The sequence below is a fragment of the Alteribacillus persepolensis genome (assembly GCF_900099605.1).
In the GTDB taxonomy this organism is placed as follows: domain Bacteria; phylum Bacillota; class Bacilli; order Bacillales; family Marinococcaceae; genus Alteribacillus; species Alteribacillus persepolensis.
In genome coordinates, this window is record NZ_FNDK01000015.1 from 1 (window position 1) to 57,671 (window position 57,671).

The 57,671-nt window shown below is 41.8% G+C and carries 57 protein-coding genes and 1 tRNA gene (1 of these 58 running past the window's edge); 44 read left to right on the top strand and 14 right to left on the bottom strand.

The window, feature by feature from the left end:
- The first annotated feature begins 537 nt into the window (after nt 1-537).
- The 11 genes from BLT18_RS11710 to BLT18_RS11760 all read left to right on the top strand — a co-directional run bounded on the left by BLT18_RS11710 (nt 538) and on the right by BLT18_RS11760 (nt 13,473).
- The gene (locus BLT18_RS11710) at nt 538-1,656 is read left to right on the top strand and encodes an NADH:flavin oxidoreductase (protein ID WP_091274189.1); all 1,119 of its coding nucleotides are present in this window, start codon (nt 538-540) and stop codon (nt 1,654-1,656) included.
- A 285-nt stretch (nt 1,657-1,941) separates the two neighbouring features.
- Nucleotides 1,942-2,712, top strand: a complete 771-nt coding sequence (locus tag BLT18_RS11715; protein ID WP_091274192.1) for an IclR family transcriptional regulator — start codon at nt 1,942-1,944, stop codon at nt 2,710-2,712.
- A gap of 263 nt (nt 2,713-2,975) precedes the next feature.
- Nucleotides 2,976-5,156, top strand: coding sequence for a malate synthase G (locus BLT18_RS11720; RefSeq protein WP_091274379.1), 2,181 nt, complete (start codon nt 2,976-2,978; stop codon nt 5,154-5,156).
- A gap of 101 nt (nt 5,157-5,257) precedes the next feature.
- Nucleotides 5,258-5,479, top strand: a complete 222-nt coding sequence (locus BLT18_RS11725; protein WP_091274195.1) for a hypothetical protein — start codon at nt 5,258-5,260, stop codon at nt 5,477-5,479.
- Nucleotides 5,480-5,751: 272 nt separating this feature from the next.
- The gene (locus tag BLT18_RS11730) at nt 5,752-7,239 is read left to right on the top strand and encodes a UbiD family decarboxylase (RefSeq protein ID WP_091274199.1); all 1,488 of its coding nucleotides are present in this window, start codon (nt 5,752-5,754) and stop codon (nt 7,237-7,239) included.
- 36 nt (nt 7,240-7,275) lie between these two features.
- Entirely contained in the window at nt 7,276-7,833 is a 558-nt protein-coding gene (locus BLT18_RS11735) for a non-oxidative hydroxyarylic acid decarboxylases subunit B (protein WP_091274202.1), read from the top strand.
- Between the two features lie 198 nt (nt 7,834-8,031).
- Nucleotides 8,032-9,819 carry an L-lactate permease gene (locus BLT18_RS11740; RefSeq protein WP_091274205.1) on the top strand — a complete coding sequence of 596 codons (1,788 nt, stop codon included), beginning with the start codon at nt 8,032-8,034 and terminating at the stop codon, nt 9,817-9,819.
- Nucleotides 9,820-9,833: 14 nt separating this feature from the next.
- Nucleotides 9,834-10,556 (top strand): (Fe-S)-binding protein, encoded by a 723-nt coding sequence (locus BLT18_RS11745; RefSeq protein ID WP_091274208.1) that lies wholly within the window; start codon nt 9,834-9,836, stop codon nt 10,554-10,556.
- 14 nt (nt 10,557-10,570) lie between these two features.
- Complete coding sequence (locus tag BLT18_RS11750) at nt 10,571-11,998, top strand: LutB/LldF family L-lactate oxidation iron-sulfur protein (RefSeq protein ID WP_091274211.1); 1,428 nt, start codon at nt 10,571-10,573, stop codon at nt 11,996-11,998.
- Nucleotides 11,995-12,696 carry a LutC/YkgG family protein gene (locus BLT18_RS11755; RefSeq protein ID WP_091274214.1) on the top strand — a complete coding sequence of 234 codons (702 nt, stop codon included), beginning with the start codon at nt 11,995-11,997 and terminating at the stop codon, nt 12,694-12,696. Before BLT18_RS11750 ends, BLT18_RS11755 begins: the two co-directional genes overlap by 4 nt.
- Before the next feature lie 63 nt (nt 12,697-12,759).
- Nucleotides 12,760-13,473: a FadR/GntR family transcriptional regulator gene (locus tag BLT18_RS11760; RefSeq protein ID WP_091274217.1), complete on the top strand. Its 714-nt coding sequence runs from the start codon at nt 12,760-12,762 to the stop codon at nt 13,471-13,473.
- A gap of 132 nt (nt 13,474-13,605) precedes the next feature.
- Here the strand turns inward: BLT18_RS11760 and BLT18_RS11765 are convergent, their stop codons facing one another.
- Nucleotides 13,606-13,866 (bottom strand): DUF6154 family protein, encoded by a 261-nt coding sequence (locus BLT18_RS11765; protein ID WP_091274219.1) that lies wholly within the window; start codon nt 13,864-13,866, stop codon nt 13,606-13,608.
- A 106-nt stretch (nt 13,867-13,972) separates the two neighbouring features.
- On the opposite strand from BLT18_RS11765, the gene BLT18_RS11770 reads away from it, so the two are divergent.
- The 8 genes from BLT18_RS11770 (at nt 13,973) to BLT18_RS11810 (ending at nt 21,862) form a co-directional block, all read left to right on the top strand.
- The gene (locus BLT18_RS11770) at nt 13,973-14,179 is read left to right on the top strand and encodes a hypothetical protein (protein WP_091274222.1); all 207 of its coding nucleotides are present in this window, start codon (nt 13,973-13,975) and stop codon (nt 14,177-14,179) included.
- A 266-nt stretch (nt 14,180-14,445) separates the two neighbouring features.
- Nucleotides 14,446-15,897: a PTS mannitol transporter subunit IICB gene (locus tag BLT18_RS11775; protein ID WP_281242358.1), complete on the top strand. Its 1,452-nt coding sequence runs from the start codon at nt 14,446-14,448 to the stop codon at nt 15,895-15,897.
- A gap of 40 nt (nt 15,898-15,937) precedes the next feature.
- Complete coding sequence (locus tag BLT18_RS11780) at nt 15,938-18,043, top strand: BglG family transcription antiterminator (RefSeq protein WP_139184733.1); 2,106 nt, start codon at nt 15,938-15,940, stop codon at nt 18,041-18,043.
- Nucleotides 18,044-18,058: 15 nt separating this feature from the next.
- Nucleotides 18,059-18,496: a PTS sugar transporter subunit IIA gene (locus BLT18_RS11785; RefSeq protein ID WP_091274226.1), complete on the top strand. Its 438-nt coding sequence runs from the start codon at nt 18,059-18,061 to the stop codon at nt 18,494-18,496.
- Nucleotides 18,497-19,627, top strand: a complete 1,131-nt coding sequence (locus BLT18_RS11790) for a mannitol-1-phosphate 5-dehydrogenase (protein WP_091274227.1) — start codon at nt 18,497-18,499, stop codon at nt 19,625-19,627.
- A 309-nt stretch (nt 19,628-19,936) separates the two neighbouring features.
- Entirely contained in the window at nt 19,937-21,148 is a 1,212-nt protein-coding gene (locus tag BLT18_RS11800) for an NAD(P)-dependent malic enzyme (protein WP_091274232.1), read from the top strand.
- A gap of 162 nt (nt 21,149-21,310) precedes the next feature.
- A tRNA-Arg gene (locus BLT18_RS11805) sits at nt 21,311-21,385 on the top strand.
- Between the two features lie 111 nt (nt 21,386-21,496).
- Nucleotides 21,497-21,862, top strand: coding sequence for an S-layer homology domain-containing protein (locus BLT18_RS11810; protein WP_091274234.1), 366 nt, complete (start codon nt 21,497-21,499; stop codon nt 21,860-21,862).
- Here BLT18_RS11810 and BLT18_RS11815 read toward each other — a convergent pair.
- The 3 genes from BLT18_RS11815 to BLT18_RS11830 all read right to left on the bottom strand — a co-directional run bounded on the left by BLT18_RS11815 (nt 21,853) and on the right by BLT18_RS11830 (nt 24,213).
- Nucleotides 21,853-22,290: a cell wall hydrolase gene (locus BLT18_RS11815; protein WP_091274238.1), complete on the bottom strand. Its 438-nt coding sequence runs from the start codon at nt 22,288-22,290 to the stop codon at nt 21,853-21,855. The two genes, BLT18_RS11810 and BLT18_RS11815, sit on opposite strands and share 10 nt — an antisense overlap.
- A 688-nt stretch (nt 22,291-22,978) precedes the next feature.
- On the bottom strand, nt 22,979-23,755 hold the full coding sequence (locus tag BLT18_RS11825; RefSeq protein WP_091274250.1) for an enoyl-CoA hydratase-related protein: 777 nt from the start codon (nt 23,753-23,755) through the stop codon (nt 22,979-22,981).
- The gene (locus BLT18_RS11830; RefSeq protein WP_245705257.1) at nt 23,755-24,213 is read right to left on the bottom strand and encodes a PaaI family thioesterase; all 459 of its coding nucleotides are present in this window, start codon (nt 24,211-24,213) and stop codon (nt 23,755-23,757) included. Before BLT18_RS11830 ends, BLT18_RS11825 begins: the two co-directional genes overlap by 1 nt.
- A 386-nt stretch (nt 24,214-24,599) precedes the next feature.
- Here BLT18_RS11830 and BLT18_RS11835 point away from each other — a divergent pair, with 386 nt between their 5' ends.
- Entirely contained in the window at nt 24,600-27,341 is a 2,742-nt protein-coding gene (locus BLT18_RS11835) for a penicillin acylase family protein (RefSeq protein ID WP_091274252.1), read from the top strand.
- A 35-nt stretch (nt 27,342-27,376) separates the two neighbouring features.
- On the top strand, nt 27,377-27,781 hold the full coding sequence (locus tag BLT18_RS11840; protein ID WP_091274255.1) for a thioesterase family protein: 405 nt from the start codon (nt 27,377-27,379) through the stop codon (nt 27,779-27,781).
- Between the two features lie 199 nt (nt 27,782-27,980).
- Here BLT18_RS11840 and BLT18_RS11845 read toward each other — a convergent pair whose 3' ends face one another.
- The 4 genes from BLT18_RS11845 to BLT18_RS11860 all read right to left on the bottom strand — a co-directional run bounded on the left by BLT18_RS11845 (nt 27,981) and on the right by BLT18_RS11860 (nt 32,071).
- The gene (locus BLT18_RS11845) at nt 27,981-29,357 is read right to left on the bottom strand and encodes a SulP family inorganic anion transporter (protein WP_091274256.1); all 1,377 of its coding nucleotides are present in this window, start codon (nt 29,355-29,357) and stop codon (nt 27,981-27,983) included.
- Nucleotides 29,358-29,447: 90 nt separating this feature from the next.
- Complete coding sequence (locus BLT18_RS11850) at nt 29,448-30,443, bottom strand: NAD(P)/FAD-dependent oxidoreductase (RefSeq protein WP_091274259.1); 996 nt, start codon at nt 30,441-30,443, stop codon at nt 29,448-29,450.
- A gap of 18 nt (nt 30,444-30,461) precedes the next feature.
- On the bottom strand, nt 30,462-30,710 hold the full coding sequence (locus BLT18_RS11855) for a ferredoxin (protein ID WP_091274263.1): 249 nt from the start codon (nt 30,708-30,710) through the stop codon (nt 30,462-30,464).
- Between the two features lie 416 nt (nt 30,711-31,126).
- On the bottom strand, nt 31,127-32,071 hold the full coding sequence (locus BLT18_RS11860; RefSeq protein ID WP_091274265.1) for an NAD(P)H-dependent flavin oxidoreductase: 945 nt from the start codon (nt 32,069-32,071) through the stop codon (nt 31,127-31,129).
- A 69-nt stretch (nt 32,072-32,140) separates the two neighbouring features.
- On the opposite strand from BLT18_RS11860, the gene BLT18_RS11865 reads away from it, so the two are divergent.
- Entirely contained in the window at nt 32,141-32,671 is a 531-nt protein-coding gene (locus BLT18_RS11865; RefSeq protein ID WP_091274267.1) for a gamma carbonic anhydrase family protein, read from the top strand.
- A gap of 91 nt (nt 32,672-32,762) precedes the next feature.
- Here the strand turns inward: BLT18_RS11865 and paaX are convergent, their stop codons facing one another.
- Together paaX and paaK are read right to left on the bottom strand one after the other, a co-directional pair.
- Nucleotides 32,763-33,671, bottom strand: a complete 909-nt coding sequence (gene paaX / locus BLT18_RS11870) for a phenylacetic acid degradation operon negative regulatory protein PaaX (RefSeq protein WP_091274268.1) — start codon at nt 33,669-33,671, stop codon at nt 32,763-32,765.
- Nucleotides 33,672-33,953: 282 nt separating this feature from the next.
- Entirely contained in the window at nt 33,954-35,294 is a 1,341-nt protein-coding gene (paaK, locus tag BLT18_RS11875; protein ID WP_091274270.1) for a phenylacetate--CoA ligase PaaK, read from the bottom strand.
- A gap of 251 nt (nt 35,295-35,545) precedes the next feature.
- Here paaK and paaA point away from each other — a divergent pair, with 251 nt between their 5' ends.
- From paaA to crcB, 15 genes are all read left to right on the top strand, one after another.
- Entirely contained in the window at nt 35,546-36,532 is a 987-nt protein-coding gene (paaA, locus tag BLT18_RS11880; RefSeq protein ID WP_091274273.1) for a 1,2-phenylacetyl-CoA epoxidase subunit PaaA, read from the top strand.
- A 26-nt stretch (nt 36,533-36,558) separates the two neighbouring features.
- Nucleotides 36,559-36,921 (top strand): 1,2-phenylacetyl-CoA epoxidase subunit PaaB, encoded by a 363-nt coding sequence (paaB, locus tag BLT18_RS11885; RefSeq protein WP_091274275.1) that lies wholly within the window; start codon nt 36,559-36,561, stop codon nt 36,919-36,921.
- Complete coding sequence (gene paaC / locus BLT18_RS11890; RefSeq protein ID WP_091274277.1) at nt 36,918-37,733, top strand: 1,2-phenylacetyl-CoA epoxidase subunit PaaC; 816 nt, start codon at nt 36,918-36,920, stop codon at nt 37,731-37,733. Before paaB ends, paaC begins: the two co-directional genes overlap by 4 nt.
- A 27-nt stretch (nt 37,734-37,760) precedes the next feature.
- Nucleotides 37,761-38,270, top strand: a complete 510-nt coding sequence (gene paaD, locus BLT18_RS11895; RefSeq protein WP_091274280.1) for a 1,2-phenylacetyl-CoA epoxidase subunit PaaD — start codon at nt 37,761-37,763, stop codon at nt 38,268-38,270.
- Entirely contained in the window at nt 38,270-38,575 is a 306-nt protein-coding gene (locus tag BLT18_RS11900) for an EthD family reductase (RefSeq protein ID WP_091274281.1), read from the top strand. The genes paaD and BLT18_RS11900 overlap by 1 nt, the downstream gene beginning before the upstream one ends.
- Complete coding sequence (locus BLT18_RS11905; RefSeq protein WP_091274284.1) at nt 38,568-39,341, top strand: enoyl-CoA hydratase-related protein; 774 nt, start codon at nt 38,568-38,570, stop codon at nt 39,339-39,341. Before BLT18_RS11900 ends, BLT18_RS11905 begins: the two co-directional genes overlap by 8 nt.
- A gap of 3 nt (nt 39,342-39,344) precedes the next feature.
- The gene (locus BLT18_RS11910) at nt 39,345-40,127 is read left to right on the top strand and encodes an enoyl-CoA hydratase/isomerase family protein (protein WP_091274287.1); all 783 of its coding nucleotides are present in this window, start codon (nt 39,345-39,347) and stop codon (nt 40,125-40,127) included.
- A 17-nt stretch (nt 40,128-40,144) separates the two neighbouring features.
- Nucleotides 40,145-41,668: an aldehyde dehydrogenase family protein gene (locus tag BLT18_RS11915; protein WP_091274290.1), complete on the top strand. Its 1,524-nt coding sequence runs from the start codon at nt 40,145-40,147 to the stop codon at nt 41,666-41,668.
- A gap of 17 nt (nt 41,669-41,685) precedes the next feature.
- Entirely contained in the window at nt 41,686-42,537 is an 852-nt protein-coding gene (locus BLT18_RS11920) for a 3-hydroxyacyl-CoA dehydrogenase (protein ID WP_091274292.1), read from the top strand.
- A gap of 18 nt (nt 42,538-42,555) precedes the next feature.
- Entirely contained in the window at nt 42,556-43,755 is a 1,200-nt protein-coding gene (locus tag BLT18_RS11925; RefSeq protein ID WP_091274295.1) for an acetyl-CoA C-acyltransferase, read from the top strand.
- 145 nt (nt 43,756-43,900) lie between these two features.
- A complete protein-coding gene (locus BLT18_RS11930) occupies nt 43,901-44,440 on the top strand; it encodes a macro domain-containing protein (protein WP_175487488.1) in 540 nt (179 codons plus the stop codon).
- Nucleotides 44,441-44,518: 78 nt separating this feature from the next.
- Nucleotides 44,519-45,340 carry an HAD family hydrolase gene (locus tag BLT18_RS11935; protein ID WP_091274297.1) on the top strand — a complete coding sequence of 274 codons (822 nt, stop codon included), beginning with the start codon at nt 44,519-44,521 and terminating at the stop codon, nt 45,338-45,340.
- A gap of 250 nt (nt 45,341-45,590) precedes the next feature.
- Nucleotides 45,591-46,910 (top strand): D-serine ammonia-lyase, encoded by a 1,320-nt coding sequence (locus BLT18_RS11940; RefSeq protein WP_091274299.1) that lies wholly within the window; start codon nt 45,591-45,593, stop codon nt 46,908-46,910.
- Between the two features lie 6 nt (nt 46,911-46,916).
- Entirely contained in the window at nt 46,917-47,321 is a 405-nt protein-coding gene (locus BLT18_RS11945; protein ID WP_091274301.1) for a fluoride efflux transporter FluC, read from the top strand.
- Nucleotides 47,318-47,698, top strand: coding sequence for a fluoride efflux transporter CrcB (gene crcB, locus BLT18_RS11950; RefSeq protein ID WP_091274303.1), 381 nt, complete (start codon nt 47,318-47,320; stop codon nt 47,696-47,698). The genes BLT18_RS11945 and crcB overlap by 4 nt, the downstream gene beginning before the upstream one ends.
- An 81-nt stretch (nt 47,699-47,779) precedes the next feature.
- Here the strand turns inward: crcB and BLT18_RS11955 are convergent, their stop codons facing one another.
- The gene (locus BLT18_RS11955) at nt 47,780-48,637 is read right to left on the bottom strand and encodes a manganese catalase family protein (RefSeq protein WP_091274306.1); all 858 of its coding nucleotides are present in this window, start codon (nt 48,635-48,637) and stop codon (nt 47,780-47,782) included.
- A gap of 15 nt (nt 48,638-48,652) precedes the next feature.
- A complete protein-coding gene (locus BLT18_RS11960; RefSeq protein WP_091274308.1) occupies nt 48,653-49,018 on the bottom strand; it encodes a DUF2512 family protein in 366 nt (121 codons plus the stop codon).
- 169 nt (nt 49,019-49,187) lie between these two features.
- Here BLT18_RS11960 and BLT18_RS11965 point away from each other — a divergent pair, with 169 nt between their 5' ends.
- The 7 genes from BLT18_RS11965 (at nt 49,188) to BLT18_RS11995 (ending at nt 54,944) form a co-directional block, all read left to right on the top strand.
- Nucleotides 49,188-50,678, top strand: coding sequence for a spore germination protein (locus tag BLT18_RS11965; protein ID WP_091274311.1), 1,491 nt, complete (start codon nt 49,188-49,190; stop codon nt 50,676-50,678).
- Nucleotides 50,675-51,763 (top strand): GerAB/ArcD/ProY family transporter, encoded by a 1,089-nt coding sequence (locus BLT18_RS11970; RefSeq protein WP_091274392.1) that lies wholly within the window; start codon nt 50,675-50,677, stop codon nt 51,761-51,763. The genes BLT18_RS11965 and BLT18_RS11970 overlap by 4 nt, the downstream gene beginning before the upstream one ends.
- The gene (locus BLT18_RS11975; protein ID WP_175487489.1) at nt 51,760-52,860 is read left to right on the top strand and encodes a Ger(x)C family spore germination protein; all 1,101 of its coding nucleotides are present in this window, start codon (nt 51,760-51,762) and stop codon (nt 52,858-52,860) included. The genes BLT18_RS11970 and BLT18_RS11975 overlap by 4 nt, the downstream gene beginning before the upstream one ends.
- A 115-nt stretch (nt 52,861-52,975) precedes the next feature.
- Nucleotides 52,976-53,179: a hypothetical protein gene (locus BLT18_RS11980; protein ID WP_091274315.1), complete on the top strand. Its 204-nt coding sequence runs from the start codon at nt 52,976-52,978 to the stop codon at nt 53,177-53,179.
- A gap of 82 nt (nt 53,180-53,261) precedes the next feature.
- Entirely contained in the window at nt 53,262-53,708 is a 447-nt protein-coding gene (locus BLT18_RS11985) for a spore coat protein (protein ID WP_091274318.1), read from the top strand.
- A 116-nt stretch (nt 53,709-53,824) separates the two neighbouring features.
- Nucleotides 53,825-54,556 (top strand): sulfite exporter TauE/SafE family protein, encoded by a 732-nt coding sequence (locus BLT18_RS11990; protein ID WP_091274319.1) that lies wholly within the window; start codon nt 53,825-53,827, stop codon nt 54,554-54,556.
- A gap of 19 nt (nt 54,557-54,575) precedes the next feature.
- A complete protein-coding gene (locus BLT18_RS11995) occupies nt 54,576-54,944 on the top strand; it encodes a YidH family protein (RefSeq protein WP_091274322.1) in 369 nt (122 codons plus the stop codon).
- A 45-nt stretch (nt 54,945-54,989) separates the two neighbouring features.
- Here the strand turns inward: BLT18_RS11995 and BLT18_RS12000 are convergent, their stop codons facing one another.
- Entirely contained in the window at nt 54,990-56,672 is a 1,683-nt protein-coding gene (locus BLT18_RS12000) for an N-acetylmuramoyl-L-alanine amidase (RefSeq protein ID WP_091274325.1), read from the bottom strand.
- 279 nt (nt 56,673-56,951) lie between these two features.
- On the bottom strand, nt 56,952-57,671 hold the 3' portion of the coding sequence (locus BLT18_RS12010) for an alanine/glycine:cation symporter family protein (RefSeq protein ID WP_091274330.1). 729 nt of this gene lie beyond the right edge of the window; the window shows 720 of its 1,449 coding nt (coding positions 730-1,449); the start codon falls outside the window, past its right edge — the gene reads right to left on this strand; it ends in the stop codon at nt 56,952-56,954.

Sequence of the window (57,671 nt, forward strand, 5' to 3'; positions counted from 1 at the left end):
AACAGCTGCCTTATATTTTAATATACATTGGGTAAAGCAGTGGAAAGATGGGGTAGAACATACAATGGGTGAATTGCTGCATTGGGATAAACAAGAACGTGCCAAACAGCGTGAACGGTTAGAAAAAGCTGTACACGATGCTCTTACCCCTGTAAGAAAAGAGGTGTAACCTGCAAGCCGAGACCAGGAAAGCCTATTGTTTGAAAGCTGAACGGGAAAAGTGTAAAAATATCTATGTAGTGAAATCAATTTCATAAGTGCTTTTATGATTATCAAAAGCGAACATTATTTCGATTGTAGCGTAAGGCGGCGACTCCTGCGGGATAAGCTTGAGCTGAAGACCCCGCAGGCAGCTTGCTGCCGAGGAGGCTGAAGCCAAGCCCGCGGAAAGCGTCCGCCTGAAGCGGAAATCGAATGATAACGAGGGGATTTCATATAATGTTCGTTTATAATGTGACAGGTCTGAATTATGAAATTGATTCAGGGACATAATAATACGCGCAGAGCAAACGAATAAAGAAATGTAGGGTGATAAAAATGGCTTTGAATCCAGATGTATTGTTTGAACCTGGTTTTATAGGAAAACACAAGCTGAAAAACCGATACATTGTAGGGCCGATGACAAGAGTCAGTTCTGAGGAGGACGGCACACCGAATGAACGTGTTCACCAGTATTATAAGAGGTTTGCATTGGGTGGATTTTCAGCCGTCATTACAGAAGGCATTTATACAGATGAAAAATACAGCCAAGCGTATGAGTATCAGGCTGGACTTGCCACAGACAAACATAGAGAAGCTTGGAAGCCGATTGTCTCCGATGTCCAAAAACACGGTGCCTTATTTATTGCACAGTTAATGCACGGAGGTGCGCAGTCGCAAGGAAATTATTATGAAGATAAAAACATAGCACCTTCTTCGTTTCAACCGCCGCGTGATATGGTGCCAGTATATGGGGGAAGCGGTGCTTTTCCAGTGGCTGAAGAGTTGTCAAAACAAGGAATAAAGAATGTGAAACAAGGTTTTGTTCAGGCAGCGGTTTATGCAAAAGAAGCAGGATTTGATGGAGTGGAACTTCACGGAGCAAATGGGTATCTGCTCGATGAGTTTTTATCCGAGTCTATTAATAAGAGAGAAGATGAATACGGGGGAACGCTGGAAAACAGGCTGCGTCTGTTGACGGAGCTCATACAGGAAGTGCGTGACGCGGTTGGAAAAGATATGATTGTCGGCATCCGCATCTCCCAGCTGAAAGCCACCAATCCGGACTATCAGTGGCCCGGCGGTGAAAAAGATGCAGAAACAATTTTCACCACGTTAGGCAAGACAGATGTCGATTATATTCATATTTCAGATATGGATGCTGTTTCTCCGGGATTTGGTGACGGAACGATGACGATGAGTCAGGCAGCTAAAAGCTTTTCCAAAAAGACTGTCATAGCGTGCGGCAGCTTAAGTGACCCTAATCAAGCTGCGTCTGTATTAGAGAATGGTGAAGCAGATTTTGCTGCGATTGCCCGCCAAGCGCTGGCAAACCCTGATACGCCTAATAGAGTAAGAAAAGGTATGTCGTTAGACGAGTTTGATAAAGAATTGATTATGCTTCCAAAAGCATATGTAAAAGATGCAGAATTAGCAAAAGAGCTTGTAACGGAATAAAAATCATGAGAGCAAGAAAACTTTGTCCATGACACGGGGCAAAGTTTTTTTGCAAAGGAGGAAAGGATAAACGTTGGCGTTTTCATTGCCTAGCGCAAGCATCTGCTCGCTCGAGCTTCCCTCGGTCCGGCCCCGTCCTTCAGGACTTGTCGCGGATTCGGAGGATGGAAGTCAGTCGTCTTAGCCGAACCTCCTTCTTTCAAGGCGTATGGTCCTTTCTTCATTTAATTAATGTTATAATAAAGAAATATTCGACGAAGATGAGATAGAAAGGAGGCAGGTTCTATGGTGAAATCGGTTGACCGGGCATTAACAATTATTAAATTAGTCAGCACGAAAAGAGATGGTTACGGCGTGACCGAGTTAGCTGGTGAACTTGGCTTAAATAAAAGTTCCATTTTTCGTCTGCTTTCCACGCTGATGGAACACGGGTTTATCGAACAAGATACAGAAACGAAAAGATACCGGCTCGGCTATCAGTACTTGGAATTGAGCTCTAAGCTGCTCGATTCCATTGATATACGCAAAGAGGCAGCACCTTATTTAAAAGAGCTGGAAGATATGACTAATGAAGTGATTCATCTTGTTATTTATTCACAAAAAGAAGCTGTGTACATCGAAAAGTTAGAAGGAAACGAGACACTGCGTATGCATTCTCAAGTAGGAAAACGGGCGCCGATGCATTGTACGAGTGCTGGAAAAACGATTTTAGCTTACCTGCCGCCGGCAGAAGTGATGGAAATCATCGAACAAAAAGGGCTTCCTCGTCATACCGAACATACGATAACAGATGCAGATGAGCTGTTGGAAAACTTACGCGTGATTAGAGAGCGCGGGTATGGCATAGAACGAGAAGAAAATGAAGTCGGTATTACGTGCATTGCTGTCCCGATCTTTAACTTCCGAGGGGAGATTGCCGGCTCCATCAGTATATCCGGACCTTCAATTCGGATGGGAGAAGAGAGAATCCGCGAGATGAAAGATACATTTATGAATATTGGAAAGCGTGTATCCCAACGCCTGGGATATAGCAGCAGGATGAGCAGAGAACCGTAGGATGCAGACGGTCTCTGTTCTTTTTTTGCACTGATAGAAAAGTATAGAATTTTAACATGGGTGAATTATCGACGCAGTCAAGATTTTGAGAAAATCAGCAGCAGTGCAGCTAGGCAACCGCCTGCACCTTGGCGTCAGCCAACTTTTCTTTAAGGATTAATTTGTCAGAACAATTGAAAAAGGGGAATCGGTGTGGTAATATATAAATAAATAGAAACAGTGTTTTGTAATAAGCAACAATATAATGGAAGGGGAGCATGGATGTGAGTAAATATGTTAAGGCAGGGCGTTTAACTGTAGCAGCAGAACTGTATGAGTTTGTAAATGAGGAAGCTATTCCAGGAAGCGGTGTATCAAAAGAAGCGTTTTGGCAAGGGTTAGATAACATCATTCATGAAATGTCTCCTGAAAACAGGGAACTGTTAAAAACAAGAGACGACCTGCAGGAACAAATACACCAGTGGCATAAGCAGCACAAAGGTTCATTTGACTTTCAAACGTATAAAGCATTTTTAAAGGAAATAGAGTATTTAGAACCAGAAGTGGAAGACTTTGAAGTGACGACTGCGAATGTTGATGATGAAATCGCCAGTCAAGGAGGCCCGCAGCTGGTTGTACCGATGAGTAATGCTCGTTATGCGTTAAACGCAGCAAATGCGAGATGGGGCAGTTTATATGATGCATTATACGGCACCGATGTGATTAGTGAAGAAGACGGTGCTGAAATAACAAGCAGTTATAATCCAGCAAGAGGGCAAAAAGTTATTGCTTATGCCAAAGCATTTCTTGATGATATAGTGCCGCTTCAAGCGGGTTCACACAAAGAAGCCGTTAAATATGCAATTGATGGCAGCACACTATATGTAACCTTGGAAAATGGAAAGACCACAGAGCTGAAAGATGCCGATAAGTTCGTTGGCTACCAAGGCGAAAAGGCGAACCCAGCATCTATTTTAATAAAAAATAACGATTTGCATTTTGACATTCAAATTGATGCGCAGGATGCAATTGGCAAAACAGATTCAGCTGGAATAAAAGACATTGTATGCGAATCAGCAGTCACCACCATTATGGATTGTGAAGACTCTGTTGCGGCAGTTGATGCTGAAGATAAGGTATTAGTGTATCGCAACTGGCTTGGGTTAATGAAAGGAGATTTAACAGAAACCTTTCAAAAAGGCACAAAAACGGTCACCCGTACATTAAATCCTGATCGAGTGTATCAATCGAAATCAGGAGGCGAATTAAAACTCTCGGGCAGGTCGCATATGTTAGTTCGAAACGTCGGACATTTGATGACAATTGATGCGGTATTCGATGAAAACGGAAAGGAAGTGCCGGAGGGAATACTAGATGGTGCGGTAACGAGTTTGATTGCTAAACATGATATAGCAGGAAACGGCAAATATCAGAACTCAGAAAAAGGCTCTGTTTATATCGTTAAGCCAAAAATGCACGGTTCTAAAGAAGTAGCCTTTGCTAATAAACTGTTTAATAAATTAGAAGATATGCTGGGATTAGCGCGCCACACACTGAAGATTGGCGTAATGGATGAAGAACGCAGAACGTCTTTGAATCTTAAAAACTGCATCAAAGAAGTGAAAGAAAGAATTATTTTTATTAACACTGGGTTTTTGGATCGTACGGGAGATGAAATGCATACTTCCATGGAAGCAGGTCCTATGATTCGCAAAGGAGATATGAAGAAATCAGTATGGCTGTCAGCATATGAAAAATCGAATGTACACAGAGGACTGGAAACAGGATTGAAAGGGCGTGCGCAAATTGGTAAGGGAATGTGGGCCATGCCGGATTTAATGGCTGATATGTTAGAGCAAAAAGATGGCCAGTTAAAAGCGGGGGCAAATACGGCTTGGGTTCCATCACCAACTGCTGCTACGCTGCATGCGCTTCACTATCATCAAGTGGACGTAAAGGATGTACAGCAGCAGCTTCTGCAAAACGTAGAAAATCATGAAGATGATATTTTACAAATCCCAGTTGCAAAACAGCCAAATTGGAGTGCAGACGAAGTACAGCAAGAGCTGGATAATAATGCACAAGGCATATTAGGATATGTAGTACGCTGGGTAGAAATGGGCATCGGCTGCTCGAAAGTTCCAGATATTAATAATGTCGGCTTAATGGAAGACCGTGCCACGCTTCGAATTTCCAGCCAGCACATGGCTAATTGGCTTCATCACGGTATTTGCACGAAAGAACAAGTAATGGAAACAATGAAACGAATGGCCAAAGTGGTAGATGAACAAAACAAAGGTGTAGACGGATATCGTCCTATGGCTGATAACTTTGAAGAATCGGTCGCTTTTCAAGCTGCGTGTGATCTTGTGTTTAAAGGATATGAACAACCGAGTGGCTACACTGAGCCAATTCTTCATAAGCGGCGTGCCGAAGCGAAAAAGAAAATACCTGCACAAAAGTAAAACGAAAAAGCTGTCTGAAAAGGGTTTTATCCCCTTTAGACAGCTTTTCTTTTTAGAAGGCAGGAAAGTATATATGTTAATTGTTATTTCAAAGATGTTTCATGCATGCGCTATCCGAAGTAGGAGCGGAAGACGGGCGGATCCAGCGGGAACAGCATGAAGCGAAGACTCCGCAGAACGGGCATGCCCGCGGAAAAGCATCTCGTCTGCAGCAGATGTGTTCTAAAGCAGCAGCTTCTACGGTGACAAAGGCGGTAGTTGCGCGGGTTTCTCAACTACCGTTTTTCTTAGTCAAGAAAAAGAAAAGTCAATGGTTCTTATGAAAGCAGATTCAAAGAAAAGCGCTTATGAAGCAGCTGCTCAAAGATGAGCAAACGTTTCTTTGATTCACACGGCTTGGCTGCGATAGAGTTTTATTTTTGCGTTGTATGAATCATCATTAAAACCTTTTCATTTAAATGTAAACGAAATTCCTTTAAAATGACAGTAACAGCAGAGAAGTAAGAAAATTTAGCAAGATATAACAAAATAAACATATAGCATGACGATAAAGATGTTTGTTGCGCTGGATATAACAAATCGGGGAGGAATATACATGTCAGTAACAAAAACAAAAGTAAGAGATTTTCGTTCTGCAGTCGAACGTTTGAAAGAAATTTCGGGACAATATATTGAAACGGATGAACCAGTGGACCCTCATGCTGAATTATCGGGAGTATACCGTCACATTGGAGCAGGCGGAACGGTTATGCGTCCTACGCAGACAGGGCCGGCCATGATGTTTAATCATGTAAAAGGCCATGAAGACGCTCGCGTGATGATAGGGTTGCTCGCCAGCCGAGAGAGAGTTGGATATCTTCTTGATACACCTCCTGAGCGGCTTGGATTTCTATTAAATGAAGCCGTTAACCATGCGATTGATCCGGTAACGATTCCAAATGAAAAAGCAAAAGCACAAGAAGTGGTTCACTATGCTGATGAACCTGGCTTTGATATTCGCAAACTGATACCGGCACCAACGAATACAGAAGAAGATGCTGGACCATATATTACTATGGGAATGTGTTATGCATCAGATGCTGAAACGGGAGAGTCGGATGTAACGATTCACCGCTTATGTTTACAAAGCAAAGATGAAATGTCGATGTACTTTGTGCCAGGTGCGCGTCATCTTGATGTATTTCGGAAAAAAGCCGAAGCAGAAGGAAAGCCATTGCCTATTTCCATTAGCATCGGCGTGGACCCGGCCATTGAAATTGGAGCATGTTTTGAACCTCCTACTACCCCACTTGGATTCAATGAACTAACAATTGCTGGCGGGATTCGCAAAGAACCAGTAGAATTAACACCGTGTGTTACCATTGATGAAAAAGCGATTGCCAATGCTGAGTACGTGATAGAAGGCGAACTTATTCCGAATAAACGTGTAAGGGAAGATCAAAATACTGACACGGGCATGGCAATGCCTGAGTTTCCTGGGTACCAAGGGATTGCGGTACAAGAGCTGCCTGTAATAAAAGTCAAGGCTGTTACACATCGTAAAAACCCGATTATGCAAACAGTCATTGGTCCGAGTGAGGAGCACGTAAATATGGCTGGCATTCCGACAGAAGCGAGTATTTTGCAGATGGTAGAAAAAGCCATGCCGGGGAAATTGTTAAATGTTTACGCGCATTCTGCTGGCGGCGGCAAATATATGGCTGTTTTACAATTTAAGAAAAGCCAGCCAAGTGACGAAGGCCGTCAAAAGCAAGCAGCGATGCTGGCGTTTTCCGCCTTTTCAGAGTTAAAGCATGTCTATATTGTTGATGAAGATGTTGACCCATTTGATTCAAACGATGTCTTATGGGCGATGACGACTCGTTTTCAAGGTGACGTGGATACAAGTTTTATCCCAGGGGTGCGCTGCCATCCGCTGGACCCTTCTCAAACACCGGAGTACAGTGCGACGATTCCTGCAAAAGGAATATCAACGAAAACAATCTTTGATTGTACCGTGCCGTTTCACTTAAAGGACAAGTTTAAACGAGCTGCTTTTAAAGAAGTAGATCCTGCTCGTTTTGCGCCATCCTTATTTGATTAAATGATACGGAAAGATAAGTATGGAGGAGGCCCACCGATGAAAGTCATTGTCGCAATATCCGGAGCTTCAGGAGCCATCATGGGAATTCGTTTATTAGAAATGCTGCAAAAAGCAGACGCGGAGACGCATTTAGTTATTTCCTCATGGGGGCGAGTCACTATTGAACATGAAACATCCTATTCTATTAAAGATGTTGAAGCATTAGCCGATTACAGCTACTCCTCCAAAAATCAAGCAGCAGCTATATCGAGCGGGTCGTTCCAAGTGGATGGAATGATTGTGGCTCCTTGCAGCATGAAAACAGTCGCGTCTATTCGTACGGGACTTGCTGACAACTTAATTACACGCGCGGCCGATGTGATGTTAAAAGAGAGAAAGAAATTGCTGCTGCTAGCGAGGGAAACACCGTTAAACACGATTCATTTAGAAAATATGACAGAGCTGTCCAAAATGGGAGCAGTTATTTTTCCGATGATGCCGGCCTTTTATAACCACCCCGCATCATTGGATGATGCTATTGACCACTTGGCTTATCGAACCCTGGATCAATTTGGCATTGTGTTAGATGAAGCGAAAAGATGGGAAGGCATTTAAAAAGAATAAAGCAGGAAGTATAGAGAGAGCGTGCTGCACGATAATACGGCAGCACGTTTTTATGTTCCCATAAAAATAAAGTGGAGTTCCTTTTGCAAAAACGCATTGCAAGCGATTTCAGTAATTGATAGAATAATAGCAACTAACAAGACATCTGATGACCATATGACATTATGACATGCGAGGAGGAGAAGGCGAATGAACACAGGGATATTGTCGTTATTAGCTGTCATTCCAATTTTAACGGTATTATTTTTCCTTGTTTTGCTGCGCTGGCCGGCAAAAAAGGCAATGCCCATAGCATTTGCTGTTACTGTTGTTATTGCATATTTTGTCTGGGGAGTCCCGGTTAATCAAATTGCAGGTGCCAGCATGCAAGGGGTGACAACTGCACTTGAGGTGCTGTTTATTGTGTTCGGTGCAATATTGATGCTTAACACGTTAAAAGAAAGCGGTGCAATACAGACAATACGCCAAGGATTTACAGATATCACACCGGACAGAAGGATACAAGCTATTATCATTTGCTGGTTATTTGGATCATTTATTGAAGGCGCTTCCGGGTGGGGAACGCCCGCAGCAATTATTGCTCCCCTGCTTGTGGCTGTTGGCTTTCCAGCGATGGGAGCCGTGATGGTGGCGTTAATTATCCAGTCAGCACCAGTATCCTATGGTGCTGTTGGAACGCCGATTCTAATCGGCGTACAGTCAGGATTAGCAGGATCTTCTGCTGTAGAAGAAACAGCAGGTTCGTTAGGCATGACAATCAATGAATATGTGCGTGCAATCGGCGGAGAGGTTGCCATTTTCCATGGAATGGTCGGGTTGTTAATTCCTCTGTTTATGGTGACAATGCTGACGTTTTTCTTTGGAGAACATCGTTCCATCAAAGAAGGGTTAGCTGTTTGGAAATTTGCATTGTTTGCTGGGTTATCGTTTACGATTCCTTTTGCTCTGGTAGCCAATATACTCGGCCCAGAATTTCCAGCCATGTTTGGCGGGCTTATTGGACTAGCGATCGTTGTACCAGCAGCGAAAAAGGGGTGGTTCATGCCGAAAAAGCATTGGGATTTTGCTGACGCCTCAAAATGGGATGCCAGCTGGACTGGAACATTAAACGTTCAGCCAGAATACAATGCACGCCACGTTCACCCTGTAAAAGCATGGCTTCCTTACGTAATCGTAGCGGTGCTGCTCGTTCTCACTCGATTACAGTCACTGCCGTTCGGGGCATGGCTGGAATCATTTGTCGTCCGTGTGGAAAATGTGTTTAACAGCGCCATTACGATTGAAAGTACGCCATTGTTTTTACCTGGTTTTATACTGCTTGTTGTTTCCATTCTTTCTGCGTTCATATACAAGATGAACCGTTATACATATGGGAGTGCTTGGAAAGACTCAGGAAAAACAATCCTGGCGGCTTCTCCAGCGCTGTTATTTTCTGTTCCTATGGTGCAAGTATTTATTAATTCTGAGATAAATAGTGCAGGCTTTGAAAGCATGCCGTTAGTATTGGCCGAAACTGTCTCAGGAATTGTTGGAGAGAGTTATCCTGCGGTAGCACCGGCGGTTGGAGCACTGGGGGCATTTGTTGCTGGAAGTAACACCATTAGTAATATGATGTTTTCTCTATTTCAATTTGGAACAGCGCAAAATATCGGTATAACACCGTCTATTATTGTCGCGCTGCAAGCTGTCGGCGGTGCTGCTGGAAACATGATTTGTGTGCATAACGTCGTGGCCGCATCAGCTGCGGCAGGATTGGTTGGAAGAGAAGGAGAACTTATACGTAAAACATTAATTCCAACAGTCTATTACGTATTTTTCGCTGGTGGAATTGGCTATGTTTTTGTCCACGGTATAGGATTAAACATTGGAACAGCGATGGTTATTGTGATTGTTGGGCTCTTTTTATATGCATGTTATCAAGGGCATCTTCAACAAAAGCAAGAAGACCGGCTGTATAACTGGCATAAGACTGCTTAAGGAGGGAACAGGAAATGAAAGTATCTCTTTTTATTACGTGCCTTGCAGATGTGTTTTATCCAGGTGTCGGAAAAGATGTTGTGGAACTATTAGAGAGACACGGTTGTGAAATAGACTTTCCAGAAAAACAAACATGCTGCGGGCAGCCTGCTTATAATAGCGGCTATCATCGTGACGCAAAAAAAGCAGCCAAGCATATGATTCAAACATTTGAACATGCCGAAGCTGTTGTGACGCCATCTGGCTCTTGTGCAGCGATGTTTAAAGAATATCCGGAACTTCTGCATGACGAAGAGGAGTGGAAAAGACGAGCCGAGGCGTTATCAGAGAAAACGTACGAATTAACCGAGTTTCTATACAGAGTGCTTCACATTACAGATACAGGAGCAGAGCTTCCTGCTTCTGCCACTTATCACACGTCGTGTCACATGACACGTCTGTTAGGAGAAAAAGAAGCTCCATATCAGTTGTTATCAAATGTCAAAGGTCTCACATTAAAAGAGCTTCCGAATAAACAAAACTGCTGCGGTTTTGGCGGGACATTTGCTGTGAAAATGTCGTCTATTTCAGAGCAGATGGTAGACGAAAAAGTTGACAGTATTGAAGAGACAGAGGCTGATATTTTAATCGGGGCAGATTGCGGCTGTTTAATGAACATTGGCGGACGCATGCAGCGAAAAGACAAGCCAGTCCATGTGATGCACATTGCACAAGTATTAAATAGCAGAGAGAAATAAAGGAGGAATGGGCCGTGCCAATGAAGATCGGAGAACGTTCTTTTGATGATCGTGTCCAAAAAGGAATCAGCAATGACTACATGCGGCAAACAGTCCGTCAAGCGCAAGGCCGCCTTCACACAAAAAAAGCACAAGCAGAAGAAGATCTTGGCCAATGGGAGAAATGGCGGACACTATCAGATGAAATTCGCTCCCACACCCTTGAGAACTTGGATTATTATTTGGAACAGTTAAGTGAAAATGTCGTGAAAAACGGCGGCCATGTCTTTTTTGCTGAAACGGCGGAAGAAGCGAACCAGTACGTGAAAGAAATAGCAGCAAAAAAACAAGCCAAAAAAATTATTAAGTCCAAGTCCATGGTAACAGAAGAAATCAGTATGAATGAGGCGCTGGAAAAGGCAGGCTGTGAAGTTATTGAATCGGATTTGGGAGAGTACATCCTGCAAATGGATGATCATGATCCGCCTTCTCATATTGTTGCCCCGGCTCTTCATAAAAACAAAGAACAAATTCGCGAAACGTTTGAAGAACGAAAAGGTTATGATAAAACGGCCAAACCGGAGGAATTAACCCAGTTTGCCCGTGAGCAGCTGCGTCAGGAGTTTCTGGAAGCTGATATTGGTATTACCGGCTGTAATTTTGCAGTGGCAGAGTCAGGCAGTATTTCGCTTGTAACCAATGAAGGCAATGCCCGTCTAGCAACGACGATACCAAAGACACATATCAGTGTGATGGGGATGGAGCGTCTTGTCCCGACATGGGAAGAGCTCGATGTACTAGTCAGCATGTTATGCAGAAGTGCCGTAGGACAGAAGTTGACCAGTTATGTGACCGGGCTTAGCGGGCCAAAAGAAGACGGTGATTTGGATGGACCGGAAGAATTTCATTTAGTCATCGTTGATAATGGGCGTTCGAACATATTGGGTACCGCTTTCCAATCAGCGCTTCATTGCATTCGCTGTGCTGCCTGCATTAATGTATGTCCGGTTTATCGTCATGTCGGCGGCCACTCTTATGGATCTATTTATCCAGGTCCGATTGGAGCAGTACTGTCTCCATTACTTGAAGGATACGAAGATCATAAAGACTTGCCGTATGCGTCTAGCTTGTGTGCGGCTTGCACAGATGCTTGTCCAGTCAAAATCCCGCTGCACGAGTTGTTAATTGAACATCGGAAAGTTATTGCTGAAAAAGAAAGGAAAACGCCGCTTGGTGAAACGTATGCGATGAAAGGGTTCGGTCTGGCAGCAAGTTCTCCAGGGCTTTTTCAAATGGCTGCTAAAACCGCTCCATATATGTTGTCGCCGTTTGCAAAGGATGGAACGATTGAGAAAGGGCCCGGTCCGCTGCGCGGCTGGACAGATGTACGTGATTTTCCGGCGCCTGAAAAAGAACGTTTTCGTGATTGGTTTAAAAATAGACAGAAAGGAGGCTCATCATGAAGCAAGGGAGTGTGCAGAATCGTGATTCTTTTTTAAATAATGTCGCTGAAAAATTGGGAAGAAAGAGGCGTACAACAGTAGAACGGCCAGTGTATTCTCAGCATCCGCAGTGGGATGTGATGGAAGGGTACTCAACAGATGACTTGGTGGAAGTGTTGAAGCAGCAATGCAGTGCCATTCACACAGACGTTAAACAAACAGATACACAAAATCTATCTTCCGTGTTAGATGAAGTATTACAGGAGTACGAGGCCAATCACATTTCGATTTGGGATGATTTGCGGTTTAAAGAGTTTGGGCTTGATTCGTTCACTCGAAGGAAAAACGTCCATACTTGGGGGGGCGCTCCAGATGAAAGTGATATTGCTATTACAGAACAAGCCGATGTGGGTATCACTTTTGCTGATTATACACTTAGTGAATCAGCGACAGTTGTCTTAATGAATGGCGGCGGAAAAGGACAGTCTGTCAGTTTATTGCCTGCTCATTATATTGCGTTAATACCCTACAGTACGATTGTACCGCGGATGAGCCAAGTGAACCGAATCATTCATAAAGAAGCACAGGCCGGAAAGCGCATACCTTCGTGTATCAATTTTATTTCAGGGCCTAGCAACAGTGCAGACATTGAGCTGGATTTAGTCGTTGGTGTGCATGGGCCGATAAAAGCTTGCTATATTCTAATTGATGATCGGTAATCGTCATCAAATCAACTATTATGGTATAATAAAGGCTCATTCAGCAATGAAGGAGATAAAGCGATGAGCTTTAAACAAATTGAATCCAAAAAAATATCAGCGATTGTCCGTGAACAAATTGAAAATATGATAAAAACAGGAGAAGTGCACCCTGGAGAGAAGCTGGACTCTGTCGTTGCGCTAGCGGATCAGTTTCAAGTGAGCAGATCGGCTGTTCGAGAGGCATTAAGTGCCCTTCAAGCGGTTGGAATTGTAACAATTAAGCAAGGTGAAGGCACATTTGTCAATAACTATGATTTTTCGGATGTATTGGATCCGATGAAACCGGAACGAATTATTTCTAAAAAAGAAATGCTGGAGTTATTTGAGATTCGAAAAATCATGGAAGTGGGAGCAGCTGAACTTGCCGCCCTGAAGCGAAATAATGATGATCTCCAACAAATGCAAGAAGCACTAGATGATATGAAGCATGCAACAGCAGAGGATAATGTTGGGGAAGCGTCAGATGTAGCTTTTCACTTGGCTATTGCGATGGCTGCCAGAAATAAAATTATGCTCGATGTGATGAATCAGCTTTCCGATACGCTTAGGAAAACAATGTTTGAAAGCCGGCGTGTGTGGCTGTTTTCTGAAAAGCAGACACTTGAACGGCTGTATGAAGAACATGAACGTATTTATTCAGCTGTTGTATCAGGGGATGCTGCTGCTGCTAGAGAGGCAATGTTAAATCATTTAACAAATGTGGAACAGACATTAATACATGGTTTAGAAAGCTAAAGGTGTCCGTGCTCGGACACCTTTTTTGTACTTTAGGAAAGCTTGTCTTTATTAAAGGATGAAAGGGTAGAAAAACGCAAACGCTCTGAATGAAGAAAGCTTGGCTAAGGTAAAAGAACTTTTATCAGGAAGTCAGTGATAGTATTTCTCATGAACATCATCCCAATTTTTGGATGCACCCATTCCTTCTTCCGCCATTTTCTGGCGAAACCGTTCATATAAAAATAAAGCAAGCATGTCATGCTTTTCCTCTTGCGGCAATTGACTAATCATATGATTGATGTCGCTTGCTCCCATGGACTGCAAAATGCCTTCAATAATAATGAGAGCATCTTCCTCATCACCGGTTAATTTATTTTTGTATAACGCATAAAGATTGTCTATAAATTCCATCGAACCGCTCCTGCCATAGGTATCACTTTAACCATAGGTTAAGAAAAAAGCAGATGTTTTATTCTTGTAAAATGTCACATGCTATGCAATAAAAGGAGTGAAGCATATGAAAAACCAACGTAAACAGGCGTTTCAAGAGACAACTCACACCAATGCCACGGTAAACAGCGCCAGAAAAACAGGGATAACAGACGAAGAGTTCGCTAGAGAAGACCGGATGGCTGGAGATTCTGTAGATGAGCACAAGCAGTTAGAAGAAGCAAATCAAGAGCTCGCCAAAAAAGAGATATCCCAGACGTTTCATAATTCATAAATGTTTTTTGCCGCTTTCTATGTTGTATACATGGAAAGCGGCTGATCTCTGTATCGTTTAAGCCAGTCACATGGACTTATTTCACTTATGTCAACAATGATGTTGACGAAATTGCATTTTCTAACAATTGATAATGCGGTTGATAACGCTTTATTATTGATTTGTATAAAGGTATTGACAGAATGTTCATAAGTAATACCTGGATTACTTTGGCATCATTATTCAATATTGGCAACATTTACTATCGTGAAATGGAGGGGATTTGTGTGAGTGCTGAGCAGACAGAAAAAGCAGCTTCAGGAACATTTCGAGCAAAATTGCAGCGCTTTGGAAGTTACTTGAGCGGCATGATTATGCCAAACATTGGCGCGTTTATTGCTTGGGGGATTATTACTGCACTGTTTATTGAAGACGGCTGGGCGCCAAATGAAGATTTGGCAGGTCTGGTCGATCCGATGATAAATTACTTGCTTCCGCTTCTTATTGGTTATACAGGCGGTAAAATGATTTATGAGGCAAGAGGTGGTGTCGTAGGTGCCATTGCGACGATGGGGGTTATTGTCGGAGCCGATATTCCGATGTTTTTAGGCGCAATGGTCATGGGGCCGCTGGCAGGGTATATTATTAAAAAGTTTGATGAGGCAATGGAAGGGAAAGTAAGACAAGGGTTTGAAATGCTTGTTAATAATTTCTCTTCTGGTATTATCGGTGGTTTATTAACGGTTCTCGGTTTATATGCAGTGGGACCGTTTGTAGAAGGATTTAATAACATTCTTGCTGCAGGAGTAGATGTCATTGTTCAAGCAGGACTGCTTCCGCTAGCAAGTATATTTATTGAACCGGCAAAAGTTTTATTCTTAAATAACGCCATTAACCATGGTATCTTAACTCCGCTTGGAGCAAATGAATCAACAGAAACAGGCAAGTCTATTCTATTTATGCTGGAAACCAACCCAGGTCCGGGCTTAGGAGTGCTGCTGGCCTACATGTTCTTTGGACAAGGAATGTCTAAAAGTTCGGCGCCGGGTGCAGCCATCATTCATTTCTTTGGCGGTATTCATGAGATTTACTTCCCTTATATTTTAATGAAGCCGCAGCTTTTATTAGCTGTTATTGCTGGCGGCATGAGCGGTATATTCACGTTTGTGCTGTTTGATGCCGGACTTCGAGCGGCGCCATCACCGGGAAGTATTATTGCATATGTAGCAATGACATTGCCAGGTGATTATATCGGCATGTTTGCCGGCGTATTGATTGCAGCAATTGTATCATTCGTTGTTGCAGCTATTATTTTGCGATTTACCAAAGACAAGCAGGAAGATTTAAGTGGTGCAGCAGAGAAAATGCAGGAAATGAAGGGGAAAGAAAGCAAAGCTGCTTCTAACTTAGTGGAAGAAAAGCAGCCAGAAGAAGAAGCACAAGAAACGGCTTATGATAAGAATATTGATAAAGTGGTATTTGCCTGTGATGCTGGCATGGGTTCTAGTGCCATGGGTGCTTCTGTACTAAAACAAAAAGTGAAAAAAGCTGGTCTTGATATTGAAGTAACGAACACTTCTATTAATCAGATTCCAGAAGATGCTGACTTAGTCGTTACGCACAAAGATTTAACGGAACGCGCACAAGCCAAACATCCAGATGCTGAGCACGTTTCTGTTGATAATTTCTTAAATAGCGGCAAATATGATGAATTGGTGGAGTCGTGGAAAGATGAATAACCAATAAGGAGGAAAGCTGGAAGAAAGGAGGGGGGAAGTGTTGTCTGATTACTATGTTACCGCAAGAGAACGCGCGTTACTTCACACGTTGTTAGAAAAAGAAAATCCTGTACCTGTTTCTAAAATAGCCAAAGAGCTGCAAGTGAGCACGAGAACGATACATCGGGACGTACAAGGAATGGAAAAGTTACTTGGTGCTTATCATTTAGAGTTAGTGAAGAAAACAGGGAAAGGCATGTGGATTGCCGGCGCCACAGAAGATAAACAGGATTTACGCCTGGCATTGCTGCAGACACATGCTCCAGAGTACACCGAAGAAGAACGGCGTACGCTGATTTTATCGGCTCTTTTGGAAGCAGAAGAGCCAGTGAAATTAAACACTCTTTCTCATGAATTGAAAGTATCAGCAGCAACGGTGAGTTATGACTTAGATAAAATAGAGGAATGGCTGCAAGGCTTTGGCTTGGAGTTGGTCAGAAGGCGCGGATACGGGGTGAAAATTTCAGGAGCGGAAGCATCGAAACGCAATGCTATGAGCGGTTTAATCGCAGAAAACCTAGAAGAAACTGATTTGTTTGAAGCGATGCAGCAACGTATAAAAAAGCGCTCCGTCCAAACAGATACATCGCCTATTTCTAATCGACTGTTAGGCCTTGTGGAAAAAGAAAAATGGGTGACTGTCGAACAAATACTTCATGAAATGAAAGACACACTTCCTTACTCTTTTGCAGATAGTGCTTATATTGGACTGGTTGTCCACGTGACTCTGGCTGTCGAACGATTACAGAAGGGAGAAAACATTGAAATTAATCAAGAACATCTCCATTCTTTGAAGAACACAAAAGAATTTGAAGCAGCTAATCAGTTAATTCAACGTTTGGAACGTGTTTTTCAGCTGGATATACCAGAAGCAGAAATTGGATATATTACGATGCATCTTAGAGGGGCGAAGCTGCGGCAAGAACCCGAGCAGAACTGGGATTTGGACCACTTGCCTGCAGCTGCCTGTGCTAAGGCATTGATGTCTTTTGTTCAACACGAAACAGGGAAGCCGCTGGTACAAGATCACTCCCTCTATCAAGGGCTGACATCCCATTTAGAACCTGCTCTTTTTCGATTAAAGGAAAACATGAAAATTCACAATCCCTTACTGGACGATATAAAAAGAGATTATCCAGAACTATTTTCTATTGTCAAAAAGGCGGCCGGCTATACATTGCCGGAAATGACGCTGCCGGAAGCGGAAATAGGATACCTCGTCTTACATTTTGGTTCAGCCTTGGAACAGCTGCGAGATAAACAAAAAGCCCGCGCACTTGTCGTCTGTTCTAGTGGCATTGGTTCATCTAAGATGCTGACGACACGGCTGAAAAAAGAAGTTCCAGAAATTGAACAAATGAAAAATATGTCTGTACTAGAATTAGAAAATATAGATGAAAGCAATTATGACCTTGTCATATCAACCGTAGATATTACACATGAACAGCTGCCTTCTATTACCGTGAATCCATTTTTAACGAAAGAAGATGCAGCTCGTGTTAAATCATTAATTCATCAACTCGAACTAAAAAAACATATTCCCTACGAACAAGATATACAGGCTGGAAATGAAACCCGAAGCGCAGAACGAGATATTGAATCCATTCAGCTGTATAGTTGGACGATGATACGGCTGCTGCAGCAATTTGACGTATATCGTCCCGCCTTTGTTCAAGATGTGTATAGTGCGTTAGAAGAAGTTTGTCACAATTTGAAAGAGCGCCAGTTGATTACATCAGCTGGCAAGACAGCTCAAGCATTATGGGAACGTCATAAAGCAGGCGGCATGGCAATCCCCAACACACGTTTGGCGTTATTTCATACGAGAGGCACTTTTGTCAGTGCCCCGTGCTTTGTTATACAAGTACTGCCTCAATCCGTATATTTACCATCCATGGATGGCACACTGACAGAGGTAAAGCATCTGCTGCTTTTACTAGCGCCAGATAATGAAGAGGTAGAGGTTTATGAAGTATTAAGTGCTGTGAGTGAACAAATTATACAAACGGATCAATCGATTCAAACGTTTGCTTCTGGAGATAAACAGCGTATCCAGTCATTCATGGCTCAATCATTTAGAGAGCGTTTAAAAGAAAAGATAACATAGATAGGAGTGAGTAGAATGGAAAAGTCAATACTCAATGAAAGCAATGTAGAAATGAATGTCGCATTGAATAACAAAGAAGAAGCAATTCGAAAAACAGGTGACATTTTGGCTGGACAAGGTTACGTAGAACCAGCGTATGTAGATGCTATGCTAGAACGCGAAGAAGTAACGTCTACCTACATGGGAAATTATGTGGCAATTCCGCATGGAACCGAAGAAGCGAAAGAGCAAATCAAAGCATCCGGCCTCTCCATCGTCCACGCTCCAGAAGGTGTAGATTTTGGAGATGGAAACATCGTAAAAATACTGATTGGAATTGCAGGAAAAGACAATGAACACTTAGATATTTTATCAAAAATCGCGATTGTTTGTTCCGAAGAAGAAAACATTGAAAAAATGATTCAAGCTAATTCAAAGCAAGAGCTGCTTGCGTTGTTTGAAGAGGTGGTTTAAATGCTTGCACTGCAAATTGGTGCTGGCAACATCGGACGAGGGTTTATCGGCCAAGTATTACATGAGGCCGGGTATACCGTGTGCTTTGCTGATATTAATGATACGTTGATTGAACAATTGCAAGCACAAAAGAGCTACAAGGTCGAGCTTGCTGGAAATGAAACACAAACCATCAATGTAACAAACATCGAAGCAGTCCATAATGAGAAACAAGAAGAAGCATTATTAGAGAAAATTGCACAAGCCGATTTGATTACAACCGCTGTGGGTCCAAATGTGTTAAGAGCTATTGCGCCTATTCTTGCTGAAGGCTTAAAAAGGCGGTTAAAGCAAGGGGAAGACATTGTTAATGTGATTGCATGCGAAAACATGGTCGGTGCAACCGAACAATTAAGACATTATGTGTGGGAGCATTTATCGTCAGAAGAAAAAGCGCAAGCGCAACAATTTATTGGCTTTCCTAATGCAGCTGTTGACCGCATCGTTCCGGCTCAACCGGGAGATGACGATTTAACAGTGAAGGTCGAAGCATTTTTTGAATGGGTGGTTGACCAAACAGAAATAAAAGGGGAGCTTCCCCCCGTCCCGGCTATTACGTACGTAGATGAGCTTATGCCATATGTAGAAAGAAAGCTGTTTACCGTCAATACAGGACATGCAGCACTTGCTTATAATGGATTTGTGCAAGGAACGGCGACTATTAAAGAAGCAATAGAAAATGACAATGTGAGACAAGCATATGAAGCGGTTATCGCCGAAACAGGAGAGCTGCTCGTGCAAAAATACGGTTTTACGAAAGAAGATATGCAGACATATCACCGAAAGATCTCCTCAAGGTTTCAGAACCCTCACATTTCCGACAGCGTAGAACGAGTCGGCAGAGGACCGATTCGAAAAGTCCACCGCAGTGATCGTCTCGTAAAGCCAGCAGTTGAGTTAAACGAGCGAAATATACAACCAAAAGCGATTGCTGCAACGATTGCTCGGCTGCTAGAGTTTGATCCAGAAAATGATCAGGAAGCGAACAAGCTTCAAGAAGACATTCAAGCGATGGGTAAACGAGATGCCTTTATTAAGTATTCGGAACTAGAGAACAGTCATCCGCTTGTCGATTTGGTGATGGTGCAATGAAAAACCAGCTTGCCTGCATTGGCAAGTTGGTTTTTTGCATTGGCAGAAAAGGAGAGATTCATGCCCTTCCAAGTGCCCGGCTGTACACGGTGTATATACGTCCTGTGTATGTTGTGAACATAGCAGAAGTTCCCTCCCCTTCGTTGATAATTTGCACAGACATTGTCACATCAAAAATGCATGCGTCATTTGACTAGATGAAATTATTTTCTAAAAAAATACATGCAAACTCTCCCTTCGTTGTGTTAGAATAATTTCTAAGATTTAAAAAACAGAAAATTTAGACAAAACAGTGGAGGGAAATCTTATATGACAATGAGAGAGAAAGCATTAGAAATGCATAAACAAAACCCCGGCAAAATCGGGACACATTCGACGATTACGGTGGAGAGCCAGGAAGATTTGGGCCTTGCGTATTCCCCCGGGGTAGCAGAACCTTGTAAAGACATTGAGGAAGATATTAATACGGTCTATGACTACACGAGCAAAGGAAATTTAGTAGCGGTTGTCAGTAATGGTTCAGCTGTTTTAGGGTTAGGCAATATTGGACCGGAAGCATCCTTGCCAGTGATGGAAGGAAAGGCACTGCTGTTTAAAGAATTCGCAGAGATTGATGCATTTCCGCTCAGCATTAATAACAAAGAAGTAGACCGTTTTATTGAAACAGTGAAAGCATTAGAACCAACGTTTGGCGGTATTAATTTAGAGGATATTAAAGCACCAGACTGCTTTGTCATTGAAGATGCTTTGCGGGAAGCTCTTAACATTCCTGTGTTCCATGACGACCAGCACGGAACAGCGATTGTGACATTGGCTGGACTCATAAATGCCATGAAACTCGTTGATAAGACCATACAAGAAAGCAAGATTGTGATTAATGGAGCTGGAGCTGCCGGCGTTGCTGTAACTAAATTATTGTTGTCTTTAGGCGTGAAAGACGTTATTCTGTGTGACTCAAAAGGTGCTATTTATGAAGGACGAACAGAGCGGATGAATGATATCAAACAGGAACTCTCACATGTGACAAATCGTCATCAGGAAAAAGGAACACTAGAAGACGTAATGAAAGAATCCGATGTTGTCATTGGCGTCTCTGCACCTGACAGTATTACCGAAGAAATGATTCATTCGATGAACCCAGACCCAATTATTTTTGCAATGGCAAATCCGATTCCGGAAATTATGCCGGAAAAAGCAAAACAAGCTGGCGTACACGTGATTGGTACCGGGCGCTCTGATTTCCCGAACCAAGTCAACAATGTGCTTGCGTTCCCAGGAGTGTTCCGCGGCGCGTTAGATGTTCGAGCCAGTGAAATCAATGAAGATATGAAAATCGCTGCAGCCAATGCGATTGCAAATCTTATTCCAGAAGACGACCTGGAGCCAGATTATGTCATCCCGAATCCACTCGATAAACGAGTGGTGCAGGCCGTTTCAAGTGCTGTTGCACAAGCAGCCAAAGACAGCGGAGCAGCCAAACTGCATTCAACAAACGAAGCAGTAAAAGCTCCAAACATTTAATAAATAAAAAAGACACAGCAGTGATATTTTCTGCTGTGTCCCCTTTTTTTACACTGTGAGGAGAAAAGCTGCATATGTTGCAGCAAAGCAGCTGCTGGCACTTGAAGGTTTTTTATTTGAAGAAAAAAATTGTTGGTGATAAAATACAGGTGTCTCTCAATAGCCCTAGTAGCTCAGTGGAAGAGCAACAGCCTCCTAAGCTGTAGGTCACAGGTTCGAATCCTGTCTAGGGCGCCAATTTTTAAAATACATAATCCCAAAATCGGGGCAGGATGTCATTTCCTGCCCTTTTTTTATTGAAAAACTCAGTGAAATGAGATGCAGCGAAACGATTGACATCCATAATACATGGCAAACATCACAGGAGCTGGTGTTACAACCGGATATGCTGAAGATAATATCTTTAGACCAAGCAATAACGCAAAGCGTGCACAATTCTCTGTATTGTCAGCAAGAGTACTTGATTCAGACCAGTTTGGTAATGATAGTGTGGCTTATCGAGCCGTAAACTTTGATGTTTATTTTATTGATTTGGACAAGGAGGTAGCATATTACTGGAACCTAACGGCGGTGGCGGAAGCATTCTTGTTGATAACGGTGAAAAGGAGCAGGAGAAAAATTTATGCGGTACCTAGAAAGCAAGGAATTGAAGAATTAGAATGGATAGTTGCCGCTTATCCTGAATGTGTGGGGGGTATTTGTTATTATCTATAAGCACTTTCGCACGTGTTAGCTTCTGGTTCATAATAACAATGTTGTTTATATTGTCCTGCAAATGGTTGACCGAACCATGTAGGAGGACATTCACCATATGGATTATAATACCAAAGAGAATACTTCGCAGGGTGTTGTCTCCAATACTTTATAACTTTTCGTGCTAACCTTCTCTCGGCTTCTCTTGCTGGTCTGTAAAATAAACTGCCTTTTTGTACTGCTTCAAAAGAGTAATTTCCACCTTGAACTTGAAAAATGACATCTCGTATAGATCTTACATCCTCAAAATCTAAACAATCCGCTGTTGTTCGGTTTACAATGACATTCCCAACCATAAGCATCCCTTGTTGACCTTCACCCACGGCTTCTGCTCTCATCATCCTTGCGATTAAATTAACGTCATTTGCGTTATATGCTACTCTTGCCACGATAATCACCTCTAAAAGAATTGTATGAAAAAGTCTTTGAAGAATGAAAGCTTTTCGTCATTTTTATTCGATTGGGCATGTACCACTTTCAAAAGATTCATGTCCACGTTAAAGGAACGGGGGCTTTACTTTACATACAAACATTTTTTGGTAATGATATGGAATCGGTTTATAAGAGCTTCATTTCGCTGTCATAACAAAGAAAGGCGCAAGTGCCTTAAAGAAGGAGGTTCGGCTACGGTAAAGGAACTTCGGTAAGGTTCTTCTGTAAGGTTCTTCTACTAAGAACGCACACGTCCTGTGTGCAACGTAGAAGTCACCACATCCTGTGGAAGCACGTCCTGTGTTGGGCGTTGAAGTCACCACATCCTGTGGAAGCACGTTCTGTGTTGGGCGTTGAACCGACCCACGTCGTGTGCGCCTGAGCGAGCAGGCGCTTGTGCTGGACAATGAAAATGCCAAACTTTTATGTTTTCCTGTCTGTTAAAAAAAGACTAATTTGACTCGCAGTCAAATTAGTCTTAAATATTAAGCCATATCCCCTGTCGTTCATCCCATTCTTTTACTTGTTTGTGCGGTTGCCTCTTCTAAAGCAAAGCCGCTTCCCATAATTTTTTCAGCGGAAGGGCGGAGTGTAAATCTGCTCTTTTTATTTTGGGACAGAAATGCGCCAGGTTTTTTTGCTTTTTTATTTCCCTTTAAAATTTGGAGCCCGTTTTTCTCTAAAAGCTTCAAGTGCTTCCACACGATCTTCTGTTGGAATAATCACTTCATAAGCTTTCGATTCTATTGCCATTCCTGTATGAATGTCGACATTGCTGCCTTGCTGAATGGCGTGTTTTGCCTGGATTACAGCTAAAGGTCCATTTTGCATTATTTCATCTGCCAGCTCGTGAGCGGTTTCCATTAATTTTTCTTGGGGAACGGCTTGATTAATAATGCCAATTTTCTCGGATTCCAATGCATCAATACGACGGGCTGTTAGAATAAGTTCTTTTGCTTTAGACGGTCCAATTAACTGTGTTAAACGCTGGGTGCCGCCAGCACCGGGAATGATGGCCATGCTCACTTCAGGAAGACCGAGTTTGGCTGTTTCTTTTGCTATACGAAAATCACAAGCAAGTGCCAATTCAAATCCTCCACCAAGCGCATATCCATTGACTACAGCAATTGTAGGCTGTGGCAGTTCTTCGATAAGCGCAAAGACGTCACGAATTTTATTAACGTTTCGACGTACCTCTTTTTCTCCGAGTGTCCGGCGTTCTTTTAAATCAGCACCCGCACTGAACGCTTTTTCTCCGGCACCCGTAATAATGACTGCACGAACTTCTCGGTCAAGCTGAATCGATTTTACTTGTTCTTCAAGCTGCAGAAGTGTGTCGTAATCGAAACAATTTAATTGGTCGGGCCGGTTAATAGTAATCGTTGCTAGATGACCGTTTTGCTCAAGTAACACTTTACTCATTATGTACCCTCCTCATCGATGGGGACAAAATAATCACTTTTGCGATACGCAGTCGCTTCCATTGTCGCTATTAATTCCCCATCGCTTTCAATGTTTATTTTATACCAGCCAATTTTGTGATTTTTCTTTTCTTCATGCGCAGTTGCCCGTAAGCGAGAGTTTTTTTTGCCGGCTGCCATAAAGTTTACGGTGGTGGACAGTCCAACAGCTGTTTGCCCATAAGAGTTGCACGCAGCGGCAAAAACATAATCCGCAATGGCGAATGTTATCGCTCCATGTACTGTTCCGTGCGAGTTAATCATGTTATCGGTAATATCTAATTCTGCCACCGCAGTACCTTCTCCGATATCTATCAATTCAATGCCTAAAAATTGGGCATAAGGTTCTTTTTCCATCACATTGATGATTTCCTCTTTATACTGCTGGTGTACGGTTATTTCATCAACATTTGACTTCAATACGTCCCCCTCCTCATTAAATAAGCTAGCATACCATGCGTACCTCTTAACATTAAATATAACAGAAATTATAATGCCGTTTCAATATTGTGATAATTAAAATTGCAAATAAAAATTTTAATATGCTTTTCTGTAGCTTTTTATGTTTGTTAAAAATAATAAAACAACTTAAATATAATATCACGTAATATACATGTCATACAATTTTAGGACATATTAATTGTATGAAAATTTTAAAGTGTTTGTTATAATGTAACCGTTTCCACAATTTTCAAAAGAAAGGGAGGTGAAAATACGTTTTGTCAAACGGCAGGAAAGTATAAAAAGCTTGGCGCTTTTTTCGATGTCTCAAAGAAAACATAAACAGATGAAAGAGGGGAGTTTCAATGAAGAAAAGAAAATCTTTATTATCATTTGTAATGAGCGTACTCTTTATTTTGACTGCAGTAATCCCCCACAGTGGACAAGCAGTCTCGGCTTCAGATTCTAGCGTAACGATTCATCGAGATGAGTACGGTGTTCCGCATATCTATGCCAATTCCATCGATGACATGTATCAAGCATACGGTTATGTGATGGCACAAGACCGTTTGTTCCAACTTGAAATGTTTAAAAGGGCAAATGAAGGAACGGCTTCTGCTGTCTTTGGGGAAGAATACTTAACGCACGACGAGAAAATGCGCCGTGATGGCTATAGTAATGAAGAAATTCAGCAGATGATTGAAGATATGGATTCTTTCGCAAGAGAAGTGTTAGAAAATTTTGCGAAAGGGATTGATACGTACGTACAAGAAGCTTTGGAAGACCCGGAAGAAAAATTATCAAAAGAATTCAGCAAGTATAACATGCAGCCGGAACGCTGGAGCGGTGTCGATGTACTTCGTTTGTATATGGCATCAATGACGGTGTTTATGGATCAAGAACAAGAACTTCAAAATGCTCAATTTTTGCAAGAATTAACGGATGAATTTGGTGAAGAAGAAGGCAAAGCCATTTTTAATGACGTTATTTGGTTGAACGATTCTGCATCTCCAACGACTTCTGATTCTGAAGCGTCTTCGGGGAGTGGAACACCGTTTGGGCAATACACGAATAATAATGCCGGCGAAGAGGCAGGAGAAGCGGTAACAACAGCGCGAGATCGATTTAGCCAAACAACAAAGGAATTGGGTGTTCCGCTGAAAGTAGGGAGTAACGCTGTAGTTGTTGGTTCCTCTCAATCAGCGTCTGAAAATCCGATAATGTTTGGAGGCCCGCAAGTTGGATTTAGTGCACCAGGATTTATTTATGAAGTCGGTCTGCACGGTCCAGAATTTGATATTCAAGGATCCAGCTTTATAGGATACCCGTTTATTATGTTTGGAACAACAGAAGAAATGTCATTTGGGGCAACAGCTGGATACGGTGACGTCGTAGATATTTTTGAAGAGACATTAAATCCGGATAACCCAAATGAGTATTTGCATAACGGGGAGTGGAAAGAGTTTGAAAAGCAAACAGAAACTTTTGAAATAAAACAAGAAGATGGCACCATAGAAACAGTTCAAAGGGATTATTATTACAGTGTACATGGGCCGGTTATTTGGAAAGATGAAGAAAGCGGCACAGCTTACACAAAAAGTTGGTCATTTCGGGGAACAGAAGCTGACAGCTGGGCAGCATATCTCAACATGAACTGGGCAGAAGACGTGGATGAATTCCATGAAGCGGCAAAAGATTATACGATGTCGCTTAACTGGTTCTATGCCGATAACGATGATAATATTGGGTACTTTCATACCGGGAAAATCCCTGTTCGAGATGAACGGATTGATTGGAGATTACCGACCCCTGGAACCGGTGAATACGACTGGAAAGGATTTCGCAGTCCAGAGGATAATCCTTCTGAAATCAACCCGGAGCGCGGTTATATTGCAAACTGGAACAATAAGCCTGCCCCCAATTGGAATGCAAATGAAAGAAACAGCAGATGGGGTGTTGATAACAGAGTTCATAAATTTATAGACGGTATAGAAGAGCGAGAGTCCTTAACAGTAAAAGATATAAACGATATAAACTATGAGGCGAGTTTTGCTAACTTGGATGAAAAATGGTTTAAGCCGTTTCTATTAAATGTACTTTCTCAAAAAACGGATGACCCGGTATATGAAGATATTCATGAAGAGCTTAAAGCATGGAATGGCTTAAAAGAAGACAAAAATAACGATGGTTATTACGATAAACCAGTGGCTAATTTGGTTTTAGATGCTTGGGTGAACCAACTAGAAGAGCGTATTTTAAAGGATGATCTGCAAGACTTACAAGAATACGCTGGGGAAAGCAGTTCCAGCCTATTGATTCGAATTCTGCAAGAAGAGCAGGCAGCCTTAAAAACAGAATATAATTGGCTGAATGGACAGTCTGTAGAAGAGATTGCTGCAGAAAGCTTAGAAGAAGCAGTCACAGAGCTGCAAGAAGAGCATGGTGAATCTATCACAGATTGGGAAATGCCGATTGAAACGATGACGTTTGGTGCTGAGTCACTGGTAGGTGTTCCGCATGGTCTTGGTGATCAAGAAGAAATTATTAGTATGAACCGAGGCAGTGAAAATCATTTTGTGGAGATGACGCAAGAAGGGCCAAGCGGTCAAAATGTGACACCTCCGGGACAAATAGGTTTTATTAATCAAAATGGTGAGTACTCTCAGCATTATCGCGATCAAATCGATCTGTTTAAGAGTTTTGAATATAAGCCGATGCATTTTTATCAAGAAGATGTACAGGAACATGCTGTGGAAACAGTCGAGTTAACATTTGATCACTCAACTGTCACTGATGTGATTGAACAAAAAACGGGTACTGTGGAAGTGCCGGGTTATATTGTAGGGAACGTCAAAAATAAACATACGTTTGCACTCGAACCTGCGTTTTATAATAATGATAATTTGTTAATTGCTGATTCTCCCTTTGAAACTGATCCATCGAATATGCTGCTTGTTTCATTGAAAGCACAAGATAAACATGCATTTGGACTGAAAATAAACCCAGATTATGTTGGTCAGAAGATAAATGTTGCAGGTGAACTTCACAACGATAAGCACGGCTTTGTTCAATTAAAACATCCAGAAAACATTCATATAGTAGAATAGATGAAAGAACAGTAAACAAAGAGGTGTGAAAGGATATGAAGCCCGGTTTAGAGGAAGGTAAAACGATGACGATGACGTTCACAGTGACAGAGGATATGTTTGCTGCATTTGAAGGAGAGTTGATTCATCCGACATACTCCACCGTATCTATGGTATATCACATGGAGCTTATTTCTAGGAAACTGATTCTTCCCTGCTTGGAGTCAGAGGAGGAAGCAATGGGAGCTTCTGTCAGTGTAGAGCATTCTGCTCCATCACCGCTGGGTACCACGGTAACGGTAAAAGCAACTCTTGCCAAGATACGGCCGCGTTCTGTTACGACACACGTTGTTTTAGAAAACGAACGTGAAACCATTGGCGAAGGGGAAGTGAAACAAGCGGTTTTACCGAAAGTATATATTGATGAACGACTGCATGCAGAAGATACATCAAAAAGTTAAAATGCCGCTTTTCATTAAACATCAAGCCAGCTGTGCTGTTTTCATACAAACACAGCTGGCTTTTGTTTACACTGATCGGAAAAATATCAAATTTCAGCATGGATGAATCATGGAGAATGCTGCGGCAGGAGAATTAGTAGAAAGATGAAAAAAGCTGTCCTGAGAAGATATAGCGACTTCCCGGACAGCTTTGAATGTATTATCCTGTTTTCTCTGTTATTTCGATATCATCCTTTTCTTGTTCAGGGGAATGATCTTGCTCTTCTCTTTTTCCGATAAGAACCAAGCATAATACAATACCGATTCCCATGCCCCAAGCAGGCCCTTGAAAAGCAGTCAGCATTCCAATAATGAGTACGACACCGCGAGCCGTATTATTACTGACCATTGACATAGCAACATATGCGCATGCGAACCCTGTCAGCAGCAAAGTAACCGACAATGCAACAGGAAACAGCGGCATGATGAGACCGATAACAGGCAGCAATAAACCTAAAGGGATAGCCATTAAGTAAAAGTTAAAAGGACCTGTGAAAATACTTTCCATAACATGTCTGCCCTTTTTATAACGTTCAAGTAAGAATACTTGTACGCCTGTCCAAATGGGGCCGTGCACCCAGAGAAGGGGTCCTGCCGTTAGAAGTTGTGCTACATTTCGTAAGGCGAGAGTATAGTGGCTGCGGGTAGAATTAATATCAATCGTCTCATCTTCTCTTGCATGATTAGCTTCTTTGAGTAAAGTATTTGCCACTAGTAAATCACCAAATGCCAGCACATAAATCATTAAACTAATTGGAATCGCAGCCATGAATATGTCCCATGACGGCAGTCCAACAGACCACAAGGATAAGGAAGCTACTGTTTCTCCAATTGGAGGGACGAAAAATCCCCAGGATATATCAAAGCTGACTTCACCACTTATTAAACCTGCTACAGCACCGCCGGCTAACGCCACAAGTAAAGCATTAGCAGTTGCTGAGAGTTTCACTTTATTATTGGGAAGCTTTGAAAATGGAATGGAAAACATAAGAATTAACACAATAATCCAAGCGGTTATAAGTGAAAATGGCATTTCAGGGAGTCTGTCTAGTTCCGATTGGAAGGCTGCGATAGCTGCCCCCATAATAACACCGGCTTTTAGTGAATTTGGAACAAGTCGGTTAAATTTTTCTCCTAATTTTGTTATGCCAAAGAAGAAGAAAAGAAAAGCGACAATCAGCGTAACAGCAATCATAGCCTGAATTGCTTCTGTCCCTGGTGTAAACGCATTCATAAAAACGATTGTTAAAGGAAGCCCTGATGTGATAGCTCCGGCAGCATAGACATCGCCGAATAAAAAAGTTTGGGCAAGTACCCAGAATAACATCACCAAACTTACTGTCCAGGCAATCTCAAATGATACATCAAAATACTGCATCATAAGTGGAGTAACAGAGCCGCAAGTGGCAAGCAGAAGAAAGCCGCCTTGAATGTGTTGGCTGGGCGTAAGATTAATATGGGCACCGGGCAGTCTTAGTGTAAACGGTCCCCACTTAATCCCAGGTTGAATGCCGCCGTACGGCCTTTGTCTTTGCATAAAATAAAAAACCTCCTTTTAATTGGTAATATTTTGAATATTTATAGAGAGGAAAAAAAGCGTGAACTTCTTTTCCTTTGGTAGTTTGTTTTAGGACTTGGCAAATAGTGTGGTGCTGTGACCTGGATGCAGTTTAGCAGAAGGATCAATAAACGATTTTGCATGGTTGACCGCTGTAGGGGCTTCTCCAAAACCGGTAGCAATCAACTTCACTTTGCCGTCATACGTACATACATCACCCGCTGCATATATTCCTGGTATATTGGTTTCCATCTTGGAATTCACTTCAATTGCGTTCTTGTTAATATCAAGTCCCCACGTCTTTAGTGGACCGAGAGAAGTAACGAACCCAAAATTGACAATCATGTCATCAACATCTAGCAGATGAGTAGAGTCACCTTTTATTTCTTGAATTAAAATTTGTTCAATCTTGTCCTCGCCGATGATTTTGCCCACTTCATACGGTGTTTTTATGTCTACTGATGATTCTTTTAACAGTTCTAAGCTATGTTCGTGCGCACGAAAAGAAGAGCGGCGGTGAATGAGTGTGACTTCCTTTGCAATCGGTTCTAACGCAAGGGACCAGTCAACAGCCGAATCTCCTCCGCCGCAAACAAGAACCCGGCGGTCTTTAAATGACTCAAGATCCTTAACAAAATAATGCAAGGATTGTTCTTCAAAGTGGTCAGCTCGATCAACCTTTAACTTTCTTGGTTGAAAGGCACCAGCTCCTGCTGTAATAATGATGCTTCGTGAGTAATGAGTACCAGCAGGAGTAGTTAATTCAAACGTGCCATCTTCTAAGCGCACAACATTTTCTACGGATTCGTTCAAACAAATCTCTGGAGAAAATGCTTGTGCTTGTTCGTGAAGCTGATCAACTAGTTCTTGTGCTTTGATTTTTGGAAAACCTGCGACATCATAAATATATTTATCGGGGTATAAAGCGGACAGTTGTCCGCCAACCTCCGGCATGCTGTCAATCAGCTTGACAGAAGCTTGTCTCATCCCTGCATAGAACGCGGTGAAAAGCCCTACAGGACCGGCACCGATAATCGTTATATCTACCAAGTTTTCTTTGGCCATTTTTTCATCACTCCCCGTTCACTCAAATTTCAAAGGGTCTCCATCAAATGCTTCTTCTGCTCGTTTGATAGAGTCTGTCGGACAACCTTCCATTGCATCTTCTAAATCATCTAATAAATCTTCATCAACTGGCGTATTGCCTTGATTGTCATCTCCAATATAAAAAGAAAGCCCCTCATCATCATAATCAAAGATTTCAGGAGCGGATGCACCACAAGCTCCGCACGCAATACACGTATCTTGGTCTACAATAGTATACACTGCCATAAATTACCCTCCTGTATATGACGTTAATCAAACGAAATATTTATTTTTGTTATAAAAAGGATATCAAATATTCGGCATATGTCAATATGAAAACGCAATCATTTTTGTTTTTTTACCATTAGAAAACTTAGCTCGCCGATAAATTCTTATGGCGGAAGCCGTAGTTTTACTTACGTTAATTCTTTAATAAAGTTAAACATTCCCAAAGTATAAAAAGGAGGAGCTGTGTCATCATCCTCTACACTGAAAAGCTGTGGACGCCGTCCAGAATGAGAGAATATGACGGAAGGTTTATAGACCAAAAGAGGGCTGTCACAAAGTCATTTTTTATGACTTTGTGACAGCCCTCAACAAGTTTGTTGAAAATAAACAATGGATGCAATATTTGTTTTGTATACGGATAAATGCTGTACAGTCTAACGTAATGGGAGACTGTGAAACGCACCTTCAGCCTCATCTATCATTCGGCGGAACAACGCAGAAACGGTTGGTAAATCATTAATTAAACTAGAAATTTGACCTGCATTTACGTGTCCTTCTGCTAACTTTCCTTCTATGGCTCCTTTAATGTGGTGTGTTTCATCTGTTTTTTGGAAATATTCTTCGGAAGGCATTTCATTTTTTTCCCATTCAAGCAGTTTCTCTGCGTAAGGAGTTTTTAGCAGCCGTCTCATCTTTTTGTATGGCCTTCCAGTAATAACGGTACCACCTGCGTCACTTTCACATATTGCTTGTTTGTACGATTGATGAACCTTTGCATCTTTTGTAGCGATTAAACGGGTTCCAAGCTGAACACCCTGTGCACCTAAGCTCATAGCAGCGAGCAACCCGCGTCCGTCACCAATGCCGCCTGCTGCTACGACAGGAATGTGAACCCTAGAAGCAATTTGAGGTATAAGGGTAAACGTTGTTAGTTCCTCATTTGCATTGATACCAGCTGCTTCATATCCTTCTGCGATAATAACATCTGCCCCGGCTTTTTCCGCTTTTAATGCTTGATAAGGGTTCGATACGACACACATGACGATGATGTTTTCTTTTGTCAGATTTTCTATATAAGGAGCTGGATTGCCGGCTGACAACGTAACGACCGGGACACGGTGCTCTACGGCCATAGATAAAATCTTTCTTGCATCAGGGTTTACTGACAGCGGTACATTAACAGAAAATGGTTTATCTGTTTGTGACGCAACATCTTTTAGTATTTGCTCAAATGTTTCAGGAGCAAAAGTACCAGCGCCGATGGTTCCAAGCCCTCCTGCTTCTGAAACTGCTGCGGTAAGTTCTGCATGACTTACATTTCCCATCCCCCCTTGTAAAAGGGGGTATTCAATATCGAGTAGTTCGGTTAAATCGTTCATAAAAAAACACCACCGTTAAAAATATGTTATATTTAAAAGTATAACACGATAGGAAAAGGAGAGGAATGAATGATTTATCGTTACAAAAATCACTCACCAAAAGTAGATGAATCGGTTTACGTAGCGGACGGTGCTAAAGTGATTGGAGATGTCGAGATTGGGTCTGAATCTAGTATTTGGTTTAACGTAGTTCTGCGCGGAGATGAATCACCCATCAAAATTGGTAACCGGTGTAATATACAAGATAATACGGTGTGCCATTTGTATGATCAGTATCCGCTTATTTTAGAAGATGAAGTGTCGATTGGACATAGTGCTATCGTCCACGGCTGTAAGCTGAAAAAAGGTGTATTAGTAGGAATGGGGGCCACTGTTTTAGATGGAGCAGAAATAGGAGAATATTCTATTATTGGTGCAAACGCTTTGGTACCATCTGGTAAGGTTATACCTCCTCGTTCATTAGTGCTTGGTTCACCGGGAAAAGTGGTGCGTGAATTAACAGAAAAGGATTTATCGCTCATTGAAGAAACGATAGAGACGTATGTACAAAAAGGGAAAGAATTTCAAAATGCAGAGATATTAAAAAGGATTGATGAATAATCACGGGAGAAGGTGCTATTGGAAGATGATGCACCTTCTTTTTTTATCAGAAAAGAGAAACAGGTGCATCCCCCATCTTCCATAGGCTTTATTAAGAATGATTGTTTGATTGGGGGCTCATATAGGGGTGGTCAAGAAAATTATAGTGGTTATCTTTTTTTATTTCTTGATTGCCTTGCTCAAACACCGACTCAAAAAAACGGGTGGCGGGCTCTGCAAGTGTTTTATAATAATCAGCAAATAAGGCTGCTGCGGAGTCGCCAAGCCAGTCTTGAGGAAGTAATTCCTGCGGCAGGCCTGGATCAACAAATAGAAATTTACGATACTGGTGAACAAGCATCGTTCGTTCTACGAAACAGCTGCCGTCACTCATATCTCCTTTCTCAATTTTGTTTTTATCGATGATGTATTTTTGACTGTAATTTTGAATGAACTGAGAATACAGCTCGTTAATTTCATCCAGATCCCAGCATCTTTGTACTAAACTTTTATGGTCACTCATACCTTCATGTGATGCACGAAAATAATTAACGTAACCTTCAATGTCATATTTTTGAATTAAATTATGAATTTGTCCATCGAGAGGATTGGGAGTAATCCAGCAGCTGTTAGAAAGCAGTCCAAAGCCGCTCCATACCAGTTCTTTTCTTAATTCGTCACGTATATGGCGTTTTTCCTCGGGTATTGTGTAAACGAGAATGAGCCATTCACCATCCCACTTTGGTGATTCCAACTTATAAATACGCTCTGCTGCTTCATCCATACGGTCACGACCACGTTCTGTTAAATAATAGTAACTTTTATTTCCTTTCTTTTCCGATTGCAGCCATCCTTGTTTGCTCATCCGTGAAACGGCAGCACGGACAGACTGTTCATTGTGTCCAAACTCCTTCAGCAAACGAATTAAGCTTCCAATCCATATGACATTACCATAGTGGCGAATGTAATCTCCGTATAATGTGAAAATCATCGACCGAGTATTTAGCGTTTTCTTTTCCATAGTTTGTACCTTTCCTTTGCTTTCATTTTCCATATTATATCAAATAATTCATTTATATAAGACATAATCATTTGTTGAATATTTTACTATAAAATATAAAAACGTTATACCGTTTTGTTTAATAGAGGAAAGAAAATTCACTGCCTGTTTTAACGTGTTAGAAAAACTTGGTTTGTCGCCGAATTCTTAGGGCGAAAGCCATGGTTTTACTTATACTTTCATGTGAAACATCTTTAAAGGATAAAAAAACGAAGGACAGTACATCCTTCGTTCAATGCCTTATTAAGAAGATACCGATAGGGAATCTGAAGAGCGGCGGTCGACAATTCGCTTGGCTTTTCCTTCAGAACGAGGCAATTCTTCTGGTTGTTTTAAACATACCTCCATGGAAACAAGTGCTTCTGTTTTTAAAGTGCTTTGAATTTTCTTGATTAAATCCTTACATGTTGGGTTTTCAAAATTTTTCTCTGGCAGTGATTCAAAAAATGAATCAGATACCTCTACTTGCAGCTGTGCATGATCCATGACACCTTTTTTAGTTAGGTGAATCTGATAGTTCGTTCCGATTTCCTTCATTTGCATGATGCAGCGTTCGATTTCGGAAGGGAACACGTTAACACCGCGCAATATAATCATATCATCGATGCGTCCTTTAATACGGCTCATTTTTGTAGTCGTGCGCCCGCACTTACACGTTTCTCGAGTAATTGATGAAATATCTCCTGTACGGTAGCGTATGATTGGCAGTGCTTCTTTCGTTAAGCTAGTAAAGACAATTTCTCCGTCTTCTCCCTCTGGTACAGGTTTTAGTGTGTCTGGATCAATGACTTCAACATAAAAATGATCTTCGGCGATGTGAAGGCCGTCTTGGCATTCTTTACATTCCATGGCTACCCCAGGACCCATCACTTCACTAAGACCGTATATGTCCATAGCTTTTATATCAAACAATTCTTCAATGGTTGTTCTCATCTCTTCAGACCATGGTTCTGCTCCTAAAATGGCATACTCTACAGAGGTTTCTCTTGGATTTATCCCCATTTTTTTCATCGTTTCCCCGACATTTAAGATATACGAAGGTGTGCCGCATATAACGCGAGGTTTAAAGTCTTGAATGAGAGTGATTTGTCTCGATGTATTTCCTCCAGAAATAGGGACAGTTGCGCACCCTAATCTTTCCGCGCCTTGGTGGAGTCCGAGGCCGCCAGTAAATAATCCATACCCATATGCATTATGAAGCACGTCTCCTTTTCGTCCGCCTGCCATGTAAATGGCACGTGCTACAATGTCTGCCCAGTGATCGATATCATTTTGTGTGTATCCTACAACGGTCGGTTTTCCGCTAGTACCAGAAGAACCATGTAGTCTTACAATATCCTCCATCGGTGCAGCAAGTAAGTTGAACGGGTAATTTTCACGCAAATGATGCTTCTTTGTAAATGGAAGCCGGCTTACATCGTCCCAAGACTTTATATCCTCTGGAGTAATTCCCTGCTCTTCAAAAGCCTTTTTATAAAAAGGAACATGGGAATAAACACGATTAATCGTTTGTTTTAAGCGTTTCCATTGGAGGTCTCTCATTTGCGAACGATCTAGTGTTTCTTCTGACACATAAGCTGTCATTCAAATTCCCCTTTCATAATAAAAATGAAACGAAATTATTGAATTTTGTAATATGTTTAACACATTTAAAATACCTATTTTTGAAAACGCTGTCAATATCAAATGGTTTTATACTGATGAATTTAACACCTTTTAATCCTTGCATCCCAAGCAGTTGATCTAATTTAAAGAAAAATATAAAAGTTTATTATTGATATTTATATTACTTTTTTATATAATGACGTTAAGAAAACGTTATAAGGAGTGTTACGATGTATAATTTCGTAGAACACGGCGGAAAAGAAACATCTACTATAAATGAAGATCCTGTTAAATATGAACAGTTTATGAAACGCATTGAGGCGGGCGAAAAAATAGAAGCAGATGACTGGATGCCTGAAGAATATCGTCAAACACTCATTAAGCTTATTTCCATGCACGGTATAAGCGAAATAATGGGGGCGCTTCCAGAAAAAGAATGGACACCGAAAGCGCCTACATTAAAACGAAAACTTGGCATTATGGCTAAAGTTCAAGATGAAATGGGACATGGCCAGCTTCTGTTGCGAGTAGCAGAAGATTTAATCAAACCATATGGGAAACAAAGAGAAGATTTGATGAATGATTTACTAACTGGTGATTTAAAGTTTCATAATGTGTTTCATATGGAAACGCGTACATGGGCTGATGCAGGTGTCGTTGGCTGGCTAGTAGACGGAGCAGCTATCATTTCACAAACGAACATGTTGGATGCATCATATGGTCCTTATCAGCGCGCGCTGCAGCGGATTTGTGCAGAAGAAGTGTTTCACGCCCAGCACGGAGAAGCTATCATCATGGAGTTAGCCGAGGGAACAGAGCAACAAAGAAACATGCTGCAAGATGCGGTGAATCGCTGGTGGCCGGCTCTGTTAATGTTTTTTGGTCCTGATTCTGCGTCCACAACGGGCTCATCGAAACAAGAAGTAACTACTAAGTACAAAATTCGCAAAAGTTCAAATGAGGAATTGCGCCAGGCATTCCTTGATAAGTATTTACCGCGCGTGTTTTCTTTAGGGTTGACTATACCGGATGAAACTCTTCGTTACGACGAGGAAAAAGAATATTGGATTTACCAGCAACCTGATTGGAATGAATTTAAGAAAATTATCAGTAATAATGGACCTCGTTCAAAAGAACGCATCCGTCTAAGAGAAATTTCTTACGAGAAAAACCGCTGGGTACGACAAGCATTGGCTCCTGCCCCTGCTTACTCATAATGAAAAAGAGAGAGGAGAGAAAAACAATGGGAGAAAGGCAAGATGGATCTGCTTTTTATCAAGAATATGAAGTTTTTAGTAAAAAAAGTGATAAAGCTCCAGTTCAACATCAGTTCAGTTTGTTAGCTCCGAATGAAGAAATCGCTCTCAGCATGGCTCAGGAAAATTTTATGCGCCGTGAAAATGTCATAGATGTGTGGGTAGTACCTCGCAATCATATCCGGTCAATGACAAGCGAAGAACGCCAGCAATGGACAAAGCGTTTAAACAATAAAGACTACCGGACAACAAAAGGCTACGGTTATTTAAAAAGAAAATGGCGTGAAAAAGAACAAGATATGTTAGACGAAAAAGAAATATTATCTTGGAAAGAGGTGAAAAAGAAATGACTGTTATTAAAACAGCAGATGAAGCAAAACAAGATAGAGCTTACCTGCAATCATTAACAGAACTTTTATATCAGCTGGCGGATGACGACTTTATCATTTCTTTTCGTGGCTCAGAATGGCTGGGATTAGCACCGCACATCGAAGAAGATGTTTCTTTTTCTTCCATTACACAAAACACGATGGGGCATGCTGTCTTATACTATCAATTGCTAGAAGAACTTGGAGAAGGAGAAGCGGACATTTTGGCTCATGACCGTTCTTCTGAAAAACGCAGGAATGCTGTCTATTTAGAAAAGAAAAATGGTGAAGGAGATTATATTGAAGAGCCTTATTATGATTGGGCACTGACGGTTATCCGCCAATATCTCTATGAAACATTTAAAAAAGTAAAACTAGAAGCACTGTTGCAAAGTTCTTACGTACCACTTGCAGATACAGCTCAAAAGGTATTGATGGAACAAACATATCATCTTGCTCACTGGAAGACGTGGGTTCGTCAGCTGCAAGATTCTACCGACGAGGCCAAGTCGCGTTTGCAATTTCGGATAGAAGAAGCATGGGATGAGTTTTTGGACGTACTAGAACTTGGCCCCGAAGCTAAAGAGATGGAGAAACACCAGTTGATTGTCAGTGAAGAAGAATTGCAGCAACAATGGCTGGCAGATGTAAAAGATACGCTGACTTATATCCCGGACAAACCGTTGCAAAAAACGAACGGAAGCGGCAGAAATGGTGAACACACGGAGGATTTAACACAAGCATTAAATACGTTAAACGAAGTGTATGAAATGGATAAAAATGCAGTCTGGTAAGTCTTTGGAAGAGGAGACGATAAGGATATGACAGACATTCAAAAGAAAACAGAAATTGAGACTGTATTGAAAAGCGTTGATGATCCTGAACTTCCTGGTGTAAGCGTTGTGGACCTTGGTATGGTGCATGGCGTAGATACAGACAATCAGAAAGTATTTATTTCGATGATTCCCACGTTTGCCGGCTGTCCTGCTCTTGACATCATTGAGAAAAACGTTAGAGAAGCAGTAGAAACAGTAGAATGGGTTGAACACTGCGATGTATCATTTTCTTTTCGGCAAAAGTGGTCTACAGAAGCAATTACAGAAGAGGGGAAAAAGCAATTAAAAAAGCACGGTATTGCTCCACCTCCGAAAAATTATAAACCGGGAGAAGAATGGTCTGTGAATTGTCCGTATTGTGATTCACCTTACACTTCAATGGATAATGTGTTCGGCCCCACTGCTTGCCGCAGCATATTATACTGCCGGTCATGCAAAAATCCATTTGAAGCGATGAAACCAGTTATTAATTATGAAAAAGGAGTGGTTCAGTAATGGTTAAATTAATTGCTTTGTACAAACAACCAAAAGATAAAGAGGCGTTTGACGAACATTATTATAATACGCACACCCCTATTACGAAAGAAATACCAGGGTTAAGAGAGATGAAGGTAACAAAAATTGTCGGTTCACCAACAGGTGAAAGCAAATATTACTTGCTGTGTGAAATGTATTATGATGACCATGAATCCTTGCAAAAAGCGATGAAAACCGATGAGGGCAAGGCATCAGGAAAAGACGTCATGGAATTTGCAGGTGATATCGTAACACTAATGATTGGTGAGGAAGTCAATGAGTAAAGAACATATTAACGTCTACACGGAGGGCAGTACAGGAGTTATTCAGCTCAACCGGCCGAAAGTAGCGAATGCCCTTAACCGGAAGATGGTTGATGAAATAGTAGAGCAGATGGAGGCTTTTGATCGCGACGAGACCATCCGGGTCATTTTCATAAAAGGAAATGAGAAGGCATTTGCTGCTGGAGCGGATATTGAAGAGATGATGGATGATACGCCGTTGTCTTTGGAACAACTGGATCCTTTTGCTGTATGGGACCGGATGATGTTGATTAAAAAGCCGATTATTGCAGGTGTAAATGGTTTTGCTCTTGGAGGGGGATTTGAACTTGTCCTTCATTGTGATTTGATTGTGGCTGCTGAGGATGCGAAGTTTGGTTTTCCAGAAGTCAATCTTGGTGTGATGCCGGGAGCAGGAGGGACACAGCTTCTTACTAAAGCCATGGGACGTGCGAAAGCATTGGAGTGGATATGGTTAGGACAGCCAATGGGTGCTCAAGAAGCATTGAACTATGGTGTGATCAATCGAATCGCAGCACCGGAGTTGGTAGAAGAAGAAGCATTAAGATTAGCATCACAACTATCAAAACAAGCTCCTGTTTCTCTCAGACTTATTAAGGAAGCTGTATCAGAGGCTGTTGATACACCGCTCAATGAAGGTTTAACGCTCGAAAGGAAAAACTTTTACCTCGCGTTTGCAACGCAGGACCAAAAAGAAGGAATGAAAGCATTCACGGAAAAACGGCGTCCTTCTTTTAAAGGAGTGTAAGAGATGGGGAATACGTACCAAACCATCAATGTCACACAAGAAAATGGAATTGTTACATTGGTGTTAAATCGACCTTCTGCATTCAATGCATTTACGCCAGAGATGAATAAGGAAATTATTGATGCGTTGCGTAAAGCAAATAAAGACGACACAGCAAGGTGCATTGTAATTACAGGAGAAGGCAAAGCGTTTTGTTCGGGGGAAGATCTTGGGGGAGTAAGTGAAGACACAAACCATGCTGATTTTTTACGTAACCGCTATCATCCGATGATGAAAGCTGTCAAACAAACATCAAAGCCTGTTATTGCAGCTGTGAATGGAACTGCTGCTGGTGCAGGAATGAGCTTGGCTTTAGCAGCAGATTTTCGTCTTGTACGACCGGAAACAAAGTTTGTCAGTGCCTTTATCGATATTGGGCTGGTTCCGGACTCTGGCTTTATGTATAACCTTCCGAGGTTGGTCGGTTACGCCAAAGCCTTGGAGGTAGCAGTTCTTGGTAAACCAATAACAGGAGAAGAAGCGTATCAGCTGGGGCTGGCTACAAAAGTTATTGATTCTTCAACCTGGGACGAAGAGGTTGCCAAGTTTGCAGAGCTGCTTGCGAAAAAGCCGACAAAAGCAATTTCTCTCGTTAAACGTTACATGATGGATGGCATGCATGAGCCATATGAACAAGCACTTGACCAAGAAGCACAAGCACAGCGCATTGCTGGTTTGTCTCAAGATCATAAAGAAGGATTGCAAGCTTTTAAAGAAAAACGAAAGCCAACATTTATTGGATATTAAAGAAGGAGTGAATAGAGATGAGCCAAACAATCACTAATCAACCAGTAGAAGAAGTAGGAACAATGAAAAGAGATCATTATGCAATGATTATTAACGGAGAACGCGTGGAAAGCAGTGCAAATGAAGCTTTTGACACGTATAACCCTGCAAAAGGGGAAAAGTTGGCGACTGTTGCAAAAGCTACACAAGAAGATGCTGAAAAAGCTGTTCAGGCAGCAAGACAAGCTTTCGACCACGGTAAGTGGCGCAAGTATCCGGTAGGGAAACGTGCCCGTGTCATGAACAATATCGCAGCTATTATGAGAGAGCGTTTTAAAGAACTTGTAGAAGTAGAAGTATTAAACAGTGGTAAATCTGTCGGTGCGGCACAAGCACAGGTGAATCAGTCTATTGAGGATTTTGAATTTTATGCTGGTGCCATTGTAGGTCATAGAGGAACTGTTAATAACATGCCAAGCGGGTTTTTCAACTACACGAATAAAGAACCAGTTGGAGTGTGTGCGCAGATTATCCCTTGGAACTATCCAATGATGATGGCTGCTTGGAAGATTGCGCCGGCTATTGCAGCAGGGTGCTCTGTTGTGATTAAACCTGCTAGTCTTACACCAATTACAGCTATTCTTTTAAATGAAATTTGTCACGAAGCAGGAGTTCCTGAAGGTGTTGTAAACACTATACCAGGTTCTGGCCGCGTTATTGGTGACTACTTGGTAGAACATAAAGACATCAACAAAGTAGCATTCACTGGTTCTACTCCAACTGGTAAAGACATTATGAGTAAAGCATCTGATACGTTGAAGCGCTTGACGCTTGAACTTGGCGGCAAATCACCTAATATCATTTTTGAGGATGCAGACATGGATGCGGCAGTAGCTGGCTCATTATTTGGTATATACTTTAACACTGGTCAGTCATGCGAGGCACGTTCCCGTATGTTTGTACATGAGTCCATTTATGATGAATTCTTAGAAAAGTTTATTGAGAAAACAGAAAAGCTTCAATTAGGTGATCCGTTTGATAAAGGTACGCACCTTGGTTCTATTATCAGCCGGGACCAGCTTGAAACAATTGACAGCTATGTACAATCTGCAAAAGAAGAAGGAGCCACCATTGCAACTGGCGGGAAAGAGAGAAAAATTGAAGGTTTTGAGAACGGACATTGGTATGAGCCTACCGTTATTACAGACGTGACTCCTGATATGAAAGTAGTAAAAGAGGAAATATTTGGACCGGTTGTTGTCGTAGAGAAATTTACGGATGAAAAAGATGTCATCCAGCGTGCTAACGACACCGAATATGGATTAGGCTCTGCGATTTGGACAACAAACCAAGCAACAGCTACACGTGTTGCTCACCAAATTGAAGCGGGTATTGTTATGGTGAACTGCCCATTCTCCGCATTCCCTGGTACACCATTCGGCGGTTACAAACAGTCTGGTTTCGGTAGAGAATTGTGCGTAGAAACACTCGATCTTTATATGGAAGATAAAAGTGTACTGTCCTATTACGGGCCAAAACCAATTAATCCATTTGGAGTTTAATAGAAAGGACGATTGCCATGACCATACAACGAGTTACGGTCGTGGGAGCCGGCGTAATGGGGCGAGGCATCGGATATGTCTCGGCCCTTGCTGGTTTCGAAACGACGGTAGTAGATGTTTCAACAGAACAATTAGAGTCAGCTTATGAATATGCTAAAGCAACAACAAAGAAAGGTATCAAGAGAGAAAAATTAACCGAAGAACAGGCGGAACAACTGCTTAACAATTATCGTACATCTACAAACTTGGAAGAGACAGTCAAAAGTGCTGATTTATTTATCGAAGCAGTGCCGGAAAAGCGTGATTTAAAGCAAAATGTCATGAAAACAGCAGATAAGCATGCTCCAGAGCACACCATTTTTGCATCAAATACTTCGACTATCAGCCCAACAGAGCTGGCATCTTATACGAAGCGTGCTCCACAGTTTGCTGTGATGCACTTTTTTAACCCTGTTCATCGTATGCCTTTAGTAGAAATAGTAAAAGGGTTAGAGACAAGTGAGGAAACAGTAGCTGTCATAAAAGATGCGTCTGCGAAAATGGGCAAAGAAACGGTTGAAGTAAATGAATTTCCGGGCTTTGTAACGAGCAGAATCAGTGCACTCGTAGGAAATGAGGCATTATACATGCTTCAAGAAGGAGTAGCTTCGGCAGCAGATATCGATAAAGCGATCCGCCTTGGTTTAAATTATCCAATGGGACCGTTGGAATTAGCTGATCTTGTCGGATTGGACGCCCGTCTTAACAACTTAAAATATTTACATGAAACCCTCGGTGAAAAGTACCGTCCCGCTCCTATACTTGAACAGCTTGTTAAAGCTGGAAGGTTAGGAAAAAAGACAAGTCACGGCATTTATAAGTATGAATAGCGGAGAGGAGCGAGCAGGATGGAAGAAGTTGTTATTGTTGATGCAGTAAGAACTCCCATTGGCAGGTACAATGGGGCGTTAAAGAGTGTTCGACCTGATGATTTAGGGGCGGCAGTACTGAAGGCGATACGGGAAAGAAACCCCAACCTCGAGACGACAGACGTAGAAGAAGTTGTTTTCGGTAATGCCAACGGGGCTGGTGAAGACAACCGCAACGTAGCTCGCATGTCGACACTTCTTGCAGGATTTCCGGTTGAGGTTGCAGGTACAACGATAAACAGGCTGTGTGGTTCAGGTTTAGATGCTGTAACGTATGCAGCACGAGCCATTGCATTAGGACAAGGCGATGTAATGATTGCAGGCGGCACAGAAAGCATGACAAGAGCACCATATGTCATGGGGAAGCCGGAAAAGGCTTTTCAACGAGGAAATCAGCAGTTGTATGATACAACCATTGGCTGGAGGTTCATTCATCCGCAAATGGATGAAATGTATGGAACTGATTCTATGCCAGAAACGGCACAAAACGTAGCGAAGGAATTTAACATTTCGCGTGAGGCACAAGATGAATTTGCGCTTCAAAGTCAAATGAGAGCAAAAGAAGCGATGGAAAGTGACCGGTTGAAAGATGAAATTGTTCCAGTTACGATTGAAGATCGAAAACAAGGTACATATGAAGTGACAGAAGATGAGCATCCTAGACCAAACACTACTCTTGAAAAATTGAATAAGCTGCCGTCTCTTTTTCAAGATGGGAGCGTAACAGCCGGGAATGCATCTGGTGTAAATGATGGAGCATCTGCCGTTTTGTTAATGAGCCGTACAAAAGCAGAGGCACTCGGTTTAAAACCATTGGCGAAATATGTAACGTCAGCTGCGGCAGGCGTGGAACCGCGTGTTATGGGAATCGGACCAATTAAAGCAACAGAGAAAGCACTAAAACGAGCAGGCATGACGGTAGGTGATTTGGATTTAGTTGAACTAAATGAAGCATTTGCCTCCCAGTCATTAGCATGTATCCGTGAACTTGACCTTGATCAGAACATTGTTAATGTTAATGGCGGAGCGATTGCTTATGGCCATCCATTAGGAGCAAGCGGAGCTAGAATATTGACTACATTAGTACATGAGATGAATAAAAGAGACAGTCAAAGAGGTCTGGCAACTATGTGCATTGGGGTCGGTCAAGGAATATCAATGATTGTTGAGAAAGCATGAAACAATAAACGATAAAAATGCTGAACAAATCCTTAAGGTTTGCTGCCTTAAGGATTTTTTACTATGAATAATACGATAATGAGGTTTGAGTAGTTGAATTGCCGGTTAATACATAAGAAGAAAAATTGTACAAAGGGGAGATATAGTGGAAGAGCAGATTGGTCACGTGAAATTAGAGTGTATACAAGGAGATATTGCGAAGCAGCATGATGTGTCTGTTGTTGTAAATGCTGCTAATGCAGAACTTAAAACCGGCGGCGGTGTCGCGGGAGCACTACATCAAGCAGCAGGAGCGGAGCTGGCAGAAGCAGGACGTCCATTTGCTCCTATTCAACCAGGACAGGCGGTGATTACACAAGCATTTAACCTTCCTAATGACTATGTCATTCACTGCCTTGGTCCAGTTTACGGCAAAGATCAGCCAGAAGCTGTTTTATTGCGCCAATGCTATCAACATGCGATTCAATTAGCCGAAGAAAATAACATCTCGAGTATCGCCTTTCCTTCTATATCAACAGGCGCTTTTGGATACCCTATTGAAGAAGCTGCAGAAATTGCTGTTGATGAAATTGTCCAGCAATCGCAGCATTTGCGCTCGCTCAAGACCATCCGTTTTGTTCTATTCAGCGAGAGCGATCAGGCTGTTTATGAATCTGCCTGTCAGAGCAGAATGCCGCACAAATAAGCAATGATAAAGATTAGGATGCCACAAAGGAGATGTCTCCTTTAATGAATGATTGTATATGATAGGGAGGCTTAGACGTTGGCGATTAATTGGAACAGCATTCGTATTGCTGTTTTTGATTTGGATGGGACATTGTACGAAGATACTCATCATTTTCAATATTATGCGAAAGAATTGGTGTCGAAACTTCCGCATGAAAAGCAGCCGCTGTTTTGGGAAGACTACTATAACATGCTCGAATCCCGCCATCCTGTGGCAATTGGACGTGTCTATGATGTGGAAAGGGACCGGATTTTGGAAGTGGATCCTACAACATATAAAGTCAAAAAAACGTGGAACTGGAACGGAGAGGTTGTCTCAACTGGGGAAGACTATCCGGGTTCTGTGGCATTGGATTTTCATTCTATGATTGCAATTGGGGATGGGTGGTGGCTGCCGGCAGCTGCAGCTAAGCATTATGGGATTGGAAGTACGTTTGATTCCTATCGGAGGACGAAAGAGTATATGCAGACCAAAGAATTTCAGTTTGCCGAAGCTCCTTTTCGGCGTCAAGCTCTTGTACGTCTCAGACAACAATGCGAGCTCGTCCTGCTAACCAACTCTGAGGCGGATGATGTGGAACGCTTGCTGGAAACACTGGATTTAAAAGGGGTTTTTCATCATATTATACCAAATGCCAAAAAACCAGCACAGACACGGGCTCATTTTGCTTCGATCGTAGAAGAATATGACGTTAGAGCAGAAGAAGTCGTTTCTATTGGCGATAATTATCTTAATGACATTGTTCCAGCGGAAAATATGGGAATGCAGGCAGTGCTTATCGACCCTCAAGGGAAAACACCTGTCCGGACAACAACAGAGCGCGTTCGAACTTTGTCTGAGCTTTTTTCTTTGATATAAGTAAAGAAGAAGGGAAGCCTGATAACGCTTATGCTGCAGATATGGCTTATTCATTCTTTGGATACACATGCGCCTTCCCGCTTCTTGTCAATGGTGGGGGCTGTCGCCAAAGGAACGGAACCCCTTTAAACAGTCTCATCTGTACTTTGGCCTTTGGTTATTTCTATTTATAAAACGGATTATTCTCGGTAAAATAACCATAACACATCATAATAGATTAGCGGGCTTGTATGGAAAGGAAGCGTTTTACATGCAGAAGCGGATAGCAGAGAAGGCAGGAGCGGACTGGCAAAAAAAATATCCACTTTTAAATGACATTGCTGCTTACAAAGAAGTGTTTTGGGAAAACTCGAGAAAGCAATCCTTTGCTCAAGCAGTAAAAGGTGCTGGATTTTCTATAGATGACATATTCGAAGCAAAAGCGCGTTTTGAACGTTTTGCACCATTTTTTCAAGAAGTTTTTCCAGAAACAGTAAAAGTAAAAGGATTCATAGAATCGCCTTTACAGGGGATTCCCGCCATGAAACAACGGTTAGAAACGTTTTATGGAAACATTTTGTATGGCGAGTTGTTGTTAAAAGGTGACCATGAGCTAGCCGGAGCAGGCTCTATCAAAGCACGAGGCGGCTTTCACGAAGTGATAAAGCTGGCAGAAGAACTTGCTTTGGATCATAAACGAATCACAAAAAACGATGATTACCGGGTGTTTCATACAGATTCACTCCGTTCCTTTTTTCAGCAATATACATTAGTGGTCGGATCAACTGGAAACTTAGGGCTTAGTATTGGAATGATTGGGAAAGCATTAGGTTTTCAAGTAACGGTACATATGTCGGCGGATGCAAAACAATGGAAGAAGGATCATTTGTCTCAACTAGGTGTACAGGTAGTGGAACACACAGAAGACTACGGGAAAGCGGTCAAGGAAGGCCGCAAAATGGCACAGAATCATCCTCATTGTTTTTTTATTGACGATGAACGTTCAGTTGATTTGTTTTTAGGATATGCGGCGGCAGCATTTCATTTGAAAGAACAACTGAATGAACGCGGTATTCAGATTTCCAAAGAACAGCCGCTTATTGTCTATATACCTTGCGGGGTTGGAGGTGGTCCAGGCGGTGTGGCATTTGGCCTGAAAATGGTGTTTGAAGATAATGTACATTGCTATTTTGCTGAGCCGACACATTCACCATCTATGTTAATAGGTATGATGACAGGTCAGCACGATGCTGTTTCTGTATACGACCTTGGCTTGGATAATCAAACAGAAGCGGATGGACTTGCGGTGGCGGCCCCGTCTGCTTTTGTCGGGCGTTTGCTTGATCCATTTCTAAGCGGCATTTATACGGTAGATGATGATACGTTATTACAACAGCTGCGCTTCTTAGTGGAGAGTGAGCACATATTTCTTGAACCTTCTGCCGCGGCTGGATTATCAGGGCCGTTTTGTCTCATGCAGCAAGGTTTTCGATGGACTCGTGCTGTGCACGTTGTATGGGCAACTGGCGGAAGCCTGGTGCCGTCTGCTGAGAGAGGGCAGTATGATGAACGTGCGAAGAAGCGGGGGTGACAACGTTTGAAAAATGTCATCGCTGTTGGTGCAGGGGCTGCTGTTGGAACGTATTTACGCTATCTGCTAAATATACAAACGTTAGCGGTAGAATATCCAATTGGCACTTTGTTAGAAAATACGACGGGAAGTCTTTTATTGGGAATGTTATCTGGATATTTTGCAGCTGTTGTGCCAAAACCTTGGGTGAAAGCAGGGCTTGGCACGGGACTTTGCGGCGGATTCACCACATTTTCGACTTTTGCTTCGGACACGGTATGGCTGTATCTGGACCACAACATCATACAGTCTTTCCTTTATGTTTTTGTGACACTAGGAGGAGGGGTTACGTTGGCATTGCTCGGTTTTATTCTTGGACAAAGCATTGGGCAGAAAAAACAGGGAAAAGAGAAAGCAGGAGGGGCTTTGTGACAAGTTTCTTCTTCGTTGCCGGCGGTGCAGCTGGCGCTGTCTGCCGGTATTTTGCAGGAAAGTGGATATCCTCCTTGCCAGTAAAAACCTCTTTTCCAATTGGTATGCTTGCTGTAAATGTTATTGGTTCGTTCGGTCTTGGGCTGTTTTTAGGGAGCGTATACGGCGGTATTCCGTTAGGGGCATATGAGGACCAACTGTATTTATTTGTAGCCATTGGCTTTTTTGGAGCCTTTACGACGTTTTCTACGTTCAGCATGGAAACCATTCAATTACTCGAGAAAAAGCAATACGTGCCGCTGTTTGTTTATGTTTTCTTGTCTGTTGCAGGAAGCCTGTCAGCTTTTTTGTTAGGTCTTGTCCCATTTATATCATGATTTATGTAGAGAGCATGCGATGCGGCATGCTCTCTCTTTGTACATGAAGCGTGTATTTGTTGCATGGTTACGCTCCTGTATTCACGGCGCATGTGTTGGAGAGCCTGTTGTTTCATGGGCATGCAAAGGAGGTGTGTTATGCACATAGGGCGGAGCTGGCTGTAGTGAAGGAATCTGCCCCATTGGAGCTGGGTTTGCATCGTATGAAAAAGTCCCCATATGATCCATACTCTCCCCGCTTGCCCAACGGCCGTTTTGACTCTCTGTTCCCTCTGAGAAGTTCATAAATGAATATGCCACTTCTTGTTTTTCTTGTTCTTTTGGAAAAGTCGATGGAACAACCGCGCTTTGGTGCTGCTCTAATTCCTCGATCGCTGCCATCCACTGGTTTTGATGCATGGTGTCTCGAGCAATGAGAAAGGACAGCATATCTCTCACCCCATGATCGGTCGTCGATTCATATAGCCGGCTTACTTGCAAGCGGCCTTGTGATTCTGCATTTAAGTTGGCTCGAAAATCAGCAAGTAAGTTGCCGCTGGCAATGGTGTAGCGGGCATTCCATGGATACCCGGAACTATCGTTTGGCTGTGCGCCCAAGCCCGAAACGATAACGTGCTGTGGGTTCATGCCGCCCATAACAGCTCCAACAAGAGGATCTTTGGCAGCTTGCTCTTGTGTTTCCACTGGAGCTTGGTCTACAAGCTGTGCAATCATTGTTGCCAGCATTTCAACATGAGCTATTTCTTCGGTGCCAATATCTAATAACATATCGCGGTACTTTTCATTGCCTCTGCAATTCCACCCTTGAAAAAGATATTGCATGGCAACTGTAATCTCCCCGAATTGCCCCCCTAATACTTCTTGTAATTTTTTAGCATAGACAGGGTCTGGCTTGTCTGGTTTCGCATTATACTGTAAATCTTTTCGATGATAAAACATTGTGTTTCTCCCCTTTTAAGAATAAGCTTTTGTGTTTTTATCTAAAATCGCACGTGCGACATATTTGTGGAAAAACCATTCCCCAGCACCAATTAGTAACGCCGAGAAAAATGCTAAGAAAAAGGGAACTGCTTCATTTAACAGAAGCGGCCCAATCAGCCAAATGACGAGTGTACATAAGCCAACATCTGCAAGTGTCGATACCCAGTTGTTGGTGGCTTTTAAAATAAACATATCACCAATGAGGTAAGAGGCGAGGACAACGACCACAGACAGCCCTATCGTATTCCAGCCCGGGTATCCATTGATGAGAGATAAAAGAACAAGAAGCACAAATAGCACGAGTGCTGTTTTAATGAGAAGCGCTGTTATGTGACTCATTGTACTTGCTCCTTTCTTTAGACACTTATTAGGGTTTGTTGTTTTATGATTTATATCCAAAAAAGATGGCATGAGGGACAAAACAATGAGGGAGCTGTTAAGAAAAAACATACGTATAAAATGTTTCTTCTACAGCAAACTATTGGCAGAAGCAAGGGAGGTCTAATGAATGAAAAGAACCAACCGATTAAAGCGATCTCCTATAGAAACGGCTGCATTAAAGAATGCACGTAAAGAAAACCATCAGTCATTATTTCAAAAAACAATGAAAAAGCTTGATCATTGTGCGGATGTGAAACAATATTCGATAAAAAAACGAGATCTTACGCTTTTGTATTTTCCTCATTTAATTGATGAACAAGCATTAGAGCGTGAAGTGCTCTCACCGTTAAAATTTACTGCGGAAAATGATGCAGCATCCTTTTTACGTAATACGCAATTTGAGGCAATTGATAACAGCGAAACCCTTGTAGACGAGTTAATGGAAGGCTGCGTTATTTTATTTTACCGGCGTCATCAAGCGTGGGCTGTCAATTTATATGGTCCAGAAGTACGTTCCATCCGGCCCTCTGAGACGGAAACAACGATTCTGGGCAACCATGATGCGTTTATTGAATCATTATATGTTAACCTTTCGCTCATTCGGCGAAGGCTGAAATCACCAAAGTTAAAGGTGTTAATGTTTACGATTGGAGATGTTTCTAGAAGTGACGTAGCTATTTTGTATATAGAGGGGTTAGTGGATGAAGAGCTGCTTGAAAGACTGACGGAGAGAATTACAGAGATAGATATTGATATTGTAACGGATGCACCGATGTTTGTGCAGTTGATTGATGATCATCCTTATTCTTTTTTTCCGCAATATCTGTCTACAGAACGTCCTGATATTGTTATATCGCACTTGAGCCAGGGCAAAATGGCAGGGTTTATTGATAACAGTCCGGTTTCATTTATCGCGCCGGCTAACTTTTTTGATTTTTTTCACTCACCGGATGATTTAAGTCAGCGCTGGCTGATTGGTTCTGCTACGCGTTTAATGAGATTTTTAGCGTTTTTAATTACGCTGACATTTACTGCTTTTTATGTAGCTGTTACCACATTTCACTATGAAATGATTCCCGAAAGTTTATTAATATCATTAGCAGAATCGAGAAACCGTGTACCGTTCACCCCATTAATTGAGGCGTTGTTAATGGAGGGAACGCTGGAATTATTACGGGAGGCTGGGGCGAGGCTTCCGACAAAGATTGGGCAGACTATTGGTATTGTCGGTGGTATTGTTATTGGCCAGGCAGCCGTGCAGGCAGGGCTTGTTAGTAATACGTTAATTATTGCTGTGGCGATTTCAGCCATTGCTTCCTTTGTCATGCCCAGTTACTTGCTGAGCGCTGCGTTACGGATTGCCCGGTTTGGCTTAATTTTTCTTGCCGGTATCCTCGGTAATTTTGGCCTGATTATTGGGGTGACACTTTTGTTAATACATTTAAGCACGTTGAGCAACCTTTCTACGCCATACTTTAATCCGCTTGTGCCGCTGCATCCAAAAGATTTAGCCAATGCTGTGCTGCGCTTGCCGTTTTGGCGGTTCCAGGAACGTTCCAACCAGGCATTGCGGACGAACAAGCGAAACAACAAAACGTCAGGAAGAAGGTACATATGAACAGTTTTGAGACGGAAAAACTTCATCCTATTCATTTAATTTTCCTTACGTATATGCTGCAGTCTTCTGTTCTTTTATTCAGTCTGCCCCGTCAAGTGGCAGAAGTATTTGGAACAAACGGATGGGTGATGCTGCTGTTGTTCAGCGGGTTGGTGATGGTCAATATTTATCTTTTTCAGCTGGTTTATGAAAAAGGAAACGAAAAGCCGATATTTGACCTTTTAAATGATGCGCTGCCTGGGTGGTTAAGGTATCCGCTGTATCTAGTCATTGCTTGTGTGTGGGCGTTTGTCGCGATAGTAATTGCAAAACAATATGTTTTTATTATACAAATTATTTCTTTTCCAACGACCCCGCACTACTATTTATTGATGATGTTTTTAAGTATGCCGGTTTTTTTGCTGATGTATCCTGTCTATAAAATAGTCAGGGTATCGTCTGTATTTTTTATGTTAGCAGCGATTACGATTATGCTGACCGCATTTGTGTGGCATGAGTTTTCCTTTGACCGCTTAACGATGTTTCTTTTTAAAGAAGCGGAAAAACCATTTGATATTGGCGGGATGTTTGATATTTACAGCAGCTTTTTAGGCTATGAGGCGTGTTTGCTGTTAATTCCCTATATTACAAAGCATTCACGTTTGTTTCGTTCGTTTTATATTGGTAATGGCTTTACTACGTTGATTTTTGTGTATACGACTGTGTTATGTATGGGATTTTATAGTTTTGAACAGTTAAAACATGTCATCTACCCAACCCTGCATTTTTTCAGCTACATAGAGTTCCCATTTTTAATTCGAGTGGAAAATCTTGTGTATAGTTTGTTCTTAGTCAAAGCACTTGTTACCGTAACGTTTTTCTATTGGATGAGCAGTGAGGTAATACAGCACATGTTTAGAGTGAGTAATGTGTTTTATATTCATATGGGAATCATTTTGTTATCAGTTATTAGCATGTCTCCTTTCAGCACTAGACAAGAAATGGAACAAGCTATTTCTTGGGCTGGCAGAGCAGAAATGGCAGTTGCTTTTCTTCTGCCGTTGTTTATTTTGTTTCTCCTTGGGAGAAAGAAGGTGAAGACGTGAAAAAGTGTGTGTTGCTTGCTTTATTCATCTTTCTTGTGGGCTGTACAGATCAGCATATTGTTGAAAATGTTGGTTTTGTTCAAGCGTTAGGTTTGGATATGACTGAAGAACAAAGCGAATTTTTAATATCAGCGGTTGTTCCGCAAATTGAGCCAGACGCAGCGAATGATCGTGAATTTTTAACAACGAAGTCTGACAGCGATAAGGAAGCGATGTTAAGTTTATCGCGGCAGTCTAACCGACAAATTGAAAATGGCCAGCTCCGTAATGTATTGTTTGGCGAGGAGACGGCAAAAAACGGTGTGTTAGAACAAATTAATACGATGAACCGTGATCCGATTTTTGGAACGAGGGTAAAGGTAAGTGTTGTACGCGGAAAGGCTTATGAATTGTTAAGTGAACCGTACACCCAGCATCCACAAGTGAGTGAATACTTGGATGCTTTAATTGAAAAAGAGTCAAGACTGCACATGGCTCCAGAGACAAGGCTGCATCAATTTACACGAGACTTATATGAAAAAGGAATCGATCCGATAGCTCCTTTAATAAAAAGAGGGGACGATAAAATAGCGCTTGATGGTATTGCGCTGTTTCGCGGGGATACATACGTTGATAAAATCGACCCGGTTGATGCAAGAATATTTTTCTTTTTACACGGAAACTTCAGTGCTGGTGCTGTGCATTTGCAGCTGGAGGACGATCGAATAGAAAAAAACGTGCAGCTATTGTTTGATTCCATTCGCAACAAGCAGGACATAAATGTGATGAAAGCAGATAATCCAGAAGATATAACCATTGACATAAACGTCCATATTAAAGGAGCATTGTTGGAGTATAATGGGCCGTTAGATATTACCGAGGATAAAGGTTTGCATGAGCTGGAGCAGCAATTAGGACAATCAGTAGAAAAGCGTGCTCAGCGTGTTATACAGAAATTGCAAGCAAAGCAGGTGGACAGCCTTGGTTTAGGAAGACGAGTGAAAAATCATCTGTCCTATCAGCAGTGGAACGGCATGGATTGGCATAAAGTGTACCCTCAGATAAATGTTCATGTACACGTAAAGGCAGATATTAATGATATTGGGGTGTACAGTTAGTTAATAGACATAACCCCATTTTGTGATTTAATCTATGTTTCATAGTTGTCTCACCACACTAGGTTCCTTTCATTCCCATATAATTTATAGAAATGAGAAAAGGAGGGTGAGAACCATGAAACAAAACCCTAAATTAACGCAGCTGTTAGTACGCCGGTTATTGAAAAAACATGGTGTTGATTTAAAATCGATTGATTTAACGGAGGAAGAAAAAGAACAGTTACGAGAAGTCATTGAAGAAATTGAAGAAAGCGTCCATGATTTTTTAGAAAAGCAATACACGGTAAGCAGTGAAGAAGCAAACAATCAAGCAGAATAGAAAAATAAACGATTCTCCTACTAGGTTCGTCTAGACGAGAAACAAAAGAATGCATAGGGTATAGTAGAAAGGAGGGACTAAAATGGCAAGAACGAGAAAAAGGCGTTGGGATGCTCTAGATCCTTCTATGGACCATTCAGATTGTAAGCCTAGAAGAAGAAGCCGAACACAATCAGGAGAACAAAGCAACAAAACGTTACAGTTGTCAGAAGAGTCTATTCATATTGTAGATTCTTGTGATGTAACGATAGAAATGACAGAATTAAAAGCAGCGTTAAGTCTGCAAGCCGGCTTGCAAGCGGTTATCTTGATTCTAGTAACAATTACGATTGGTGATTCAGAGAAAGCGGATCGTTTCACACAAGAATTGATTCAAACAGCTAAAATTAAACAGTTAACGTATCAAAACATCGTGGTAGAAAATAGTCGGGAAGTCACGATTGAAAAGGTTGATACACAATTAGCGGCAAACATTCAATTACTTCTGCAGTTGTTGATTGCCGTAGCAATTGTGATTGACGTTTTTTAATACGAGATGTGGGGCGGAAAAAAACAGAACGGTATTACATCGTTCTATTTCTTTCCGCCGATTCTTGTTTTTAGGTATGATAGAAAAAAGCATATGATAAGAAAGGTAATTTTGTTATGCTCATCGATTTATTGGTTGTTTCTCTCGTATTATTTCTAGGAAGTTTTTTGCAAGGAGCCAGTGGTTTCGGGTTTGGCCTGTTTGCGATGAGCTTTCTTCCATTTTTATTTACAGTAAAGGACAGCACGTTACTAGTTGTTTCACTAGCTCTGATTACTTCTCTGAGTATTTTTATGAAAGTGTATAAGCATATACATATACAAACGTTGCTATATTTACTGGCAGCAGCTGTGGTTGGAAGGTTGGGAGCTTTTTTCATTCTGCACAACTTCGGAGATATGGATGTATTAAAAAAACTACTAGGATTTGTTTTAATTGCTATGGTTGTGTACATCTTTATGCCAAAAGGGTCCGAAGAGAAGCGGCAGAAGTCTTCCGTCCTACCTCTAGTTTTAGGGTTTTTAGGCGGATTTATTGGCGGCTTGTTTGTAGTGGGAGGGCCGTTTTTTGTTTTTTATTTTCTTATTGCTTGTAAAGATAAATATGCGTACACAGCGAATTTACAAGCTGCATTTGTCGTATCAAATGTTGTAACGGTGGTTATGCATGGTGTAAGCGGAGACTTTAACATAGACTTTATTTACTATTTCCTTATCGGCGTTGTCAGTGTGTTATTAGGTACACGTTTTGGCATGATGTGGCTCGAGAAGTTGTCCCAAGAGCATGTGAAGAGAATTGCTGGCATTATTGTCGGGATATCAGGGGTAAATTTAATTCTCTTTTCGTAGAAAGAAGAGGGTGAAAAGAATGAGAAGAGAACAAAAGCAGACGGTAGATTCACAGTATATTCAACAACACTTGGCGAATGAGCGAACGTATTTGGCATGGATACGCACATCGATTGCGATTATGGGGGTAGGCTTTTTTGCGACAAGTCTTCATTTTACGACGCCGTTAAGCGGCTATTATGAAGAATTTATGGCTATTCTTATCAGTGCTATTGCTTTTGTGATAGGCATTGTTATTATATCGATTTCTTCTTATATATATATAAAGAACAGACGAACCATTAACAGTGGACAGTACCGCTCTTCAAATCTGCCTATTATTTTTACCAGCATATTAATGGTTCTGCTTTTAGCTCTTTTGTTGACGTACTTTCTTACCTATAATTAAAACAACGAGGCAGGGATGCTGAAAATCCTGCCTCGTCGATGTGTTTTACCATTCATAATAGTTCACGATACCATCGTACACAGCGTCTGCTGCTATCTCTTCATAATTTGTCTGCTTCATACGACTGGCGTCCTGGGTATTTGTCAGAAATCCTAATTCAATCAGTGTACTAGGCATTGTTGTGTTTCGAATGACAAAAAAGTTCCCTGCTGCGACACGTCTGTCGCTCATTTCAGTTTGTTCGACTAGTTCTTTTTGAATAGAAGCTGCTAAAGCTTCACTTTCTTTTGCTTCATAGTTCGTATGGTAAAACGTTTCCGCACCTTCTGCCGTTGGAGAAGCTGCATTGGCGTGAATGCTTACAAATGAATCGGCGTTTTCATTCTCTGCTATTTGCACTCTTTCGTTCAATTCTAAGAATGTGTCATCACGCCGCGTCATGACGACGTCAACACCTGCATCTTGCAAACGTTCCTCAACTTCTAATGATACGTCTAAAACGACTTCTTTTTCGATTAACCCATTACCGACTGCTCCGCTGTCATGTCCGCCGTGACCGGCATCAATGACAATCGTTTGCTCTGCCAGACTATTTTTTTCCGGATCTTTTTCAAGGAGATAATAACGGTGAACATACCCTTTGCTTCCTTGGTAGTTGACGAGTGCCCAATCTTCATTGGCGTAATCATATATTTCAACGATGTCGTCTTCATTGAGCGTGCCTACTTTTTCACTGTCAGCATTTGCTTGTTGACGAATGTTTAAATCATCAACAGTAGACTTTCCAAGGGCAATCGTTTCTTCATTGTTTCCATTATTTTGATTTGGCGGAGTGCTGGTATTTGTATCATCAGGATTTTGTTCGTCTGTATTTGTAACATATGAATGATACACATACACCCACTTGCCATTATGTTCTGTCTTTAACCACTCGCCGTTTGTTTCATAAATGTCGATAGCGGTGCCGTCATTGAATTCTGTATCTGTTTCATATTCCATACCTGGACCTGTTCTAGCATTTAAGGTGCCATCCACACTCACTTCGCCCTCAAATTCAATGTTTTTTTCATCTAAGTCCTCACTAGAAGGAGTGTTGTTCTCTTCTGTATAGTCAGGCACGTCGGATTGGTGCTGCATGGCGCGGGCAAGATAAGCGGATAATTCTGCTCTTGTCGCCTTTTCATTTGGCCTGAAATACGATGCTTCTTCGATGATATGATGTTCTGCTAACGCTGATATGTATGTACTGGCCCAAAAATCGGAGGATATATCCTCATAAGCAAGGTTTTGCTCCGCTTCTACGGATTCTTCTTCAAAGAAAGCTCTGCCGATGACAGCAGCGACTTGTGCCCGTGAAATGTCACCGTTAGGGTCAAACCGTCCATCTTCCTTTCCTGTAAACACCTCTAACGCACTGGCTTCTTCAATATGATGAAATGCCCAAAAATCAGTGTTAACGTCAGTAAACGTAGGGGTACCGGGAGCTGGATGTTGAGACGGCAGTGCGTTTGTCATCATTTTTGCAGCTTGAGCACGCGACACGTTTTCTTCTGGACCGTAGTTGCCAGAAGGGCGGCCGTCTACAATTCCTTGTTCATGTAGAAACGTGATTTCTTCATTTGCCCAATAGTCTGATGATACATCGTTAAAACCTTCTGCATTGTTTATTGGAAGCAATAGAACGACAGCTAAAGCAATAGTCATGTAATAAAAGGGTTTCTTCCACATGATATGCTCTCCTCCTTTCCTTTTTATTGTTTCAAAGGATATATATACCAAAAAATAACCTGTGATTAGGATACCATGTGATAGATAGGGAGACTAGTTATTACAGAAGAATTTCATATGAAAAAATGTCAAAGAAGACGCAGCTGGCACCAAGTGAGCCTTCAGATGCCGCTGGATTGCCGCGCTGCGTGTGTGCGGTTTTCCTCGACGTGCTGTTCTTTTCCAACAGTGCAAAAAAAGAGCTGTTCTTTTTGAACAACTCTTTTTCTGCCCTTTTCATTATTTATCATTAGAGCGCTTAGGTTTTTTATTCCATGCTTCAATATTGTTTAATCCTGGTATGCTGTCATTGTAAAAGACAGGTTCTTTTCCGCGTTTTCTTTGTTCTTGGTAATCATCCAGTGCAAGCAAGGCAATTCTTGTAAGCAGAGCGATAGCAATTAAGTTGACAAGTGCCATTGATCCCATAAAGACGTCTGCTAATGCCCAAATAATTTGTAATTCGCTCATTGCACCTACCATTACCATGATTAAAAAAGCAATACGAAAGATTTGAACATAGACAGGATTCTCAGACATAAATTCGATGTTGGCTTCCCCGTAATAATAGTTTCCTAGTAATGAACTAAACGCAAAGAAGAAAATAGCGATAACAACAAATGTTTGCGCCCAGTCGCCTAAATGTGTGTTAAGAGCTAATTGTGTTAACTGAATGCCGTCGGATGCACTAGAAGTATGCGTACCAGATAAAATGATAAGAAATGCAGTGGAACTGCAAATAATTAATGTATCAGTGAATACTCCAAGTGTTTGGACTAACCCTTGTTTTACAGGATGACTAACATGCGCTGTTGCTGCAGCATTTGGTGCACTCCCCATACCGGCTTCATTTGAGAATAAGCCGCGCTGCACACCATTCATAACCGCAGCACCTAAGCCGCCTCCGGCAATTTCTTGAAGGCCGAATGCGTTGCTGACGATGAGGGAAATCACTTCAGG

Excerpts from the sequence above, each read along its gene's own strand:
- BLT18_RS11710 (WP_091274189.1), top strand. The coding sequence starts at position 538 with ATGGCTTTGAATCCAGATGTATTGTTTGAACCTGGTTTTATAGGAAAA.
- BLT18_RS11715 (WP_091274192.1), top strand. The coding sequence starts at position 1,942 with ATGGTGAAATCGGTTGACCGGGCATTAACAATTATTAAATTAGTCAGC.
- BLT18_RS11725 (WP_091274195.1), top strand. The coding sequence starts at position 5,258 with ATGCATGCGCTATCCGAAGTAGGAGCGGAAGACGGGCGGATCCAGCGG.
- BLT18_RS11730 (WP_091274199.1), top strand. The coding sequence starts at position 5,752 with ATGTCAGTAACAAAAACAAAAGTAAGAGATTTTCGTTCTGCAGTCGAA.
- BLT18_RS11735 (WP_091274202.1), top strand. The coding sequence starts at position 7,276 with ATGAAAGTCATTGTCGCAATATCCGGAGCTTCAGGAGCCATCATGGGA.
- BLT18_RS11740 (WP_091274205.1), top strand. The coding sequence starts at position 8,032 with ATGAACACAGGGATATTGTCGTTATTAGCTGTCATTCCAATTTTAACG.
- BLT18_RS11745 (WP_091274208.1), top strand. The coding sequence starts at position 9,834 with ATGAAAGTATCTCTTTTTATTACGTGCCTTGCAGATGTGTTTTATCCA.
- BLT18_RS11755 (WP_091274214.1), top strand. The coding sequence starts at position 11,995 with ATGAAGCAAGGGAGTGTGCAGAATCGTGATTCTTTTTTAAATAATGTC.
- BLT18_RS11760 (WP_091274217.1), top strand. The coding sequence starts at position 12,760 with ATGAGCTTTAAACAAATTGAATCCAAAAAAATATCAGCGATTGTCCGT.
- BLT18_RS11765 (WP_091274219.1), bottom strand. The coding sequence starts at position 13,866 with ATGGAATTTATAGACAATCTTTATGCGTTATACAAAAATAAATTAACC.
- BLT18_RS11770 (WP_091274222.1), top strand. The coding sequence starts at position 13,973 with ATGAAAAACCAACGTAAACAGGCGTTTCAAGAGACAACTCACACCAAT.
- BLT18_RS11785 (WP_091274226.1), top strand. The coding sequence starts at position 18,059 with ATGGAAAAGTCAATACTCAATGAAAGCAATGTAGAAATGAATGTCGCA.
- BLT18_RS11790 (WP_091274227.1), top strand. The coding sequence starts at position 18,497 with ATGCTTGCACTGCAAATTGGTGCTGGCAACATCGGACGAGGGTTTATC.
- BLT18_RS11800 (WP_091274232.1), top strand. The coding sequence starts at position 19,937 with ATGACAATGAGAGAGAAAGCATTAGAAATGCATAAACAAAACCCCGGC.
- BLT18_RS11810 (WP_091274234.1), top strand. The coding sequence starts at position 21,497 with ATGGCAAACATCACAGGAGCTGGTGTTACAACCGGATATGCTGAAGAT.
- BLT18_RS11825 (WP_091274250.1), bottom strand. The coding sequence starts at position 23,755 with ATGAGTAAAGTGTTACTTGAGCAAAACGGTCATCTAGCAACGATTACT.
- BLT18_RS11835 (WP_091274252.1), top strand. The coding sequence starts at position 24,600 with ATGAAGAAAAGAAAATCTTTATTATCATTTGTAATGAGCGTACTCTTT.
- BLT18_RS11840 (WP_091274255.1), top strand. The coding sequence starts at position 27,377 with ATGAAGCCCGGTTTAGAGGAAGGTAAAACGATGACGATGACGTTCACA.
- BLT18_RS11845 (WP_091274256.1), bottom strand. The coding sequence starts at position 29,357 with ATGCAAAGACAAAGGCCGTACGGCGGCATTCAACCTGGGATTAAGTGG.
- BLT18_RS11850 (WP_091274259.1), bottom strand. The coding sequence starts at position 30,443 with ATGGCCAAAGAAAACTTGGTAGATATAACGATTATCGGTGCCGGTCCT.
- BLT18_RS11855 (WP_091274263.1), bottom strand. The coding sequence starts at position 30,710 with ATGGCAGTGTATACTATTGTAGACCAAGATACGTGTATTGCGTGCGGA.
- BLT18_RS11860 (WP_091274265.1), bottom strand. The coding sequence starts at position 32,071 with ATGAACGATTTAACCGAACTACTCGATATTGAATACCCCCTTTTACAA.
- BLT18_RS11865 (WP_091274267.1), top strand. The coding sequence starts at position 32,141 with ATGATTTATCGTTACAAAAATCACTCACCAAAAGTAGATGAATCGGTT.
- paaX (WP_091274268.1), bottom strand. The coding sequence starts at position 33,671 with ATGGAAAAGAAAACGCTAAATACTCGGTCGATGATTTTCACATTATAC.
- paaK (WP_091274270.1), bottom strand. The coding sequence starts at position 35,294 with ATGACAGCTTATGTGTCAGAAGAAACACTAGATCGTTCGCAAATGAGA.
- paaA (WP_091274273.1), top strand. The coding sequence starts at position 35,546 with ATGTATAATTTCGTAGAACACGGCGGAAAAGAAACATCTACTATAAAT.
- paaB (WP_091274275.1), top strand. The coding sequence starts at position 36,559 with ATGGGAGAAAGGCAAGATGGATCTGCTTTTTATCAAGAATATGAAGTT.
- paaC (WP_091274277.1), top strand. The coding sequence starts at position 36,918 with ATGACTGTTATTAAAACAGCAGATGAAGCAAAACAAGATAGAGCTTAC.
- paaD (WP_091274280.1), top strand. The coding sequence starts at position 37,761 with ATGACAGACATTCAAAAGAAAACAGAAATTGAGACTGTATTGAAAAGC.
- BLT18_RS11900 (WP_091274281.1), top strand. The coding sequence starts at position 38,270 with ATGGTTAAATTAATTGCTTTGTACAAACAACCAAAAGATAAAGAGGCG.
- BLT18_RS11905 (WP_091274284.1), top strand. The coding sequence starts at position 38,568 with ATGAGTAAAGAACATATTAACGTCTACACGGAGGGCAGTACAGGAGTT.
- BLT18_RS11910 (WP_091274287.1), top strand. The coding sequence starts at position 39,345 with ATGGGGAATACGTACCAAACCATCAATGTCACACAAGAAAATGGAATT.
- BLT18_RS11915 (WP_091274290.1), top strand. The coding sequence starts at position 40,145 with ATGAGCCAAACAATCACTAATCAACCAGTAGAAGAAGTAGGAACAATG.
- BLT18_RS11920 (WP_091274292.1), top strand. The coding sequence starts at position 41,686 with ATGACCATACAACGAGTTACGGTCGTGGGAGCCGGCGTAATGGGGCGA.
- BLT18_RS11925 (WP_091274295.1), top strand. The coding sequence starts at position 42,556 with ATGGAAGAAGTTGTTATTGTTGATGCAGTAAGAACTCCCATTGGCAGG.
- BLT18_RS11940 (WP_091274299.1), top strand. The coding sequence starts at position 45,591 with ATGCAGAAGCGGATAGCAGAGAAGGCAGGAGCGGACTGGCAAAAAAAA.
- BLT18_RS11955 (WP_091274306.1), bottom strand. The coding sequence starts at position 48,637 with ATGTTTTATCATCGAAAAGATTTACAGTATAATGCGAAACCAGACAAG.
- BLT18_RS11960 (WP_091274308.1), bottom strand. The coding sequence starts at position 49,018 with ATGAGTCACATAACAGCGCTTCTCATTAAAACAGCACTCGTGCTATTT.
- BLT18_RS11965 (WP_091274311.1), top strand. The coding sequence starts at position 49,188 with ATGAAAAGAACCAACCGATTAAAGCGATCTCCTATAGAAACGGCTGCA.
- BLT18_RS11970 (WP_091274392.1), top strand. The coding sequence starts at position 50,675 with ATGAACAGTTTTGAGACGGAAAAACTTCATCCTATTCATTTAATTTTC.
- BLT18_RS11980 (WP_091274315.1), top strand. The coding sequence starts at position 52,976 with ATGAAACAAAACCCTAAATTAACGCAGCTGTTAGTACGCCGGTTATTG.
- BLT18_RS11985 (WP_091274318.1), top strand. The coding sequence starts at position 53,262 with ATGGCAAGAACGAGAAAAAGGCGTTGGGATGCTCTAGATCCTTCTATG.
- BLT18_RS11990 (WP_091274319.1), top strand. The coding sequence starts at position 53,825 with ATGCTCATCGATTTATTGGTTGTTTCTCTCGTATTATTTCTAGGAAGT.
- BLT18_RS11995 (WP_091274322.1), top strand. The coding sequence starts at position 54,576 with ATGAGAAGAGAACAAAAGCAGACGGTAGATTCACAGTATATTCAACAA.
- BLT18_RS12000 (WP_091274325.1), bottom strand. The coding sequence starts at position 56,672 with ATGTGGAAGAAACCCTTTTATTACATGACTATTGCTTTAGCTGTCGTT.